The 54551-nt window shown below is 67.0% G+C and carries 46 protein-coding genes, 2 pseudogenes and 1 riboswitch; of the genes and pseudogenes, 24 read left to right on the top strand and 24 right to left on the bottom strand.

Annotated elements, in window-relative coordinates:
• Positions 1–49: 49 nt before the first annotated feature.
• Positions 50–151, bottom strand: a pseudogene (locus ASD38_RS25120) (hypothetical protein); the annotation flags it as partial.
• Between the two features lie 333 nt (positions 152–484).
• The gene (locus ASD38_RS12615; protein ID WP_056440011.1) at positions 485–1363 is read right to left on the bottom strand and encodes an isoaspartyl peptidase/L-asparaginase family protein; all 879 of its coding nucleotides are present in this window, start codon (positions 1361–1363) and stop codon (positions 485–487) included.
• 69 nt (positions 1364–1432) lie between these two features.
• Between ASD38_RS12615 and ASD38_RS12610 the strand changes: the two genes are divergently transcribed.
• From ASD38_RS12610 to ASD38_RS12590, 5 genes are all read left to right on the top strand, one after another.
• A complete protein-coding gene (locus ASD38_RS12610; protein ID WP_056460411.1) occupies positions 1433–2431 on the top strand; it encodes an NADPH:quinone oxidoreductase family protein in 999 nt (332 codons plus the stop codon).
• A 207-nt stretch (positions 2432–2638) separates the two neighbouring features.
• Positions 2639–3556, top strand: a complete 918-nt coding sequence (locus ASD38_RS12605; protein WP_056460409.1) for a WecB/TagA/CpsF family glycosyltransferase — start codon at positions 2639–2641, stop codon at positions 3554–3556.
• Positions 3553–3750 carry a hypothetical protein gene (locus ASD38_RS12600; protein WP_056440017.1) on the top strand — a complete coding sequence of 66 codons (198 nt, stop codon included), beginning with the start codon at positions 3553–3555 and terminating at the stop codon, positions 3748–3750. Before ASD38_RS12605 ends, ASD38_RS12600 begins: the two co-directional genes overlap by 4 nt.
• 111 nt (positions 3751–3861) lie before the next feature.
• The gene (locus ASD38_RS12595; RefSeq protein ID WP_056440019.1) at positions 3862–4749 is read left to right on the top strand and encodes an SDR family NAD(P)-dependent oxidoreductase; all 888 of its coding nucleotides are present in this window, start codon (positions 3862–3864) and stop codon (positions 4747–4749) included.
• Positions 4750–4798: 49 nt separating this feature from the next.
• Positions 4799–5695: a DMT family transporter gene (locus tag ASD38_RS12590; RefSeq protein WP_268761000.1), complete on the top strand. Its 897-nt coding sequence runs from the start codon at positions 4799–4801 to the stop codon at positions 5693–5695.
• Here the strand turns inward: ASD38_RS12590 and ASD38_RS12585 are convergent.
• Both ASD38_RS12585 and ASD38_RS12580 read right to left on the bottom strand, forming a co-directional pair.
• Positions 5692–6669, bottom strand: coding sequence for an NAD-dependent epimerase/dehydratase family protein (locus ASD38_RS12585; RefSeq protein ID WP_056460406.1), 978 nt, complete (start codon positions 6667–6669; stop codon positions 5692–5694). The two genes, ASD38_RS12590 and ASD38_RS12585, sit on opposite strands and share 4 nt — an antisense overlap.
• Complete coding sequence (locus ASD38_RS12580; protein WP_056460404.1) at positions 6666–7943, bottom strand: UDP-glucose dehydrogenase family protein; 1278 nt, start codon at positions 7941–7943, stop codon at positions 6666–6668. Before ASD38_RS12580 ends, ASD38_RS12585 begins: the two co-directional genes overlap by 4 nt.
• 497 nt (positions 7944–8440) lie before the next feature.
• On the opposite strand from ASD38_RS12580, the gene ASD38_RS12575 reads away from it, so the two are divergent.
• From ASD38_RS12575 to ASD38_RS12565, 3 genes are all read left to right on the top strand, one after another.
• Complete coding sequence (locus tag ASD38_RS12575; RefSeq protein ID WP_056461408.1) at positions 8441–9070, top strand: exopolysaccharide biosynthesis polyprenyl glycosylphosphotransferase; 630 nt, start codon at positions 8441–8443, stop codon at positions 9068–9070.
• A 46-nt stretch (positions 9071–9116) separates the two neighbouring features.
• Positions 9117–9524, top strand: coding sequence for a hypothetical protein (locus tag ASD38_RS12570; RefSeq protein WP_156390693.1), 408 nt, complete (start codon positions 9117–9119; stop codon positions 9522–9524).
• A gap of 97 nt (positions 9525–9621) precedes the next feature.
• Positions 9622–11523, top strand: a complete 1902-nt coding sequence (locus tag ASD38_RS12565) for a hypothetical protein (RefSeq protein ID WP_156390692.1) — start codon at positions 9622–9624, stop codon at positions 11521–11523.
• Here the strand turns inward: ASD38_RS12565 and ASD38_RS12560 are convergent.
• From ASD38_RS12560 to ASD38_RS12520, 9 genes are all read right to left on the bottom strand, one after another.
• A complete protein-coding gene (locus ASD38_RS12560; protein ID WP_056440027.1) occupies positions 11520–12974 on the bottom strand; it encodes an MOP flippase family protein in 1455 nt (484 codons plus the stop codon). The genes ASD38_RS12565 and ASD38_RS12560 overlap by 4 nt on opposite strands.
• Positions 12971–13828 (bottom strand): glycosyltransferase family 2 protein, encoded by an 858-nt coding sequence (locus ASD38_RS12555; RefSeq protein WP_156390691.1) that lies wholly within the window; start codon positions 13826–13828, stop codon positions 12971–12973. The genes ASD38_RS12560 and ASD38_RS12555 overlap by 4 nt, the downstream gene beginning before the upstream one ends.
• Positions 13815–15293: an O-antigen ligase family protein gene (locus ASD38_RS12550; RefSeq protein WP_162250229.1), complete on the bottom strand. Its 1479-nt coding sequence runs from the start codon at positions 15291–15293 to the stop codon at positions 13815–13817. The genes ASD38_RS12555 and ASD38_RS12550 overlap by 14 nt, the downstream gene beginning before the upstream one ends.
• Complete coding sequence (locus tag ASD38_RS23930) at positions 15268–16380, bottom strand: glycosyltransferase family 4 protein (RefSeq protein WP_056460402.1); 1113 nt, start codon at positions 16378–16380, stop codon at positions 15268–15270. Before ASD38_RS23930 ends, ASD38_RS12550 begins: the two co-directional genes overlap by 26 nt.
• A complete protein-coding gene (locus ASD38_RS12540) occupies positions 16380–17321 on the bottom strand; it encodes a glycosyltransferase family 2 protein (protein ID WP_082560747.1) in 942 nt (313 codons plus the stop codon). Before ASD38_RS12540 ends, ASD38_RS23930 begins: the two co-directional genes overlap by 1 nt.
• 49 nt (positions 17322–17370) lie before the next feature.
• Positions 17371–18144 (bottom strand): WecB/TagA/CpsF family glycosyltransferase, encoded by a 774-nt coding sequence (locus ASD38_RS12535; protein ID WP_056440036.1) that lies wholly within the window; start codon positions 18142–18144, stop codon positions 17371–17373.
• The gene (gene fcl / locus ASD38_RS12530) at positions 18134–19093 is read right to left on the bottom strand and encodes a GDP-L-fucose synthase (RefSeq protein WP_056440038.1); all 960 of its coding nucleotides are present in this window, start codon (positions 19091–19093) and stop codon (positions 18134–18136) included. The genes ASD38_RS12535 and fcl overlap by 11 nt, the downstream gene beginning before the upstream one ends.
• Entirely contained in the window at positions 19083–20159 is a 1077-nt protein-coding gene (gmd, locus tag ASD38_RS12525) for a GDP-mannose 4,6-dehydratase (RefSeq protein ID WP_056440040.1), read from the bottom strand. Before gmd ends, fcl begins: the two co-directional genes overlap by 11 nt.
• A gap of 311 nt (positions 20160–20470) precedes the next feature.
• Positions 20471–21424, bottom strand: coding sequence for a transglutaminase-like cysteine peptidase (locus ASD38_RS12520; protein WP_056440042.1), 954 nt, complete (start codon positions 21422–21424; stop codon positions 20471–20473).
• Positions 21425–21724: 300 nt separating this feature from the next.
• Between ASD38_RS12520 and ASD38_RS12515 the strand changes: the two genes are divergently transcribed.
• The 12 genes from ASD38_RS12515 (at position 21725) to ASD38_RS12460 (ending at position 41124) form a co-directional block, all read left to right on the top strand.
• A complete protein-coding gene (locus ASD38_RS12515) occupies positions 21725–22504 on the top strand; it encodes a metallophosphoesterase family protein (protein ID WP_056440044.1) in 780 nt (259 codons plus the stop codon).
• 5 nt (positions 22505–22509) lie between these two features.
• Positions 22510–23103, top strand: a complete 594-nt coding sequence (locus tag ASD38_RS12510; RefSeq protein ID WP_056441095.1) for a polysaccharide biosynthesis/export family protein — start codon at positions 22510–22512, stop codon at positions 23101–23103.
• Between the two features lie 203 nt (positions 23104–23306).
• On the top strand, positions 23307–23786 hold the full coding sequence (locus ASD38_RS12505; RefSeq protein WP_056440046.1) for a hypothetical protein: 480 nt from the start codon (positions 23307–23309) through the stop codon (positions 23784–23786).
• Positions 23787–23842: 56 nt separating this feature from the next.
• Positions 23843–25114 (top strand): outer membrane beta-barrel protein, encoded by a 1272-nt coding sequence (locus tag ASD38_RS12500; protein WP_156390688.1) that lies wholly within the window; start codon positions 23843–23845, stop codon positions 25112–25114.
• Between the two features lie 72 nt (positions 25115–25186).
• Positions 25187–27409, top strand: coding sequence for a GumC family protein (locus tag ASD38_RS12495; RefSeq protein ID WP_056460399.1), 2223 nt, complete (start codon positions 25187–25189; stop codon positions 27407–27409).
• A complete protein-coding gene (locus ASD38_RS12490; RefSeq protein WP_056460396.1) occupies positions 27399–28799 on the top strand; it encodes an O-antigen ligase family protein in 1401 nt (466 codons plus the stop codon). Before ASD38_RS12495 ends, ASD38_RS12490 begins: the two co-directional genes overlap by 11 nt.
• The gene (locus ASD38_RS12485; protein ID WP_056460392.1) at positions 28792–29412 is read left to right on the top strand and encodes a hypothetical protein; all 621 of its coding nucleotides are present in this window, start codon (positions 28792–28794) and stop codon (positions 29410–29412) included. Before ASD38_RS12490 ends, ASD38_RS12485 begins: the two co-directional genes overlap by 8 nt.
• 187 nt (positions 29413–29599) lie before the next feature.
• Entirely contained in the window at positions 29600–31963 is a 2364-nt protein-coding gene (locus tag ASD38_RS12480; protein ID WP_235523856.1) for a sensor domain-containing diguanylate cyclase, read from the top strand.
• A 211-nt stretch (positions 31964–32174) separates the two neighbouring features.
• Positions 32175–33320: an AI-2E family transporter gene (locus ASD38_RS12475; RefSeq protein ID WP_056460387.1), complete on the top strand. Its 1146-nt coding sequence runs from the start codon at positions 32175–32177 to the stop codon at positions 33318–33320.
• Between the two features lie 270 nt (positions 33321–33590).
• Positions 33591–38429: an NAD-glutamate dehydrogenase gene (locus ASD38_RS12470; RefSeq protein ID WP_056440055.1), complete on the top strand. Its 4839-nt coding sequence runs from the start codon at positions 33591–33593 to the stop codon at positions 38427–38429.
• An 82-nt stretch (positions 38430–38511) separates the two neighbouring features.
• Positions 38512–39840 carry an MFS transporter gene (locus ASD38_RS12465; protein ID WP_056460386.1) on the top strand — a complete coding sequence of 443 codons (1329 nt, stop codon included), beginning with the start codon at positions 38512–38514 and terminating at the stop codon, positions 39838–39840.
• Between the two features lie 63 nt (positions 39841–39903).
• Entirely contained in the window at positions 39904–41124 is a 1221-nt protein-coding gene (locus ASD38_RS12460) for a DUF418 domain-containing protein (RefSeq protein ID WP_056460384.1), read from the top strand.
• Here ASD38_RS12460 and ASD38_RS23925 read toward each other — a convergent pair whose 3' ends face one another.
• The 9 genes from ASD38_RS23925 to ASD38_RS12415 all read right to left on the bottom strand — a co-directional run bounded on the left by ASD38_RS23925 (position 41125) and on the right by ASD38_RS12415 (position 50416).
• On the bottom strand, positions 41125–41469 hold the full coding sequence (locus tag ASD38_RS23925) for a hypothetical protein (protein ID WP_056440061.1): 345 nt from the start codon (positions 41467–41469) through the stop codon (positions 41125–41127).
• The gene (locus ASD38_RS23920; protein WP_056440063.1) at positions 41466–41939 is read right to left on the bottom strand and encodes a hypothetical protein; all 474 of its coding nucleotides are present in this window, start codon (positions 41937–41939) and stop codon (positions 41466–41468) included. Before ASD38_RS23920 ends, ASD38_RS23925 begins: the two co-directional genes overlap by 4 nt.
• A gap of 87 nt (positions 41940–42026) precedes the next feature.
• The gene (locus tag ASD38_RS12445) at positions 42027–42800 is read right to left on the bottom strand and encodes a dienelactone hydrolase family protein (protein WP_056460382.1); all 774 of its coding nucleotides are present in this window, start codon (positions 42798–42800) and stop codon (positions 42027–42029) included.
• Between the two features lie 101 nt (positions 42801–42901).
• A complete protein-coding gene (locus ASD38_RS12440) occupies positions 42902–44398 on the bottom strand; it encodes a phosphomannomutase/phosphoglucomutase (protein ID WP_056460379.1) in 1497 nt (498 codons plus the stop codon).
• 158 nt (positions 44399–44556) lie between these two features.
• Positions 44557–46146 carry a bifunctional phosphoribosylaminoimidazolecarboxamide formyltransferase/IMP cyclohydrolase gene (gene purH, locus ASD38_RS12435; RefSeq protein WP_056440069.1) on the bottom strand — a complete coding sequence of 530 codons (1590 nt, stop codon included), beginning with the start codon at positions 46144–46146 and terminating at the stop codon, positions 44557–44559.
• 32 nt (positions 46147–46178) lie between these two features.
• Positions 46179–46259, bottom strand: a riboswitch (ZMP/ZTP riboswitch).
• A gap of 174 nt (positions 46260–46433) precedes the next feature.
• Positions 46434–47663 carry an argininosuccinate synthase gene (locus tag ASD38_RS12430; protein WP_056460377.1) on the bottom strand — a complete coding sequence of 410 codons (1230 nt, stop codon included), beginning with the start codon at positions 47661–47663 and terminating at the stop codon, positions 46434–46436.
• A 110-nt stretch (positions 47664–47773) separates the two neighbouring features.
• Complete coding sequence (locus ASD38_RS12425; RefSeq protein ID WP_056440073.1) at positions 47774–48133, bottom strand: hypothetical protein; 360 nt, start codon at positions 48131–48133, stop codon at positions 47774–47776.
• The gene (locus ASD38_RS24180; protein ID WP_056460375.1) at positions 48133–48456 is read right to left on the bottom strand and encodes a hypothetical protein; all 324 of its coding nucleotides are present in this window, start codon (positions 48454–48456) and stop codon (positions 48133–48135) included. The genes ASD38_RS12425 and ASD38_RS24180 overlap by 1 nt, the downstream gene beginning before the upstream one ends.
• A 1-nt stretch (position 48457) precedes the next feature.
• Complete coding sequence (locus ASD38_RS12415; RefSeq protein WP_056440077.1) at positions 48458–50416, bottom strand: potassium transporter Kup; 1959 nt, start codon at positions 50414–50416, stop codon at positions 48458–48460.
• A gap of 169 nt (positions 50417–50585) precedes the next feature.
• Here ASD38_RS12415 and ASD38_RS12410 point away from each other — a divergent pair, with 169 nt between their 5' ends.
• Positions 50586–51023: an Rrf2 family transcriptional regulator gene (locus ASD38_RS12410; protein WP_056460374.1), complete on the top strand. Its 438-nt coding sequence runs from the start codon at positions 50586–50588 to the stop codon at positions 51021–51023.
• Between the two features lie 166 nt (positions 51024–51189).
• Positions 51190–51795, top strand: a complete 606-nt coding sequence (locus ASD38_RS12405; protein WP_056440083.1) for a flavodoxin family protein — start codon at positions 51190–51192, stop codon at positions 51793–51795.
• Positions 51796–51920: 125 nt separating this feature from the next.
• On the opposite strand, the pseudogene ASD38_RS25115 reads toward ASD38_RS12405, so the two are convergent.
• Positions 51921–52058, bottom strand: a pseudogene (locus ASD38_RS25115) (hypothetical protein); the annotation flags it as partial.
• Positions 52059–52128: 70 nt separating this feature from the next.
• Here ASD38_RS25115 and ASD38_RS12400 point away from each other — a divergent pair.
• Positions 52129–52929 carry an SDR family NAD(P)-dependent oxidoreductase gene (locus tag ASD38_RS12400; RefSeq protein ID WP_056440085.1) on the top strand — a complete coding sequence of 267 codons (801 nt, stop codon included), beginning with the start codon at positions 52129–52131 and terminating at the stop codon, positions 52927–52929.
• A gap of 115 nt (positions 52930–53044) precedes the next feature.
• Here the strand turns inward: ASD38_RS12400 and ASD38_RS12395 are convergent, their stop codons facing one another.
• Positions 53045–53740: a MarC family protein gene (locus ASD38_RS12395; protein ID WP_056440087.1), complete on the bottom strand. Its 696-nt coding sequence runs from the start codon at positions 53738–53740 to the stop codon at positions 53045–53047.
• An 87-nt stretch (positions 53741–53827) separates the two neighbouring features.
• On the opposite strand from ASD38_RS12395, the gene pyrF reads away from it, so the two are divergent.
• Complete coding sequence (gene pyrF / locus ASD38_RS12390; protein ID WP_056440088.1) at positions 53828–54517, top strand: orotidine-5'-phosphate decarboxylase; 690 nt, start codon at positions 53828–53830, stop codon at positions 54515–54517.
• Positions 54518–54551: the final 34 nt, after the last annotated feature.

The raw sequence follows: 54551 nt of genomic DNA, 5'->3' as shown, positions 1-54551 counted from the left end.
CCGTCGGAGGCTTCAAGGCGGCGAGGCCCTAACAGGGCTCAGCGTCGCGGGCTTCCGGATAACGATGGCGCGGAGCGATCGGGCTTCGTCGAAACGGTATTCTTGTTCAAAGTTCTCCGGACGGTGTCCGGCGCTCCGCGACCCTTTCCATCCCTCAGCGGTTCCCGCGTGAGCTTGCAACGCCGTGCCCGCTAACACTTGCCCCCACCTGGCGGCTTCGCCGCCTGTCCGCCCCCATAGGGGGCGGAGGACGCGCGCGCCGCGCCGGCGGCGGAACCTCTTCCCCCTCTGGGGGAAGACGACCGCGAAGCGGTCCGTAGGGGGCAAGCGTTCGCCGCACGAAGGTCCTCCCCCGGGTGGGGGAGGTGTCGGCGGAGCCGACGGAGGGGGGAGTATTCGGAAGATGGCCAGATCCATGATCGATGATCCCAAAACTCCCCCCACCGGCCTTCGGCCGCCTCCCCCACGGGGGGAGGGTCTGGAGCTAAAACGCCTCCGCCACGATCGTCCCGTCGGGCAACAGCGCCGCGCGCTTGAGGCCGCTGGAGGCGAAGGGCATGGCGATCTCGCCGTCCCGGTCGACCGCGATCAGCCCGCCGTGGCCGCCCAGCTCGGCCACGCCCTGGATGGCGGCCCGGGCGGCGGCCTCCAGGCTCTCGCCGCCGAACCGCACCCGGTGGGCGATCTGGGCGGCGACGGCGGTGCGGATGAAATACTCGCCCTGGCCGGTGCAGGACACGGCGGCGTGGCCGTCGGCCCAGGCCCCGGCCCCGATGATCGGGCTGTCGCCGACCCGGCCGGGCAGCTTGCCGAACACCCCGGCGGTCGAGGTCGCCGCCGCCAGCCGGCCCTCGGCGTCGCGGACCACGCAGCCGACGGTGCCGGTGGGCGGCCTGTCCGCCGCCCGGTTGTCCTCGAAGGCCCCGGCCTGGGTGAACCAGGTCGCCGGATCGGCGATCTCTTTCAGTCCCTGTTCGCGGGCGAAGGCCATGGCTCCTTCGCCGGCCAGCATCACGTGCGGGGTGCGTTCCATCACCGCCCGGGCGGCCAGGATCGGGCTTTCGAAACCCTGCAGAGCCGCCACCGATCCGGCCCGCAGGGTGGCGCCGTCCATCAGGCTGGCGTCCAGCTCGTATTCGCCGTCGGCGTTGGGCGAGGCGCCCTTGCCGGCGATGTAGAGGCCAGAGGCTTCCAGGGCGACCACAGTCTCGACCGCGACGTCCAGGGCCCCGGCCCCCGCCGCCAGCCGGTCGCGCGCCGCCTCGACCAGGCCGCGCATGTGGGCGATCTCGACGCCGTAGTCATGGCCGCGCTTGGGACCGGCGCCGCCGTGCAGGGCGAGAGTAAAACGCTTGTTTGACATTCTGCTTCCTTGGCCGGACGGCCTGCGCTAGCGTCCGCGCTCTTAACGAAGAAAGACGGGAGAGGCGAGATGAAGGCGGTGCTCAGCAAGGCGGTCGGCGGACCCGAGACCCTGGTGCTGGAGGAGCTTCCCGACCCCGTCGCCGGTCCGGGCCAGGTGGTGCTCGAGATCAAGGCCTGCGGCGTCAACTATCCCGACGTGCTGATCATCGAGGACAAGTACCAGTTCAAGCCCGAGCGGCCGTTCGCGCCCGGCGGCGAGGTGTCCGGCGTCGTCACCGCGGTGGGCGAGGGCGTGACGGCCCTGAAGGTCGGCCAGCGCGTGCTGGCCTCGACCGGCCACGGCGGCATGGCCCAGCAGGTGGCCCTGGACGCGGTCCGCTGCACGCCGATCCCCGACAACATGCCGTTCGACGAGGCCGCCGCCTTCATCCTGACCTACGGCACCTCGTATTACGCCCTGAAGGACCGCGGCCGTCTGAAGGCCGGCGAGACCCTGCTGGTGCTGGGCGCGGCCGGCGGCGTGGGCCTGGCGGCCGTCGAGCTGGGCAAGGCGGCCGGGGCGCGGGTCATCGCCGCCTGCTCCAGCCAGGAGAAGGTCGACCTGGCCGTCAAGCACGGCGCCGACGCCGGCGTGGTCTATCCGCGCGGCCCGTTCGACAAGGACGGCCAGAAGGCCCTGGCGACCCTGATCAAGGACGCCTGCGGCCCCAACGGCTGGGACGTGGCCTATGACGCGGTCGGCGGCGACTATTCGGAAGCCACGATCCGGGCGGCGGGCTGGAACGGCCGTTTCCTGGTGATCGGCTTCCCGTCGGGCATTCCGAAGATCCCGCTGAACCTGACCCTGCTGAAGTCCTGCGACATCGTCGGGGTGTTCTGGGGCGCGTCGGTGGCCCGCGATCCCAAGGGCCACGCCCAGAACGTCCGCGAGCTGATGGACCTCTACCAGGCCGGCAAGATCAAGCCGTACGTCTCCGAACGCTTCCCCCTGGCCAAGGCCGGCGACGCCATCGCCCACCTGGCCAGCCGCAAGGCCATGGGCAAGGTCGTGGTCGTCAACGAATAGTCCGCGTCGCCTCGACACATGCGGATCATCGCCGTCCAAGCGAAAGTCTTGGCGCGGTGGAGATCCGCGTGTGTCGCCAGGCGTTTAAATGGTGAACTGTTCCGCAACGCTCGAATTCAAGGTTAAGCGTCGCTAATCATCCTTCTTGGGAAAGGGCTAAGCCTGTTCCTGTAAACCTGTGCTCCAAGTCGTCGGAGTCGGGTCCAGATGTTTCTTCCAGCGAGGGACGCATTCTCTCCAGAGGTGCGTCAGAACTTCCGTTTGAACCGCCGCCCGGAAGAGCGCGTGCAGGTTCTCGGCGGCTCGATGGACCTGGTCCGTCCCGAGGAAGTGTTCCATTTCGTGGCCGGCAAGATCGCCGCGCGTGAAAGCGCCGTGGTCGCCAACCACAACCTCCATAGCCTGTATCTGCTCCGCAAGGACGAAAGGGTCGCCCAGTTCTTCCGCACGTCCGACCTGATCGAGGTCGACTCGGTGCCGCTGATCTTCTGGGCGCGCATCGTCGGCCGGGCCAGTCGCCGGTTCCATCGCTGCACCTATCTGGACTGGCGCGACGCCTTCTGGGAACGGGCCATCCAGGAGAACTGGAAGGTGTTCTTCGTCGGCGGCGCCCCGGGCGTCGGCGAGAAGGCGACCGCCCGCATTCGGACCGACTGGCCGGGCGCGCAGCTTCGCACCCATCACGGCTATTTCGACGTCACGCCCGGCTCGGTGGAGAACCAGGCGGTGCTTGAGGCGATCAACGCCTACCGGCCCGACGTGGTGCTCGTCGGCATGGGCATGCCGCGCCAGGAGCTCTGGGTCCTGGAGAACCGGGCCGAGCTCGGTCCCTGCGTGACCTTCACGGTCGGCGGGGCGTTCGATTACGAGGCCGGCGTCCAGCGTCCCTCGCCTCGCTGGCTGGGGCAGGTCGGCATGGAATGGCTGTTCCGGCTGATGGTCGATCCCCAGCGCCTGTTCACCCGCTACTGCGTGGAGCCGTGGGCTCTGTTGGGTCCGGCCATACGCGATTTGGGGAATGCGCTTGCGGGACAGGCCGCTTCCCGCGAAAGCTCCGAAGCCCTCCGCGCGGACTACGCACGGGCGGCTGAATTGGCGCGCTCTGACGTTCTGGGGGGACGATGAGCTTGAATATTTATCTGCCGCCGCCGGCCGAGAAGGTCGAGCGGCCCCGCATCGCGCAACGCGTCGCGGCGGTCTGCGGCCTGGCCGGTCTCGTCCTGGCGTGGGCCGTCCTGCTGCTGCCCTGCGCGGTCTGGCTGCTGTTCAGCCTGGTGTTCAACCGGCTGCAGTCGGCGCCCGTCCGCCAGCAAGCCTGAACGCTGTTCACTTATTTTCTGGCCAGGCGCGCGTCGGCGCGCCAGGATAGTCGCGCCTGACGCAGCGGCCCGTTCTCCAGAGGTCGCGCGCGGCCAAAAAGGGAGCGGCGCATGACGGGACGTCTGGACGGCAAGGTTGCGGTGGTCACCGGCGGATGCTCGGGCATCGGGCTGGGAACGGTGGAGCTGTTCGTGGCCCAGGGCGCGCGGGTCGTCGCCGCCGACCTGCAGGCCGAGAAGGGCCAGATGCTGGAGAAGCGCTTTCCCGACAAGGTCCGCTTCGCGCCCTGCGACGTCACCCATGAAAGCCAGATCGCCGCCGCGGTGGAGCTGGCCCAGGACGCCTTCGGCGGCCTCGACATCCTGTTCAACAACGCCGGCATGGGCGGGGCGCCCAACGGCGTGGCCGACATGACCGCCGAGGGTTGGGACGCCACCTTCGCCCTGCTGCTGCGCGGGCCGGTGCTGGGCATGAAGCACGCCCTGCCGCTGATGCTGGAGCGCGGCGGCGGCAGCATCATCAACACCGCCTCGATCGCCGGGCTGCAGGCGGGCTTCGGACCTCTGGCCTATTCGACCGCCAAGGCGGCGGTGATCCACATGAGCAAATGCGCGGCGGCCGAGCTGTCGCCGCTGAAGATCCGGGTCAACGCCATCTGCCCCGGCCTGATCGCCACCTCGATCTTCGGCGCCTCGATGGGCCTGCCGCGCGAGGTCGCCGACCAGATGGCGGCCCGGGTCGCCGAGGTCGGGCCGAGGATCCAGCCGATCCCCAAGGCCGGCCTGCCCGAGGACATCGCCCGCGCGGCGCTCTATCTGGCCAGCGACGACTCCGAATTCGTGACCGGGACCCACCTTGTGGTCGACGGTGGCGTCACGATCGGCGGCCGCCACGCCTGGGATCGCGCCGCCCCCTCGCCGCTGCTGTCGGCCATGGGCATCTCGCCGGAACAGGCCGAGCAGATGCGAGCGGCCATGGTCGCCGCCCAAACTCAGTGAGCCTGGCCCAGTGAGCCTGATCGCCGCCGGCCGGGCCTTCGGCGCCCGGCTGACGCCGAACCTGCGCGGGGCGTTGTGGATGCTGGCCTCGGCGGTGCTGTTCACCGCCATGACCACCCTGATCAAATATCTGGGCGCCGGCTATCCGGCCGCGCTACAGACCTTCTACCGGCAACTGGCCGGGGCGCTCATCCTGCTGCCTCTGGCGGCCCGGGACTGGCGCGGCGCCCTGCGCACCACGCGGCCCGGCATCCTGATCTTCCGATCCAGCGCCGGCGTTCTGGCGATGATCCTGGGCTTCTACGCCTATCAGGAACTGCCGCTGGCCGACGCCAACGCCCTGTCGTTCACTCGCACCCTGTGGCTCGTGCCGCTGGCGGCGCTGGTGCTGCGTGAGCCGGTCGGCCCGTTGCGCGTCGGCGCGGCCCTGGTCGGCTTCGTCGGCGTGCTGATCATGCTGAAGCCGGGCGGCGCCGGGGCGGCCCACTGGCTGGGCTGGCCCCAGGCCGCCGCCCTGGCCTCGGCCCTGCTGTTCGCCCTGACGATCACCGGCATGAAGGTGATGACCCGCGACCACTCGCCTTTCACCCTGCTGGTCTACGCGGCGGGGCTGGGGCTGATCTTCTCGATCCCGCCGGCCCTGTTCGTCTGGCGCTGGCCCAGCCCGCCGGACCTGGGCCTGCTGGCCCTGATGGGCGTGATCGGCACCCTGACCCAGGGTTGCTACATCAAGGGCATGGAGGCGGGCGAGGCGGCGGTGATGGCGCCGATCGACTACACCCGCCTGGTGTTCGCCGTGATCGCCGGCCTGGCGCTCTTTCACGAGACGCCCAGCCTGGCGGTGCTGACCGGCGCGGCGGTGGTCGTGGCCTCGACCCTGTTCATCAGCTGGCGGGAGCACCAGCTGTCGCGGCGCCGGGCCTTGGCGCGGGCCTTGGCCGACTAGCCGGCGTAGAACGACCGATACCAGTCGGCGAACCGCGTCAGGCCTTCGGCCAGCTTGACCTTGGGCTTGTACCCGGTCAGGGCCGTGAGCTTGTCGATATTGGCGTAGGTCGCCGTGACGTCGCCCGGCTGCATCGGCCGCATGATCTTCACCGCTTCGCGACCCAGGGCCGTCTCCAGGGTGGTGATCATCTCCATCAGGCCGACGGGATCGTTGTCGCCGATATTGTAGATCTCATGCTTGCCCTTGGCCGGCGGATGGTCGAGCACGCCGACGATTCCGTCGACGATATCGTCGATATAGGTGAAGTCCCGGGCCATCTTGCCCTCGCCATAGACCTCGATCGGCTGGCCGGCGAAGATCTTCTGGGTGAAGCCGAAATAGGCCATGTCGGGGCGACCCCAGGGGCCGTAGACGGTGAAGAACCGCAGGGCCGACATCGGGAAGCCGTAGAGCTTGGCGTAGCTGATGCTCATCAGTTCGTCGGCGCGCTTGGTGGCCGCGTAGAGCGACACCGGAGCATCGACCGGGTCGGTTTCCCGAAAGCCCTCGCCCGCCAGCGGGCGGTCGCCATAGACGCTGCTGGAGGAGGCGTAGACCAGGTGGGTCACGCCGTTGTGGCGCGCCGCCTCCAGCACCGACAGGTGGCCGGCCAGGTTGGAGCGCTGATAGGCGAAGGGATTGTCGATCGAGTGCCGAACGCCCGCCTGGGCGGCCAGGTGAACGATCCGCTTGGTGCCGTGGGCCCTGACGAGTTCGGCGAAGGCCTCGTGCTCGGCGATGTCCATGCGGATCATCGTGAAGCCCGGCCGCCCGTCGAGACGGTCCGCCCGGGCGGCCTTCAGCGCGGGGTCGTAATAGGTGTTGAACACGTCGACCCCGATCACCGTCTCGCCGCGATCGAGCAGACGCTCGACCACGTGCATGCCGATGAATCCGGCCGCGCCGGTGACAATGACGGGTCCGTCGCTCATGCGCCGCGTCCGATGGAGGCGTAGGTGAAGCCGGCGCGGACCATTTCGGCCGGTTTGTAGACGTTGCGCAGGTCGACGACGACCGGGGCCTTGAGCAGGGTCTTGAGCCGCTCCAGGTCCAGGGCCCGGAACTGGTCCCATTCGGTGATGATGACCAGCGCATCGGCGTCCTGGGCCGCCTCGTAGGGACCCGCGACGAACGACACGCCCGGCATCATGTGGGCGGCCTCCTTGGCGCCTTCCGGATCGAAGGCCTGGACGCGGGCGCCCTTGGCCAACAGGGCCGGCAGGATGTCGAGGCTGGGCGCGTCGCGCATATCGTCGGTGTTGGGCTTGAAGGTCACGCCCAGCACCCCGATCGTCTTGCCGGTCAGATCGTCCGTGCCGAGCACGGCGGCGACCTTCTCGGCCATGGCCTTCTTGCGCGCGTCGTTGACCGCCACCGTGGTCTCGATCAGCTTGACCGGCGCGCCGTACTGCTGGGCGGTGCGCACCAGCGCGATGGTGTCCTTGGGGAAGCACGAGCCGCCGTAGCCGGGGCCCGCGTTGAGGAACTTGCCGCCGATCCGCTTGTCCAGGCCGATGCCCCGGGCCACCTGCTGGACGTCGGCCCCGACCTTTTCGCACAGGTCGGCCATCTCGTTGGCCGCGTACTTGATCAGCTCGCTGGTCCGGCGGCCGGTGAAGACGATCGGCGTCTCGTTCAGCGACAGCGGCCGGTAGAGTTCGCGCATCACCGCCTGGGCCCGTTCGTCCTCGGTGCCGACCACGACGCGATCGGGACGCTTGAAATCCTCGATGGCCGCGCCTTCGCGCAGGAACTCCGGATTGGAGACCACGGCGAACTGGGCCTTCGGATTGGTCTTCTTGATGATGGCCTCGACCTCGTCGCCGGTGCCGACCGGCACGGTCGACTTGGTGACCACGACGGTGAAGCCCTCGATCAGGCCGGCGATCTCTTCGGCGGCGGCGTAGACATAGGACAGGTCGGCGTGGCCGTCGCCGCGACGGGTTGGGGTGCCGACCGCGATGAACACCGCGTCGGCGTCCTTGATGGCCTGCGCGCCGTCCAGGGTGAAGAACAGGCGGCCTTCGCGCACGTTGCGCGCCACCAGGTCGTCGAGGCCCGGTTCGAAGATGGGGATCTCGCCGCGGCCCAGCCGCTCGATCTTACTGGGGTCCTTGTCGATGCACGTGACCACGTGCCCGAAGTCGGCGAAACACGCCCCCGACACCAGACCCACATAGCCGGTGCCGATCATTGCTACGCGCATGAAGATTTCCCGTCGACCATTTCAAACTTGGCCGGCTGGGTTCTAGCGGACCGAAGTGGCGACGGACACTGTTTAGGTGTCCAGCCATGCAAAATTCACAAGGGCGCCGCGCGGGTTGGCTGACTGTGTTCAGAAAGCCTTGAAGCAAGCCAGGACGATCACGGCCCACAGGCCGCCGCTGGCGAGTCCGGCGAGGCCGAGACCGAGGGCTACAGGAAGACGTCGAGCCGAACGCCCGCCCAATCCCTGCAATTCCGACGTCAAAGTCGCGCGAACAGCCGTCATTCGTCACCTCTCTTGCTCAGAGAAGATGCACGATCGGCGTTAATCGAACGTCTATGGCCAGAGTTTTCTTGATCATACTTAAAGAAGTGTTACGGATGGCGGCTACGAGTAGGGGTCAAGGGTTTCGAGGGGGCCGGAACATGTCACTCAGTGCTGTTAACCTTGCGAACTCTACGACTTCCGCGAGCACGGTTGTTGCGGAGGAGGCGTGGATCGAGGATTGCGCGAACGACGCCGATGCGACCGTTGTCGCATCGAGCGGCGCCAAACGCCTGTTCGACGTCGCCTTGTCGGCCTTCGCCTTGCTGTTCTTCCTGCCCGTGCTGCTGATGGCCGCGGTCGCGATCAAGCTCGACAGCCCGGGTCCCGTCCTGTTCCGCCAGCGCCGGACCGGCCTGAACGGTCGGGTGTTCTGGATCTACAAGCTGCGCACGATGCGGGTGCAGGAGGACGGCGCCGACATCAAGCACGCCGCCAAGAACGACGATCGGATCACCCGGGTCGGCGCCCTGCTGCGCAAGACCAGCGTCGACGAGCTGCCCCAGCTGCTCAATGTCCTGAAGGGCGACATGTCGATGATCGGCCCGCGCCCGCACGCCCTGTCGCATGATCAACGCTACGAGGCCCTGGTCAGCGGCTATCGCCGCCGTTTCCGCGCTCGCCCCGGTTTGACGGGCTTGGCCCAGGTCGAAGGGCATCGCGGCGAGATCCACACCCTCGACTGCATGGAAAAGCGGGTCGCTTCCGACAACGCCTATATCGAGCGCTGGTCGCTGGGGATGGACATCGTCATCCTGCTGCGCACCGTTCCTCTGGTTCTGCGCGACCCGAATGCGTACTGAACGGCGAAGCGATGCGGCCTAGACGGGTGCGAGGTCGCGAGAGCGCATGAGTTTACAATCCTTCCTTCGCGATATTCGGCGTTCGCGCTTCTTCCGACACGGCCTGGTTTTGGGGCTGGTGATCGGCGCGCCTTTCGGATGGCTGGCCAAGCCGCCGCCGAAGATCATCAAGCCGACGACTGTCCGCGCCGCCGTCGGCCTGCCAGTGGAGGTCAGCCGCGGCTTTCCACAGGGCGAGGAAATCATCTTTACCGTGCGTGTCAGGAACAAGACGCCCCGCGTTTTCGCCAGCGTCGAAGCCAGCTGCGCCTTCGTGGACGTCACAGGCGCGGTGCTTGGATCGGGATCGCAGTCCTGGTCGGCCGTGGGCCTGGATCAGACCGTCGTCGGAACCATACGGGCCCCAGCGCTGCTGGGAACGACCAAGGCCGAATGCCAGGCTCGCGGCGAATGATGTTTCATCCGCCAAATCTTCCGTTTTCCAGTTTTGAGTTCAAGAGGAACGTCCTCTAGACGCAAAAACAGTGCGCCTTTCAGACGGGAAGAAGATCTTGGCTTACAGAGTTGCGCGCCGCAGTTTGCTTCTGGCGGCACCCTGGACCGCCTTCGGCGGATGGGCGTTTGGCGCCGACGGAGTCCAGCGGAACGCGGCCGGCGAAGCCTTCATGAGCGTCGCCCTGTTTTCCGACATTGGCGCGATGAAAGTCCCCGCCGATCGCCACATTGTCCGCACGACGGGCCATTCAATCCCGGGCGAGGGGGGCGGCTGGTACGCCGAGACGAGCGCTTCGGGGGAGACCGCCTTTCGCCGGCAATCGGCCGACGGTCGCTGGTTTGAGTTGACCGAAACACGGCCTCGGGTGGAGCAGTTCGGCGCTCTGGGCGACGACTACGAGGCCGACACGGCGGGTTGGCAGGCAGCCATCGACTATATCGGCGCGCGAGGCGGTGGGGTCATTTACGGCAGCCGCCCGACCTATTGCCTAAAGAGCCTGAATGTCATCTCCGACAAGGTCGTTCTCGATTTTCGCGGTGCGCGGATCCTCGCTCGACCCGCCTTTGTTGACGAGGGCGAAGTCAGGGGTGCGCCCGTAATTCACGCCAGGGGCCGCGAGGAAGGCCCAATTTCGATAAGCGCCATCGACGAGAGCGGCACCCTTTCCGTGGCCTCGGGCATGGGCGTGAACCTGGCCGTGGGTCAATTGGTGCGGATTCATCAGGACGTGCGTCTGTTAGCCTGGAACAGCGGGCTGGCACCTGGAGCCTTCTACAAAGCGCGGGGGCGCGGCGAGATCAATCGCATCAAGGCCGTCCACGGAGATCGCATCGTCCTATCCAACAAGCTGGAGCGCAGATACGGACCGGACGCCAAGATCTTCGCCATAAGGCCTCTTGAGGGCTTCAGGATCCTCAATATCGGCGGCTTGGAGGAGGTTGATCCCGGTGACGCGTTCAAAGGCGATGTCGAAACGCTGGGCGCGGCGCCCCACCTGATCGCGGTGGCCCTGGCCGTGGCCCCGCGCGTGGAGAACGTGCGGGCCGGCGGCTACCAGTTGGCGGCGGTCTACTTTCAGCACTGTGAGGCGCCGATCGTCGAACGTTGCGAGTTTTCGGACGCTTTTCGCCCTACGTTAGGCGGTCACGGCTATGGCGTAAGGTTTCACCGCTGTCGCGGCGGCGTCGCGCGCACCCTGGTCGGCCGAAAGCTGAGACACCTGGTCGACGACGTCCAGAGTTTGGACACGCTTTCAACGCGGAATGTCGCTTTCCAGGGGCTGAACGGCCAGTACAAGACCCATGGTTTTGGGGCCAAACGGTTCCGTTCTCTCGACGATCAGAACCACGGCGGCGACAAGGGTTGGGACATCGGCAACGCCACCTTCGCGGGCGACGATGACACCATCATCGAAAATCCCTCGGGCGGCGGCGCCTCGATACAGGTGGATTTCAGTTGCGGCTCGGACGGACTGCTCGTGCTCAATCCGCGGTTCGAGGGCGCCGTGCAGGCGATCGTCGCGCGCGCCGGCGCGCGCAACCTCACCGTTCGCGGCGGCGTCATCACCATGAGCGGCGGCAGCCGCGCGGCGGTCGTGGTCAGGTCGAAACTCTATCTGACCGACAAGTATGCGCGGCCCTGCGCGAACGTCACCATTGTGGACCTGGATATCCAGGCTGCCTCGACGGCACCCGATGCGAGCGCGCTCGACATCGATTGCCGGGGAACGATCGTCGTTCGCAATATCAGCGTGGACGCCGCCGCGCCGCTTGCCGGCCTTCGGCTTTCGACCACACTTCGCGCCGACCGCGTGAGCGTGGTCGACAATCGGATCTGGGGGGTCTCGGGTCCCCGATGGGTGACGGTCGGAAAGTCGCCGACGGCCTACGAACTTCGCGGCAACGATTTCCGCCCGACCGGATCGATCGGCGCGGCGACTCCGGCGCCGGGCGTCTAGGCCGCCGCCGCCCGCCGCTTGAGGGGCGCCAGTTCAATCATCGCCTGCACCCAGCTGCGGTTGATGATCAGGCTGGCGACCAGATAGGACGCGCCGCCGGCCATGCCGCCCACCAAAAGACGAAGGAACGCGCCGTGCAGTTCGAGCGTCGCCAAGTAGGCCCCGCCGCAGGCCGCCAGCGTGGTCAGCGCGGGAACGGCGAGTTGTCGATGATACTCGAGGAAGCGCGCACCACAGACGGGTCGGACGAGGAAGAACCAGAAGGGGCTGATCAGCGCGGCATAAAGCGCCAGCAAGCCATACGGCACGCCAACCATGCCCGCCCGCGACGAGAACAGGACGGTCGCATACAGCAGCGCCAGGACGCAAACCGACGAAATCAGCGCACGCTTCGTGCGCCCCATCGCATTGAGCAGGCTCCCGACGGGGTTGCCGATCGAACGCACCAGGCACCAAAGGGCGAGCGCGCGCAGGAGCGGTCCGGCGTCGATCCACTTCTGGCCAAAGATGAACAGGACGACGTCTGACGAGAACAGCGCCAGAAACGCATAGATTGGGAAGTTGATCGAAGCGGTCATGCGCAGGGTGTTCAGATAGATCGTCTTGACCTTCTGCAGGTCGCCCTGCGAGCGCGCGATGAGCGGTAGGCCAATGCGGGTCACGATCGGATTGATCACGAACATGATGCGCATGCACAGCTCGCGCGGTTGGCTGTAGAGACCCAGCACGCTGCCGGGAAAGAGCTTGCCCGCCAGCACGACATCACCCTGCATGGTCAGGGTGTTGGCCAGATTGCCGGCGATCAGATAGCCGCCGTAGGACAGGAAACGCCGTGTCTCGGCCAGCCTGAAGTGGAAGCTGGGTCGCCAAGTGCGGCTCAGCACCACCCAGGCCAGGGCCGAGTTGACGGCGGCGATGGTCAGAAGGCTGAGCACGATCGCGTACACCCCAAGGCCGGAAAGGGCGCCGGCGATCGCGACGAGAAACCCGCAGCCGGTGGCGCTGATTTCGATCATGGCCAACTGATTGAAGCGCAGGGCTTTCTCGGCGAGGGCCCGCTGCTGCTGCCCCAGGGCCGTCAAGGCGAACAGCGGACTGATCGCGACGAAGACGCCGATCAACCGAGGTTGCCCGTAGACCTGGGCGATCGCCACGCTCGTTCCCGCCAGCACGAGGGTCAGGACCACGCCGACGGCGATGTTGAGCCAGAACAGGCTGGAAAGCTCCTTCTCCGTGACCTCTTGGAAATGGATGATGGCGCTGCTCAGTCCGACGTCAGCCAGGATGAGCGCGGTGTTCACGACCGCCAGGGCCAAGGCGATGAGGCCGAACTCCGCCGTCGGGATCAGGCGCGCCAGCACGGCGAGCTGGGCGAAGCCGATCAGGGCCCGACCGATGGAGCCGATCGAAGCCCAGCGGACCGCGGCGAACGCCTGCGCGCGCGCGTTCACGTCGTCACCGGAGGCCAGGTGTAGGTGCGGATCAAGTTTCCGAGCTGCTGGTCATTGCCGCCGCCCTCGGGAACGTTCGTTGCCATGAGCGACATCTTCTGTGAGCCATTCCAATTGAGCACGCGTCGGCGACGACCGATCTGCCGGAACTCCCAGCCCGCCTTGCGCGCCATCCAATACAGCCAGACGTCGTCAGTCGTCGGGCAAAGCGAACGGAACTGGGCTTCGTCGAGCACCTGAGGATGCAGGCTGCCGGGCGGATAGAGCACGCCCCCCACGCCGGTCACGAACACCAGCGGCGAGGCCAGTGGTCGATCCAGCTGCAGTTCCCATTGCAGGTAGGGCAGGGGAAGGCCCTGGGCGTCTGTGCGGATCAGATGGCATCGGTGACAGGGAATGAGGCGGCTGGCGGGATCGTAGCTCTCGACCAATTCCTTCAGCCAGTCGTCCCAATAGTAGACGTCGTCGTCGGCCGTGACGATGAAGGCGTCGGGATAGGTCCGCAGGGACGGGATGATCTTGGTGTACGAGCGGATGTCCTCGCAACTGCTGATGGTCAGGCCCAGCCGGCGCAGATCCAGCACCTTCTTCGGCAGTCGCTCGAAGTCCGCGTGGCCGACCCAGAGAACCACCTCATCGGGCTTCAAGCTTTGTTGCAGCAGCGAACGAAGCGTGAGGTGCAGCGTATGGAAACGCGCGTGAAACGAGGTGAGAGAGACGACTAGGCGGCCTGGCAGGCCGTGGGGCGAGGCCTTGACCGCCGAGGGAAAGAGACTGAGCCGTATTTCGTGGACTTGTGCGATGGCGGCGGCCTTGGCCCGCTGAAGCACCTCGCGAAGATCAAGACCTGGCATGAGCCTGTCTCCCTGCAAAGACCGCCTTGGTTTTGGATCGAGCAATGGGCTTGGCCTTCGCTGAAGCCTGGGCCTCCAGGCGACAGAATACGCTGGCGGCGATGACGAAGACCGGGATGATGTAGACGTCGAACGGGAAGCTGGTTTCGGCCAGATTGTGAGTGATCACGGTCATGATCACCAGCATGGGAAAGGCGTTCGTGCTGAGCTTGGCCTTTTCGTTCAGAGCGGTGATCACGGCTCGGTAGGCCAGCGATGCGAAGACCGCGATCAACAGCAGGAATTCAAAGACGCCGCCGTCCAGCCAGGCGTCGATGTAGCCGTTGTGGGAGTGAGCGAAGAAGATCACTCCGCGCCCGACGATCGTGCTCTGGGGGTCCTGCCAGAACGCCCGGAAGCCGTGGCCGAACCATGGACGATGGTGGATGGCGTCAATCGCGAAGCTCCAGATCGTGCTGCGGCCGGTGAAGGTCAGGTCGCGTCCGAAGAAGACGAGCAAGTTCTCCACCAGGGGCAGCAGGATCGCGAACAGCGCCGGCAGGATCACCACCAGCACCATGGTGAAGGCGATGCGCATGTGGCGTCGAGGGGTGAGCCCACGGATGGCCATGGTGCCGGCCGTGATCCCGAAGATGACCGCGGCGCACATGACCGACGTCACGGATCGGGCCAAGATCAGCAGCACCAGGGTCGCGACGATGTCGAATATGCGCAGCGAGGTCCTGCGCTGCAGGAGCGCGGGTACGAAGAGGGACAGGCAGAGCGCCAGGTTCAAGCCAAGGACGTTCTTGGTTTGGAACACCCCCCGCAACGCCCCTTCGTGGATGCCCTGCATGAAGGCGAACGGCGGGAACAGGAACATCGAGGCGATGTTGATGTAGAGAATGGCCCGGCACAGCCGGTGCATCTTCTCGAAGATGGTCGAGGACTTGCTATCCGAGATGACCCAGAGGCCCACCAGTATGAATGGAACGAGGCGGTAGACCGAAACGGCCGATCCTTTCGGATAGACCGACCACGCGACCGACAGGACGCACCACGCGAACAGCGCGCTGAGCAGACGTTCCCGCAGAAGGAGCTGGAGGCTTCCAAAGCGGACGAACATCAGGAGCCCAAACAACAGGAACAGGCGGGTCAGGTTGCCGATGATCTGGCCGGCCAGCGGATTGTTGTAGGGAACGGGGTCCTGCGCCGTCGACACAGCGAAATAGAGGAACGCCTTGGCCGCCAGGAGGGCCAGGACGATGGCGACGATCGAAGCGCGCGTGTAGCCCGAGCCGAGACCCTTCTCGACCCTATTGAACGCTGTTCCGCCTGGGGCTGCGTGTGTTGGCGCGCGCGAGGGGGATGGCTGAGACGGAAAGGACATTCGGGCGGACAAATCCAGTGCTGCGGCTTCAGGCGTGTAGGCTAGCGTTGTCTGGTTTAAGAGTTTCGGTTCATGGGCCAGGCTTCGCGGCCTCAAGGACGCTCGCATAGCTGGCGGCGCACTCCTCGGCAAACAGGGCGGAACTGAAGCGACGCTCCTCGCGAGGCGGTTCGGGCTGGGTCAACACGTTCTGCAGGGCGTCCGCGAGGTGCGTTGTCCTGTCGCCGGCCAGGCTGAAGAAGGCGCAGGCGTCCCGGCCGACTTCGTGGAAGATGGGGATGTCGGAGCAGACCACGCGCCGGCCGTGCATCAGGGCCTCGACGAGCGGCAGGCAGAAGCCCTCGGCCTCGGAAGGCACCACGAACGCCAGGCATCCGCCGTAGAGATTGGCCAGCGTCTGGTCCGAGACAGAGGACAGCAATTCAAGGGTGACGCCCTGCCGGGTCGCGGCGTCTTCGATCGCCGTCGTTTCCGTCGCGCGCTCGCCGACAATGACCAGGGCGGTGTCGGCGGACAGCGAGCCGCGGTCCATCAGGACACGCATCGCGTCGATCACCAGCGGCATGTTCTTGTGCTTGCGGTGGCCGGCGACGCACAGGACGTAGGGGCGGCGCGGAGCCGCGCCGGGATCGGGAGAAAGCACCGTGACCGGCTGATAGATGATGCGGTGGTCGCGAGTCATCTCGTCGGGGAAGAGTCGCGCCATTTCCTCCTTGGTGCAGGCCGAGATGACCTGCGTGGCGTCGCTGTTGGTGATCGCGTTGGCCAGCACCGCGCGGTTGAGGATGCGGTTGGGAAGCTTGAAGACTTCCGGATGGCTGTAGGCGTACAGGTCGTGCACGGTGGTAACGACCGGAACGCCGATCAGGGATCGCGCGAACGCGGAGGGGGCCGCGAAATGGACGATATCCGCTCCCCGCCGCCGCGCGAGCTTGCCGAGGTTGAGGACGGGCCAAACATATCGACCGACCAGGTCGTTCTTGATTGGCGGCTCGATGATCGTGGCGAGACTGGCGTCTACGTTGAAGATCTCGCGATAATAGTCCCGCTGCCAGCTGCCGATGATCAGGTCGATTTCGGGGTGGAGCGGGCTTTGCTTGAGCGCGTGGACCAGGTTGGCGGTGTAACGGCAAAGGCCGGTAGGCGCGGTCGAGCGCTGCAACGCGTAGATCAGAATGCGCATCAAGTCACCGCGCGTCCATGAACGAGACCTCGCAGCCGCTGGCGGGTCGAGGGCGGGATGATCCAGAGCGACAGGTAGATGGCGATGTGCCGCCAGGCGAAGGCCTTGGTCGCCAGGGCCTCGGACAAGATCGGCCGCAGGCTGTCGCGCTGGCCGGTGCGGGCGGCCATCGAGCCCACATAGAGCAGCAGGAAGGCGGCGTAGGCGCGGTCGGTGATCAGGTCCCGGACAGAGAGAGCCCATTCTCGCGAGGCGCGCCAGTCGTTCGAGGCGGTGATGCCCGGACGGTTTTCCTCAATGTACCAGACAGTCAGCGCCTCGGGCACGAACTCCAGGCCGGCGCCCTCGATCGCCAGGGCTTTCAGCAGCCAGTCCCAGTCCTGGTGCTTCTTGAGGCCGACCAGATAAGGGACTTGGGTGAAGTGCGCCCGACGCGCCATGACCGTCGATGTCTGGATGACGCGATCGCCGGAAAACAGGCCGGTGCGGACCATCATGTATTCCGAGATCGGCACCGCTGGCGACGGAACCTCCCGCGGCCATGTGTAGTCGGCGGACGGGCTCCGCGCGATAAGGCTGCTGGCGATGATGGGAAGCGCAAAGGACGAGCGGGCCGCGATTTCGAGTTGGCGTTCGAGTTTCGTGGGCATCCATTCGTCGTCGTCGTCGAGAAGCGCGATCCACTCGCCGGTCGCGGCTTCGAAGCCGCGGTTGCGCGCCGCTGGAGCGCCTTTCGATTCCGGCGCGACGATCACGCGAAGGCGTGGGTCGTGGATCTGCGCCAGGGCAGCCTCGGTCACAGGGTCGGGCCCGTCGATCGATACGATGATCTCGATGCTCGAAACCGACTGAACCAGCACGCTTCTGACGGCGCGGCAGACAAGATCGGCGCGATTCCGCGTGGGAATGATCACGCTGACTGTTGGTGCGCCGGAAGCCATGTCTTGGATCCAAAAAAGGTTAGGTGAGCGAAGTCCTGATCGTCCGGCGCTATCGTCGTGAGTGAAGAAGCCTGCCGGCGCTCTGCCGGGCGATGAGAAAGACGAAGCGCGGGGCCATGATCAGATAGCGCCGCCAAAGACGGCGAGGTTCGCTGGCCAGTCGAAACAGGGACTCGATCCCTGCCTTCTGGATCCAGCGCGGCGCGCGTTTCACCGCGCCGGTGTGAAAGTCGAAGGCCGCGCCCACCCCGATCAAGGTGGTGGAGGTGTGCGCGACGAGCCGGCGCATCAGGAATTCCTGCTTCGGTGTCGACAGTCCGATCCACACGACATCCGCGCCGCTGGCGCTGATCTCCGCCGCGACCGCTTGAAGCTCCTCGTCGGTCAGTTCGCGAAACGGGGGGGTCGAGGCTCCGACGACCCGTAGGCCGGGATACCGATCTTCGAAAACGGCCTTGAGGCGTTCGGCCACGCCCGGCTTGCCGCCGAAGAAGTAGTGCCGCAGCCCCGAGGTCGCCGAGTCCGACAAGACGCGGTCCATGAGGTCGGGGCCGCAGGTGCGCTCGACAGGGAGGCCCGCCCGGCGGCCGATCCACACCAGCGGCATGCCGTCCGGCGTGACCATCGCCGCACTCTTGTGCAGTTCCGACAGCTCCGGATCGTCATAGGCCTGCATAATGCCGTGGACATCGCGAATGCAGACGAAGCGGCTGGTCTTGTCCTTCGCCCATGCGTGGATGGCGGTGGAGGCGGTGGTCAGGGTGGTGACGCTGACCTGAACGCCCAGAACGTCATAGGACTGCAGCGTGGGTTCAGCGGTCATGGGCCAGGAACCACTGATAAGTCTCGGCGATCCCATCGCGCAGCGCGATGCTCGGCGACCATCCCATGGCGCGCAGCTTGTCGGCGCTCATCAGCTTTCGGGGCGTGCCGTCGGGCTTGGAGGGATCGGTGACGATGTCGCCCTTGAAACCGACGACCTCGCAAACCAGCTGGGCCAGTTCCAGGATCGTCACGTCCTCGCCCGAGCCGACATTGACGTGCTCGAAGTCCGAATAGGTCTTCATCAGGAAGACGCAGGCGTCCGCGCAGTCGTCGGCGTTGAGGAACTCCCGGCGCGGGGTTCCGGTGCCCCAGATGGTGATGCTGTCGGCGCCAGCCAGCTTGGCCTCGTGCGCCTTGCGCATCAGGGCCGGCATCACATGGCTTGAATTGAGGTCGAAGTTGTCGCCCTGGCCGTAGAGGTTGGTGGGCATGGCGCTGATGAAGTCGTCGCCGTGCTGCTTGCGATAGGCCTGGGCCAGCTTGATGCCGGCGATCTTGGCGATCGCGTACCACTCGTTGGTCGGCTCCAGCGCGCCGGTCAGCAGGCTGTCCTCGCGGATCGGTTGCTCGGCGAACTTGGGATAGATGCAGGATGAGCCCAGGAACACCAACTTGGCCACGCCTTGGGCGTGGGCGGCCTCGATGATGTTGGCCTCGATCATCAGGTTGTCGTAGAGGAAATCAGCCGGAAAGCTGTCGTTGGCCAGGATCCCGCCGACCTTGGCCGCCGCCAGGAAGATGGCGTCGGGTTTTTCCCTGGCCATCCAGGCCTGGACCTGGTCTTGGCGCTTGAGATCGACGACCTCGCGTCCGGCCGTGATCACCTCGCAGCCTTCGGAGGCCAGCCGGCGGACGATGGCCGAGCCGACCATCCCCCGATGGCCGGCCACCCAGACGCGCTTGCCCCCGAGGGGAAAGATCACGTCATTCGGCCCCTCACTCGGCATTGCGGCGCTGCTCCTTGGCCACGGCGATCATGTCGGCCGCCACCATCTCGGCGCACAGCTGCTCCCACTTGGTTTCGTGGACCCAGCCCAGCTTTTCCTTGGCCTTGGTCGGATCGCCGATCAGCAGTTCGACCTCGGTGGGGCGGAAATAGCGCGGATCGACCTCGACCAGAACCTTGCCGGTCTGCGTGCAGGTTCCCTTCTCGTCGACGCCTTTGCCCGACCAGGCCAGGGTCACGCCGACTTCGGAGAAGGCCTTGGTCACGAAATCGCGCACCATGGTGGTTTCACCGGTGGCCAGCACATAGTCGTCGCCTGTTTCCTGCTGCAACATCAACCACATGCCGCGGACATATTCCCGGGCGTGGCCCCAGTCGCGCTTGGCCTCGAGGTTGCCCAGATAGAGCTTGTCCTGGAAGCCTTGCTTGATGGCCGCGACGGCGCGGGTGATCTTGCGGGTGACGAAGGTCTCGCCGCGCAGCGGACTCTCGTGATTGAACAGAATGCCATTGCTGGCGTGGATGCCGTAGGCCTCGCGGTAGTTCACCACGATCCAATAGCTATAAAGTTTGGCCGCGGCGTAGGGGCTGCGCGGATAGAACGGCGTCTTCTCGCTCTGGGGCACTTCCTGCACCAGGCCATAGAGCTCCGAGGTCGAGGCCTGGTAGAACTTGGTTTTCTTTTCCAGGCCCAGGATGCGGATCGCCTCAAGCAAGCGCAGGGTGCCGGTGCCGTCGGCGTTGCTGGTGTATTCGGGGGTCTCGAAGCTGACCGCCACGTGGCTCTGGGCGGCCAGATTGTAGATTTCGTCCGGCTGGGTCTGCTGCACGATCCGGATCAGGTTGGTGCTGTCGGTCATGTCGCCGTAGTGGAGAATGAACCGTTGATCCTTCTCGTGCGGATCCTGGTACAGGTTCTCAATACGGCCGGTGTTGAACGACGACGAGCGACGCTTCACACCGTGAACCGTATACCCCTTCGACAGCAGGAGTTCTGACAGATAAGCGCCGTCCTGGCCCGTCACGCCCGTGATGAGCGCGACCTTGCCGCTATCACTCTTACTCATATCGCCCCCGTAAACACAGTCGCAGCCGGATCCATCGGCTCGCGCCGAATAGCCGAGTAAGCTCGGCTAAGCGAGCCTTTGTTGCGGTGCACGCGTATTAGGACCAATTCGCGCAATCGCCAACAGCCGGTCGGCTAAATTTTGGTCATTGTTGAAGCGCTGTCGCCGGTCATTTGTATTGCTGTTTTGTGACCGGTCTGGGCGCCGCCAGAACAAAGGGCGCCGGACAAGCTTCTGCGACGCCGCACCGATCACACCGGCTGGGTCTCCCTGAACGCGCCGCCGCGGGAGCGGACGGCGGCGCGCTCAGGTCATTGCGTCAAGGACGCCGTCTGGAAGGCGGCGGGGCCGGGACGCACCCACAAGGCGCCGCCGGCGGCCTGGCGGGTGATCCACTGGAAATGGGCCTGGGTCCAAGGCGTGACCCACGCGGTCAGGCTGTCGAGAACATAGGCGCCGCGGTCGGTGTCGACCACCAGCACGGCGTGGACCTCGCCCCAGCTGGTGCGAACGATGGCCAGGGACAGCGCTTCAGCGGGCAGGCCCTGCTGGATCAGCCGGCGCCGCTTCTCCAGAGCGTAGTCCTCGCAGTCGCCTTTCTTGCTGCCGTCGAGCAGCGGCAGGTCCCAACGGTCCGGAACGCCGTCGTGGTCGAAATCGTCGGCGCGGGCGATCGCGTTGTTGATCGACCGGTTGGTCTTCGACAGCAGGGCCCAGGTCTTGTCGGTCAGGGCGACGCGTTGGACCGGTCCTGAAGACGCGACCAGGGTCGGAGCGGCGGCCGGAGCGGTCTCCTGGTTGAACGCGCTCTCTTCGCCCCGCTTGGCGTCGATCGCCGCGAAACGGGACGCCCAATCGACCTGGTCGCGCGCCGCGCCGACGGGCTCGGCCAGAGAGGCCGGCTGGATCTGGAAGGCGACGCTCCAGAAATTTTCGGCGGGGGCGCTGTCAGCGATCATCTGGGGCGAGGGCGTGTCGGCCGCCGGTTCGCTTTCGGCGAAGTTGGCGCTCCAGAAGTTGCCGCCGACATTGGCTTGGGCGACGGCGACATAGCTGGCCTGTTCGGCCGGCGTGGCCAGGCACTCGCCGGCGTAGCGGGCGCAATAGTCGGCATAGCCTCGCGGCGTGATCGAGGGCGTGCTCCAGGTCATGTCGACCGACCGCGGCGCCGCCGCGGAGACGCCGGCGCTCAGGAGCAGCAGGCCCACGGCCGAGGCGATCGCTTGCGGCAGGCGGTTCGATACGGTGAGCGAATACTTTCGCATGTCCTACCTCGCTTGGAGACGAGGACATGAATAGTTTTGCGCAATAAAAATAAGGGTAATTACTAGGGTGAATTTAAATTACACCCACATTACCGATACGTTATTAAGCCTATTTAATTTCTGTTGTTGGTAAACGATGTGTTTATTGGTGAATGTTGTGTAAATAACCTTGTTAGGTGGGATTTTGGGCGGTTCGCGGTCGCGGGCCGGAGCGCGGGGCTGCAGGCTGGCGTTCATCTTGCAAGCGCTAGGGTCGGTCCTCATTCTGTGGGACACATCCGTCCCGCTTGGAGACTCGTCGTGTTTCGCCTGTTCCGTCCCGCCCAGAAAGCCGCCCCGGCTTCGACCGGCGAGCGCTTGGTCTATGCCGTGGGCGACATCCATGGACGGGCGGACCTTCTGGACGGCCTGCTGACGCGGATCGTGGCCGACGCCGCTCCGGCCTTGTCGCGCGGCGAGCGCCCGCTTCTGGTCTTCCTGGGCGATTACGTCGACCGCGGCTCGGAGTCCAAGGGCGTGCTGGATCGCCTGACGGCCCTGCTTTCCACGCCCGGATTCGAAGTGCGGACCCTGATGGGCAATCACGAGGAGGCCATGCTGGCCTTCATCGAGGATCCGGTGGCCAACGCGGGTTGGCTGGAGTTCGGCGGGGGCGCCACCCTGGCCTCTTACGGTGTCGCGCCGCCCATAGGCCGGGTGGGCCCCGAGGATCTCGCCGCCCTGGGGCGCGCGCTGTCTTCAGCGCTTCCGGCCACGCATCTGCATTTCCTGAAGTCGCTGGAGCTGGCGGTCGTCCTTGGCGACTACGTCTTTGTTCACGCGGGCCTGCGGCCGGGCGTGCCGCTCGATGCTCAATCGGCCCGCGATCTGCTCTGGATTCGGCAGGAATTTCTTTCCGAGAAGAAACCGTTCGAAAAAGTTGTAGTTCATGGGCATACGCCCGAAGAAATGCCTTATGACGGCCCTACACGTATAGGACTAGACACTGGAGCCTATGCTACGGGCGTCCTGACGGGCGTGCGCCTGCTTGGCGTTGAGCGAACGATCATGCAGTACAGACTTGAGCGTAACAGGGGGTGATGGAGATGATCGGCGTGATGAGGATAGGAAAACTCGCGGTGGGCTGCCTGGTGGCGGCGCTGTCGGTGCTGGTCCTTTCGATGGGACCTGTCCACGCAAGGCAGGCGATCGAAGCCGCGGCGCCTCCGCCGTTCCAGCCTTCGGACTACGTGCTCGGCTCGGGCGACAAGGTGCGGGTGACCGTATTCGGCGAGGACGCGCTGTCAGGACAGTTCGTGGTCGCGGGCACCGGATTGGTCTCGATCCCTCTGGTGGGCGAGGTCCAGGCGGCGGGTCTGACGCTGAAAGACTTTCAGGGCGGCGTTGAGCAGTCGCTGCGCAACGGCTACCTCAAAGATCCACGTGTGAGTGTCGAGGTTCTCAATTACCGCCCATTCTATATAATGGGCGAAGTGGAAAAGCCTGGACAGTATCCCTACACCAGCGGCCTGACTGTTCTCAATGCGGTGGCCACCGCGGGTGGTTTCACCTATCGCGCGAACCAGAAGCGGGTATTCATCAAGCGGATGAATGATCAGACCGAGCGGCAGTTCCCGTTGACGGGAGGCGTCGAGGTCGCCCCGGGTGATACGATCCGCATCACCGAGCGTCTTTTCTAGGAGCAATTTTTGCTCTCTCGTCTCTTATTTCAAAGATTCGTTAGCTTTTAAGAAAACGTCGCTGGATTCTTGCCCTCATCAGTGGCAATTGACCATCGACTGGCGTCTAGCCCGTCTGGAGGGGTAAGAACATGCGTGTTAAATCAACGATGTTGGCGGTTTCTGGCGCGTTGCTTTTCGGTGCGCTGGCGACCTCCGTAGTCATGATCCCGGCTGTCGCCGCGGCCAAGGCTCAGTATTCCACGATCACGGCCGCCGAGCTGGCGGTCAGGATCGCGACCGTCGCCAAGGACGCCCAGGCCGAGGCCGAGCGTCGGGCGACCGCCCAGAACATGAACCCGGCGCAGAAGGCCGCGTTCGTGAAGAAGTTCACGGCCGACGCCGTCAAGCGCCTGATCGTGGCGACGAACCCGGACCCGAAAGTGGCTCAGGCCGCCATCGCTCTGGCCCTGAAGGACACCGCTCTGCTGGCCGCCCTCGGCGCGGACGGCTCGGCGGCGCTCGCTCAGGTCAGCGCCGACGTCAGCGCCGCGCTGGCGCCTGCCGCCGCCGCTCAGGCCAACCCGAACGCCGACGCCAACGCCTCGGTGTGGAGCAATATCGGCGTGCCGCCCGACACCACGGCCGGCACCGTTGGCAATGGCGACAGCTCGGATTATTACGGCCCCGAATACCAGGGTTAACGCACTAAGCGAGCTGGCGGCGCCGGTCGGCGCCGCCGCATCACGTGGGGATCAACATGTCTAAACTCTTCCTGCTCGCGGCGGCGGCCGCTGCGGTGTGTGTTATCGCGCCCTCTGAGTCCCAGGCTCAGGAAAGCAACTTCGTCCGCGACCGCAACATCGCCGTGCGTGAACGTTCGCGTCCCGACTTCGACGCCCTCGGCGTGCATCTTGGCGGCTTCACGGCCTATCCCAAGCTGACGGCGACGCTCGAGTCGAACGACAACGTCTATGCTCGCGTCAAGGCCGCCGAGCAGGACGACATCTTCTACACGATCACGCCCGAAGTTCGGTTGCGCTCGAACTGGTCGCGTCACGCGCTGGGCGGCTATGTCAACGGCGCGATCGCCCGCTACAACGACCTGAAGAGCGAAGACACCGAGACCTGGACCGCCGGGGCCGCCGGCCGCTTGGACGTCGATCGGACGGGCAACCTCAGCTTCGCCGCCGACTATGGCGACCTGAACGAGGCGCGTACGTCGCCGGACACCCCCGGCACCGTGAGCAAGCCGATCGCCTATACCTCGGCCGCGGCCAAGATCGCCGGATCCAAGGAGTTCAATCGACTGAAGCTGGGCGGCGGCGTCGGCGTCACCAAGTTGGACTACGATGACGGGGTGACCAGGACCGGCATCGTCGTCGACCAAGACAACCGGGATCGCAAGACGACGATCGGCAACGTCCGCGCCGACTACGCCGTCAGCCCGTCGGCGGCCGTTCTGGCCGAAGCCGTGTTCAACAAGCGCAACTACCGCCTCGCGCCGCCGGCCTCGCCGCTGCAGCGCGACTCCGAGGGTTATGAGTTGCTGGTCGGCGCCAACTTCGACATCAGCAACACCGCCCGTGGCGAACTGCGCGTCGGTTATACCTCGCAGGACTATAAGGCGTTCGAAGATCAATCCGGCCTGGCTCTTCACGCTCAGGTCGAATGGTTTCCGACCCAGCTGACCACGGTCACCGGCACCGCCTCTCGCACGCCTGAAGAAGGCACGGCGAACGGTTCGCCCGGCTACTTCTCCAACACCGTCGGCGTCCGGGTCGATCACGAACTTCTGCGCAACGTGCTGCTCTACGGGCAGCTCGGCTACCAGAAGGACAAGTACAAGTCGATCGACCGCGAGGACGGCCGGACCAGCGCCGGTTTCGGAGCCACCTACTTCATGAACCGCACGGTCGGTGTTCGCGCCGGCTACACCTATCTGAAGCAGAACAGCTCGGGCCCCCTCATCGTCGCCGGCCCCGACTATTCGGTCAACCGCTTCAACCTGTCCTTAGTCTTCCAACGCTAAGCTTTAGCGTCGCTGACGCGCGCCGCCCCGCCTCGGGGTGGCGCGCGAACTTCGTATAAATTAAGGTCGCTTATGGACGCTCAGGTCGACGACACGTTTGGTCAACAGGATGTGGGAGGCTCCGCATCCCTGGATGTGAACCGCCTGATCGCGGCCTTCAAGCGTCGGCTTCGCCTGATGATTGGCGTCGCGGCGGCCGTCTTCCTCCTGGTGGTGTTAGTCACCGCGCAAATGACTCCGAAGTACACGGCTACAGCGGAGGTCCTGCTGGATCCTCGCAAGGAAGCCGTCGCCGAGATGCAGTCGGTGGTGTCGCAGCTTCCGGCCAGCACTCAAGCCGTCGACACGGAAGCCCAGGTCATCCAGTCGCGATCCGTCGCCGAGAAGGTGGTCGCCAAGCTCAAGCTTGATCAAGACCCCGAATTCAATCCGGACGCCGACACCAAGCCGGGCTTGCTCGATGGTCTTAAGGCCTTCGCGAAGTCTCTGGCGCCGAAGGCCAGCATCGACGCCAACAACAGCGAAATCGCCCAGCGAAAGCACGAGAAGGTCGTAGACTCGGTAATCAAGGGTCTGACTGTCAAGCGCGTCGGCTTGACCTACCTCATCGACGTCTCGTTCACGTCCAAGGATTCAGCCAAGTCCGCGCAGATCGCCAATGCGTTCGCTGATCAGTATCTGCTGTCGCAGCTGGACGCGAAGTTCGACGCGACCCAGCAGGCCAATGAGTGGCTCAATGGTCGCCTAGCCGATTTGCGTGTGCAGGTCGAACAGGCCGAAACGGCCGTCGGCCAGTACAAGATCGCCAACAATCTGATGAGCTCCCAAGGGGCGACCCTGGTTGAACAGGAGATCTCCAATCTCGATCAGCAGTTGGCGACTACGCGCGCCGAGCAGGCGGAGGCAGACGCCCGTTTGAACACCGCCCGGCGTCAGCTGGCACAAGGCAGCACCGGTGAGGACGTCGGCGAAGCGCTGACCTCCCCGGTCGTGCAGCAACTGCGCCGCCAACGCGCCGACGTCACCCAGAAAGTGGCCGACCTGCAGGGCCGCTACGGCGATCGTCACCCCGAAATGCTGAAGGCGCAGCGCCAGCTTGCGGATATCGACGCCCAGATCAAACAGGAGATCAGCCGGATCATCTCCAACCTGTCGGCCCAGGCCGAGGTGGCGCGTCAACGAACCGCATCGGTCGCCGCCAGCGTCGGCCAGTCGCGTGGCAATTTAGCCAGCAATAATCGAGACTCGGTCAAGCTGAACGAACTGCAGCGGAACGCTGACTCCGTTCGCCTGCTCTATGAATCTCTGCTCAATCGCTTCAAGGAAACCAGCGCTCAGCAAGGTTTGGAACAGACCGACGCCCGCGTGACGTCCCGCGCCCGCATTCCGACCAAGCAAAGCTCGCCGAAGGTGCTGATTAATTTCGCCGCGGGCCTCATTCTGGCCATGGGCGCCGGCATTGCCGCCGCCGTCGTGGCCGAGCTTCTCTCCAGCGGGCTTGGTACGGCGGAAGAAATTCAGGATCGTCTGGGTCTGCCGGCGCTGGGATCCATCCCTTCGCTGCACACGATGATCGAGCGCGACCAGAACTCGAAGATCAAGGCTGTCGACTATGTGATCGAAAAGCCGCTTTCGAGTTTCACCGAGGCTTTCCGAAACCTGCGGGCTTCGGTCCTGTTCTCCAAGGTCGGCCAGGCCGTTCGGGTCATTTTGATCACCTCGTCCTTGCCGGGCGAAGGCAAGACGACCTCGTCCATCTGCCTGGCGCGAACGATGGCCAGCATGGGATCCAGGGTCGTCCTGCTCGACTGCGACCTTCGCCAGCGCTCGGTCAACCGCATGCTGGGCTTCGAGGCCGACGTCGGCCTCCTGGAGGTCCTGAACGGCACGGCGACCCTGGCCCAGGCCCTGGTTCACGATCAGCTGTCGGGGGCGGTGGTGCTGCCGCTCGCCAAGGGCGCCTATACGCCCAAGGACGTGTTCGGCTCGGCCGCCATGCAGAACCTGATCAAGACCCTGCGCGCGGAATTCGACATCGTGCTGATCGACTCGGCGCCGGTCCTGCCGATCGCCGACACGCGGGTTCTGGCGTCGCTCGCCGACGTCGTCGTCGTCCTGGCTCGCTGGCGCAAGACGCCGCTGAAGGCCATCGAGTCGACTCTGCGCCTGCTGTCGCCTTCGGCCTATGTCAGCGGCGTGGCCCTGACCCAGGTCGATATGAAGGCCCAGTCGCGCTACGGCTACGGCGATCCCGGCTACTATTATCGCTCCTACCAGAAGTATTATGGCGGCTGACGCCGAAGCGCGAAGCCTGAAGGTCGGTGCAGCGGCGGCGACTTCGTCGCGCCGCAGTCTGCCCAATGTGAGCCTGGTTCTGGTGGTTCTGCTCTTGATGAGCGGCCATCTCTTGTTCGGGGCGAACCGCACGGACGTCGCGCTCCAGTTCACGGCGCTCTACGGGGTCGGCTTCCTGACGGTCGTCTATCTCACGTCGTGGGGCCGTGCCGCGACCGCGCGCTGGAGCGGTATGGCCGTTCCCGCCGTGCTCTTCGTCGCGGTTCTGGCCGCGGCCGGATTGGCCATGACGCCGTTCGCCATCGGCGGGGTGAATCCCATCTGGAGCTATGTGCCGAAAGCGAGGCCGGCCGCCGTGCTGGACCGTTCGTCGGCCATCATCGAGATGATGAAGCTCTGCGGGCTGGCCTGCCTGTTTGGGATCGGGGCGGCGATCGGTCAGGAGCAGGAGCGTGCGCGACGTTTTCTGCACATCTTCCTGATGGCTGCGGCCCTCTACGCGTCCTGGGCCTTTGTTTCGCATCTGGCGGACCCGCGCACGGTCATGGGCGTCGCCAAGATCTTCCACCGTGACAGGTTGACGGCGTCGTTCCTGAGCGCCAACACCGCCGCGACCCTGCTGGGCTATACGGGGGTCCTGACCGCCGCGCTCCTGGTCGAGCGCGTTCGCGAAGCGACGCGCAACGGTTGGCGCATGGACCGGGTGGCCAGCGCCGCGGGGCCCACGCTGATCGCGTTCGTCGTGATCCTGGTTTCGGTGGTGCTGACCTCATCGCGCGCGGGGCTCGCGGCCACGGCGGCTGGCTTGGCCCTTTTCGCCCTTTGGGAGCTTTTCTCCCAACCCTGGCGTCGGCCGTCGCCGCGTACGATGATCCTCGTCGGAGCGGCCCTCGTCATTGTCCTTGGCTTGGCGTTCACCGCGGACGCGGTCAGCCGACGTTTTGTTGATCTCAACGCCGACGCGGCGGTTCGCACTCAATTGTTCGACAGCCATTGGCGGGCGTTCAAGGCCTCGCCTTGGTCGGGCTATGGTTTGGGCAATTTCTACGCGGTCAATCGGCTGATCGAAAACGCCGTGAACTACAGGGACCTGTCGTACGTACGCGCGCTGCACAACGTCTATATCCAATGGCTGGAGGAAGGCGGGCTGACGGCGGCCCTACCCATGTTCGCCTGCATTAGCTGGATCTTGGCGTCCACGGGGCTGGGTGCGCACCGCCGCCGGCGGATGACCATGTGGATGCGAGCCCTGGTGGCCGCAAGCGCTGTGATTCTGATCCACGGCACGACGGACTATGCGCTCCAGGTGCCGTCCATCACGGCGACCTGGGCTTGCCTGCTGGGGCTGGGTCTCGGACTGGCCAACGCCCCGAGAGGCGCCAATGGCTGACCGGAGCAAGGCTTCTCGCCTGGTGACCCTCGCCGCTTCCGGCCTGGCGGTCATCACCGTCGCGACGGCGGGCTGCGCTGTATGGGAGCTGCAGCTGGCCGAGCAATTCGGCCATGAGGCACCGGCATGGATACCGCTGAGCGGAGTTTATGGCGGCAAGGCCCAGGCCATCATCAAGGCCCTGGATACAGATCCAACGGTCGATCTTGGATCGGCCAAGACGCTCAGCGAGGCGCAGTTGCGTCTGTCGCCGACCAATCACTATGCCTGGTTGCGCCTGGCGTTCATTGACGTCGTCGAAACCGGCAAGCTTTCACCTACGGGCGTCGGTTATCTGCAGCGATCGTATGATGTCGCGCCGTATGACTCGCTGACCTGGCGTCTGAACATGGCCTTCGAGACCTGGCCGTCACTTTCGCCGGAGTTGAAGGCGGCGGTCATCGACGATCTCAAGGTCAACTGGCGAACCGGACGCCGTCATCGGCAATATGTCGCCATGGCTAGCCGCATCAGAAATCCAGCGGGACTTGAAGCCGTTCGCGCGACGCTGGCGGAGCTTCAGGCGCAGGATGCCGAAATCTATCGGCAGAAGCAGCTGCTGTCCGCCCATTAGGTTCCGGCTTCGATAGCATGTCGTTCAGTGTGAGCCTTAGGCCCGTCGGCAAGCCCCGCACCAAGGCCAATCAGCGAAACGCTTTTTTTGCATCTTCCCCGGTATTCATAGGATGAATTCCCTGGGGGATCTGCGCGTGCTGAAGGTTTTGACCTGCCTGACGACGGAGCATGACCTGCGTTTGGTCATGGTCGCCGGCCTGATCTGCTTCGCCGCGTGCTTCACGGCGTTCCGGCTCTATTCGCGCATGCGCGGGGCCCGCGGCGTGGTTCGGGCCGCCTGGCTGCTGCTGACCGGCCTGGTCTCGGGATCGGGCGTGTGGGCCACCCACTTCATCGCCATGGTCGCCTACAGCCCCGGCCTCAAGACCGGCTACAGCCCGTCGGGCACCCTGCTGTCGCTGATGATCTCGGTGCTGTTCATGGCCGGCGGCTTCGCCGTGGCCTCGGCCCAGCGCTCGCGCACCAACGACTTCGCCGGCGGGCTGATCCTCGGCATGGGCGTGGCCGCCATGCACTATACGGGCATGTCCGCCTTCGTGACCCAGGGCTTCGTGCAGTGGGAGCAGGCGACGATCGCCGCGTCCGTGCTGGCCGGCGTCATCGGCGCGGCGAGCGCCCTGCAGCTGGCCGGGCGCGCGCGCAGCCTGCTCAAGCAGCTGAGCGGGGGCGTCGTCCTCACGCTGGGGGTCTGCGCCCTGCATTTCGTCGGCATGGCCGCGATCACCATCGTTCCCGACCCCGCGATCAACGTCCCTGATCAGATGCTGTCGGGCGCGATCCTGACCCTGGCCGTGACCTCGATCACCGGCATGATCATCCTGGGCGGCCTGGGCGCGGTGGCCATCGAGTCCTCGACCAGCCGCTCGGCCCTCGACCGCATCCGTCGCCTGGCCAACGCCGCCTACGAGGGCATCGTCGTGGTCCAGGACGGGCTGATCAATGACGCCAACGCCGCGTTCTGCGAACTGGCCGGCGTCGAACTGGACGGCCTGCTGCGCACGCCGCTGTCCAATCTGCTGACCTTCGACACCGACGCCCCGACCCGCGAGGGCGTGCGGCGCGAAGGCGTTCTGCAACCCGCCGACGGCGGCCGGACGATTCCCGTCGAGGTGTTCTCGCGCCTGATGGACGACGGCGCGCGGCAGGAGACCTCGGGCCTCACCGTCCTGGCCGTCCGCGACCTGCGCGAGCGCCGCTCGGCCGAGGAGAAGATCCGCTACCTCGCCGAGCACGACGGCCTGACCGGCCTGCCCAACCGCAACTCGCTGCAGGTCCGCCTGGCCGCGGCCCTGGACCGCGTCGAAGCCTCGGGCGAGAGCCTGTCCCTGATCTGCATCGACCTGGACCATTTCAAGGAAGCCAACGATCTGCACGGCCACCTGGTGGGCGACGCCCTGCTGGTCGAGACCGCGCGCCGATTGCAGGACTGCCTGACCGCGCCGTCCTTCGCCGCGCGTCTTGGCGGCGACGAGTTCATTGTCGTCCAGGTCGCGGCCGGCGACCAGCCGGCCGCTGCGGCCGAGCTGGCCGGTCGGCTGCTGGAAACCCTGGCGGCGTCGGCGGTGCACGAGGGCCAGGACCTGGCCATGGGCGCCAGCCTGGGCGTGTCGCTGTTCCCCGACGACGGCCGCACGGCCGAGGCCCTGCTGGCCAACGCCGACATGGCGCTCTACCGCGCCAAGGAAAGCGGCCGCGGCGCCTATCGCTTCTTCAAGCGCGAGATGGACGAGTCGATCCGCGAACGCCGGACCATGGCCCGCGAACTGCGCCAGGCGATCGCCGACGAGGAGCTGATCGTCTACTACCAGCCGCTGGCCAAGGCGTCCGACGGCGAGGTCTGCGGCTTCGAGGCCCTGGTGCGCTGGAACCATCCGGTGCGCGGCATGATCCCGCCGCTGGAGTTCATCCCGGTCGCCGAGGAGAACGGCCTGATCGCCCAGTTGGGCGAATGGGTCCTGCGCCGCGCGTGCGCCGACGCGGTCACCTGGGAGCGGCCGCTGCGCATCGCGGTCAACCTGTCGCCGCTGCAGCTGAACCAGCCCAATCTTCCGACCCTGGTGCACGAGGTGCTGGTCGCCACCGGCCTGTCGCCCAAGCGGCTGGAGCTGGAGATCACCGAGAGCGCGCTGTTCAAGGACTATCAGCGGGCGCTCGACAACCTGCGCCGGCTGAAGGCCCTGGGCGTGCGGATCGCCATGGACGACTTCGGCACCGGCTTCTCGTCGCTGTCGACCCTGCAGTCGTTCCCGTTCGACAAGATCAAGATCGACAAGAGCTTCGTCGAGAACATCCACCGCCACGACCGCGCGACGGTGATCGTCCGCGCCGTGCTGGGCCTGGGCCGCAGCCTCGAGATCCCGTGCGTGGCCGAGGGCGTCGAGACCCAGGAGCAGATCGATTTCCTGCGCGGCGAGAACTGCGCCGAACTGCAGGGCTATGCGATCGGCCGCCCGTCGCCCGTCGACGCCCTGTCGGCCTGGACCCTGGCCAGCGCGACCTCGGCCTACAAGCCGGCCGTCAAGAAGCCGCGCCGCCGCAAGGCCGCCTAGAGGCCCGTCGCCGCGACGGCCGCCCGTCTGGACGCGCATGATCGGGCGTCCGGCCCGGTTGACGATCGTGCGCCTTGGCCAATCGCCAGGCTCATACGCAACGTCCTTCAGATTGAGGACTTAAGCCTAGCCCCGGCCTTGCGCCTCGCCGATCGGCTCGCGCAATGTGGCGCCTGCCGTTGTATGGGCGCTCGAGAAAGGAATTCCGCCGATGACCATCTCCCCGTCGATCACCGGCCGCAACGCCCTGGTGTTCCTGGCGGTGGTCGCCGGCGCCGCCGCCCTGTACTGGATGCGCGGCATCCTCACGCCCCTGGCCATGGCGGTCTTCCTGGCCGTGATGATCGACAGCTTCGCCCGCGTCCTGGTCCAGCGGCTGCCGAAATTCCCCAGGGGCCTGGCGTTGCCGGCCGCCATCGTCCTGTCCATCGCCCTGTTCGCGGCCTCGGTCTGGGTGGTGACCGCGAACGGCGCCAGCTTCGTCGGACAGATGCGCGACTATGCCCCCCGCCTGAACGAGGTGATCGCCAAGATCGCCTCGCTGGTCGGGATCAAGGTGGCGCCGACGATCGGCGAGCTGATCGACCAGCTCGATCCCGCCAAATACGCCGGGGCGGCCGCCCAAAGCCTGCAGAACTTCGCCTCCAACGCCATACTGGTGCTGATCTATCTCGGCTTCATCATCGCTTCGCGACGGGGGTTCGGCCGCAAGATCGTCGCGCTCTATCCGCATCATGCCGAGCGCGAGGGCGCGGTGCAGCTGTTCCAGCGCATCCGCAACGGCGTGGAGCAGTACCTGTGGATCCAGACCGTCACCGGTCTGATGATCGCCGCCGCCGCCTGGGTGGTGATGATGCTGCTGCGCCTGGACAACGCCCTGTTCTGGGCCTTCCTGATCTTCGTCGCCGCCTATATCCCGATCCTGGGCGGGGCGGTCGGCTGCATCCTGCCGCCGCTGTTCGCCCTGGTGCAGTTCCCCGACAGCTTCTGGCCGGCCCTGATCCTGTTCGGCGCCCTGGAGCTGATCTTCTTCGTGGTCGGCAACGTGGTGTTGCCGCGCATGCAGAGCGACAGCCTGAACATGGACCCGACCGTCGTCCTGCTGTCCCTGGCCGTCTGGGGCGCCCTGTGGGGCGTCACCGGCATGTTCCTGTCCACGCCGCTGACCGTGGCGGCGATGCTGGTCCTGGCTCAGTTCGACGGCACGCGCTGGATCGCCATCCTGCTGTCGGAAGACGGCGATCCCAGCGGCGCGGGCCTGGATCGCAAGGCGCCGGGGGCCTCCGACAAGGCCCCGCCGGACAAAAAGGCCGGATCTTCGTCGCCTTCGCAACAGAAGTCGGTCAAGGGGACTTAAAATCCCAAATGGCCTTCCTATCTAAATCCTGTCGGCAGCCCCCCATGCCGACCCCCGCGCGACGCAGACCGATTTTCTGGAGCGTCCGATGCGGAATCGCCCGTCGCCCCCCGGCGGGCCCGCGCCGCCGGTTCCCCCCAACCGGCGGCGCTTCCGTGTCCGGCGTCCGGGACGATTGTCTTGGTAAGATATTCTGCGCTTTTCCCCGACTACGGTTGAAACTGAGCCTGAAAGGGCTAGGTTGTCGCCAAAAATTCGCGAGGAAATCCCATGGTCGGTGCAAAACTTGACCCCAAGGCGACCGCCGCTCAACCGGACGGTTTGATTTCGGCCTTCGGCGCGGCCCTGGGGCAGGGGGCGCTGAGCGCGCCACAGGCCCAGTTCGCCGCCCAGGTCCAGGAAGACTGGTCGGCCGAGGAACTGCCGGGCTTTGCTCCCGGCGACATCGCCCACGCCCTGGTCGACTTCTGGCGCTTCGGCGAAGGCGCTTCCGGCGAGCCGCTCTCGATCCGTGTCCGGCCGGCCGTCCGCGCCGACGGGACCGACCTGAAGAGCGACCTGCTGGAGATCGTCCAGCCCGACCGCCCGTTCCTGGTCGACAGCATCATGGGCGCCATCGCCGAGGCGGGCTTCTCGGTCCGCGCCATGTTCCACCCGGTGATCGACACCCCGGCGGGCCGGCGCTCGATGATCCAGGTCTACCTGGCCCCCGTGGGCGAAGACCGCGAGACGGCCCTGGTCGACGCCGTCCGCGACGCTCTGGCCGACGTTCAGCTGGCCGTCGACGACTTCCACGCCATGAAGGCCTTGATCCGCCGCACCATCGAGGAGCTACGCGCCTCGAAGGCCCCGATCCCGGAAGGCGAGCGCGAGGAAGGTTTGGCCTTCCTCGACTGGCTGGAGGGCGACCGCTTCGTGTTCCTGGGGGCCCGGGTCTACGAATATCCCCGCACGCCGGACGGCGGCTACGCGGCAGAGGAGCCGCTGTACCAGCCCGAGGGCAGCCTGGGCGTGCTGCGCGACCAGACCCTGACGGTCCTGCGCCGGGGCAGCGAGCCGGCGATCCTGTCGCGCCAGGTCCGCGACCACCTGCTGTTGGGCGCGCCGCTGGTGGTGGCCAAGTCGAACCTGCGGTCCAAGGTCCATCGCCGCGGCTACATGGACTATGTCGGGGTGCGGCGGTACGGCGCCGACGGCAAGCCCTCCGGCGAGGTCCGGTTCGTCGGCCTGTTCACCGCCGAGGCCTACGAGACGCCCGCTCACGAGATGCCGGTGATCCGGCGCAAGGTCGAGCACATCCTCAAGGAGACCGGCAAGGATCCCGACAGCCACAACGGCAAACGGCTGAGGAACATCCTCGAGACCTGGCCGCGTGACGAGCTGTTCCAGGTTTCCGAGGATGAACTGCGGACGATGGCCATGGGGGTTCTGCACCTCTACGACCGGCCGCGCGTGCGGCTGTTCGCCCGCCGCGACCCTTTCGACCGCTTCATTTCGGTGCTGATGTTCGTGCCGCGCGAGCGCTATGACAGCGGCGTGCGCGAGCGGGCCGGCAAGATCCTGGCCGACGCCTATCAAGGCCGGGTCAGCGCCTACTATCCCAGCTTCTCCGACGCCCCCCTGGCCCGTGTGCACTACGTGCTGGGCGTGACGCCCGGCCACCACGGCGATCCGGACCTGACCGCGCTGGAAGCCGCCGTCGCCGAGACCGCCCGGACCTGGGAAGACCGCTTCGAGGCCGCCGTCCGTGACGGCGGGGCGCCCGGCCGGGTCGCCGAGACCCTGGCCCGCTGGCAGGGCGCCTTCCCGCCCGGCTATCGCGACCAGTACGACGCCGCCGAGGCCCTGGCCGACCTCGCCGTGGTCGACGACCTGGCCGCCGACGAGCCGGTGCGGGTCCGCGCCTTCCGCCACGCCGACGACGACAAGCTGACGTTCCGGTTCAAGCTCTATCGCCCCGGCGCCGCCGCGCCCCTGGCCGACGTGCTGCCGATCCTGGAGCACATGGGCCTGAAGGCCCTGATCGAGGACGGCTTCAAGCTGACGCCGGCGGCTGGAACCCACGGCAAGGTCTGGGTTCACGAGTTCACCCTGCGCGACGAGCGCGGCGAGCATCTGTCGTTCGGCGACGTCAAGACCGCCTTCGAGGCCGCCTTCGTCGCCATCTGGACCGGCCGCGCCGAGAGCGACGGCTTCAACCGCCTGGTGCTCGAACTCGGCGTCGGCTGGCGCGAGGCGGCCCTGGTCCGCGCCCTGGCCCGCTACCGCCAGCAGACGGGCCTGGATCCCAGCCAGGGCGTGCAGGAACAGGCCTTGTCGGACAATCCCGGCGTCACCCGGCTGATCCTCGACCTGTTCCGCATCAAGTTCGACCCGGCCGTGCACGCCGACCTGTCCGCCCGCGAGGAGCGGGCCAAGGCCGTCGAGGCCGACATCGTCGAGGCTCTGCAGGCGGTCGAGAGCCTGGACGCCGACCGCGTCCTGCGCCGCATCGCCGCCCTGATCGGCGCCATCCAGCGGACCAACTTCTTCCAGGTCGGGCCCGACGGCGAGCCCAAGCCCTATATCAGCTACAAGATCGCCTCGCGCGAGCTGGAGGACCTGCCGGCCCCCAAGCCCTATCGCGAGATCTATGTCTCGGCCCCGCACATCGAGGGGGTTCACCTGCGCTTTGGCCCGGTCGCCCGTGGCGGCCTGCGCTGGAGCGACCGCCGCGACGACTTCCGCACCGAGGTGCTGGGCCTGGTGAAGGCCCAGCAGGTCAAGAACGCGGTCATCGTGCCCGTCGGCTCCAAGGGCGGCTTCTACCCGAAGAACCTGCCGCGCGGCGGCGACCGCGACGCCATCCAGGCCGAGGCGATCCGCGCCTACAAGACCTTCCTGTCGGGCCTGCTGGACATCACCGACAACATAGACGCCGACAACAAGATCGTGCCGCCGGCCGGTCTGGTCATACATGATGGCGAGGATCCTTATCTGGTCGTCGCCGCCGACAAGGGCACGGCCACCTTCTCCGACATCGCCAACGGCGTGGCCGAGGACTACGGCTTCTGGCTGGGCGACGCCTTCGCGTCCGGCGGTTCGGTCGGCTACGACCACAAGGTCATGGGCATCACCGCCCGCGGGGCGTGGGAAGCGGTCAAGCGCCACTTCCGCGAACTGGGCAAGGATATCCAGACCGAGCCCTTCACCGTGGTCGGCGTCGGCGACATGAGCGGCGACGTGTTCGGCAACGGCATGCTGCTGTCCAAGCAGACCAGGCTGCTGGCCGCGTTCGACCATCGCCATATCTTCCTGGACCCCGATCCCGATCCGGCGACCTCGTGGGCCGAGCGCGACCGGATGTTCAAGCTGCCGCGCTCGTCCTGGGACGACTACGACAAGAGCCTGATCTCCAAGGGCGGCGGCGTCTTCCCGCGGACGCTGAAGCAGATCCCGCTGTCGCCGGAGGTGCGGGCGATGCTGGACCTCAAGGCCGAGAGCGTCGCCCCCAGCGAGCTCTTGACCGCCATCCTCAAGGCGCGGGCCGAGCTGCTCTATTTCGGCGGCATCGGCGGCTATGTGAAGGCCAGGACCGAAAGCCACGCCGACGCCGGCGACAAGGCCAACGACGCCATCCGCGTCAACGGCGCCGACCTGCGGGTCAAGGTCGTGGGCGAGGGCGCGAACCTGGGCCTGACCCAGGCGGGTCGCATCGAGTTCGCGCAAGCAGGCGGCCACATCAACACCGACGCGATCGACAACTCGGCCGGGGTCGACAGCTCCGACCACGAGGTCAACATCAAGATCCTGACCGGGATCCTGGAGCGCGGCGGCAAGCTGGATCGCGAGGCCCGAAACCGGCTGCTGCCGACCATGACCGACGACGTGGCCAGCCACGTGCTGGCCGACAATTACGACCAGACCCTGGCCCTGTCGCTGATGGAAAGCGACGCGGTGTCCGAGGTCGAATCCCACGCCCAGTTCATGGCCGCCCTGGAGGCCAAGGGGCGCCTGGACCGCAAGGTCGAGGGCCTCCCCGAGGCCGCGGCTCTGGCCGACCGCGCCCAGGCCGGCAAGGGCCTGACCCGGCCGGAACTGGCCGTGCTGCTGGCCTATGGCAAGCTCGACCTGTCCGAGGACATCGTCGCCTCCCAGGCGCCCGACGATCCTTGGTTCGAGGCGACGCTGAAGGGCTACTTCCCGCCTGCCCTGGGCCAGTATGGCGACGCCATGCAGCAGCACCGGCTGAAGCGCGAGATCATCGCCACGGTTCTCGACAACCAGATGATCAACATGTGCGGCCCGACCTTCCCCAGCCGTCTGCGGGCGGCCGCCGGTTGCGACACCACGGCCCTGGTCATCGCCTTCGCCGCCGCCCGCGAGATCCTCGGCGTCGACGCCCTGTGGGACCAGGTCTCGGCCCTGGACGGCAAGGCCTCGGCCAGCGGCCAGCTGGCGCTGTACAAGGCCCTGGCCTACGCCCAGCGCAGCCTGACCTTCTGGCTGGCCCGCCGGGCGTTCAGGGACAAGTCGACCGTCAAGCAGCTGGTCGAGACCTACGGGCCTTCGGTCAAGGCGCTGTCGGCCCTGGGGACCGCGATCCTCTCGCCGTTCGAGCAGAAGGCCGCGGCCAAGCGAGCCAAGGCCTATGTCGCCGACGGCGCGCCCGAGGCCCTGGCCCTGGCGGTGGCGGCCCTGCAGCCGGTGACCACGGCGGCCGACCTGGTCGATCTGGGCAACGCCTCCAGCTGGTCGGTCGAGAACGTGGCCCGCCTCTACCACCAGGTGGGCGCGGCCTTCGGCTTCGACCGCCTGCGCTCGGCGGCCGGTTCGTTCGTCGGCGGCGACGCCTTCGAGCGCCTGGCCGTGCGACGCCTGATCGAGGACATGCTCAGCGAGCAGACCGCGATCACCCAGGTGGTGCTGAAGTTCGCCGCCAACGCCCAGGCCGGCGACGACGAGGCCTCGGCCAAGGCGGCGGTCAGCTCCTGGGGCGCTCTGCGCCACGAGGCCGTCCGCGCCGCCAAGCGCACGGTCGAGACCATCGAGCAGGCCGGCGGCGGCTGGACCTTCGCCAAGCTGACCATCGCCAACGCGGCCCTGCGGGGTCTGGCGAGCGCGTCCTAGACCCCGATCGGGGGCACGCACATGTGCGTGTCCCCCGCCGGAGAAGCTTCGCGTATAAGCGGCTCCAGTTGGGGGACGACAGATGAACAAGGGTGACCGGCAGCGGGCCGCGTGGGCGCTCTACGAGTGGGCCCAGCAGCCCTATTGGGCGTTGATCGCCACCTTCATCTTCACCCCCTATTTCGCGGCCGGCTTCGTCGGCGACCCGGCGCGCGGGCAGAGCCTGCTGGGCTACGCCGGCGCGGTCTCGGGCCTGCTGATCGCGGTGTTCAGCCCGCTGGTCGGAGCCAGCGTCGATGCGCGCCGGAACCCCCGCATCTGGCTGGTGGGCTTGGCGATCCCGTTCGTCCTGGCCAGCGGCGCCCTGTGGTTCGCGACGCCAGGCGACGCCAGCCGCATCCTGCCGATCCTGATCTGCCTGGTGGTGGCCGGGGTTTCGGCCGAGCTCAGCGGTTCGGTGATGAACGCCCTGCTGCCCCTGGTGGCCAAGCCGGGCCAGGTCGGACGGCTGTCGGGCTCGGCCTGGGCCCTGGCCTATGTCGGGGCGCTGATTAGCCTGTTCGTCGTGCTGCTGTGCTTCTCCCTGCCCACGGTTCCGATGCTGGGGCTGTCCAAGGCGCTGCACGAGCCTGACCGCATCGTCGGGCCGCTGGTGGCCGTGTGGTTCCTGGCGTTCTCCTGGCCGCTGATGATGATGGCGCCCCAGCCGCCCAAGATCGCCGGCCAGAAGCCGCTGGCCGAGCTGTGGACCACGATCCGTTCGCTGCGGCGCAGGCCGTGGATGCTGCGTTTCCTGATCGGCCGGATGCTGCTCGGCGACGGCATCTCCAGCTTCATCGCGTTCGGCGGCGTGCTGGCGGCCGGGATGTTCGGCTGGACCACCACCCAGCTGGGCCTCTACGCCATCGCCCTGTCGATCGCCGCCGGGATCGGCACGTTCATCGGCGGCCGGGTCGATCAGAAGCTGGGCTCGAAAACCACGGTGCTGATCGCCGCCGGCGTGGTGCTGTTCGGGGCGTTCGGGGTCGGGCTGGTCGGCCGCGACAGCCTGGCCTTCGTGCTCAAGGTCGCCCCGCCGGCCGCCGGCGGCGGCCTGTTCGCCAGCCTGCCGGAGCGGGTGTTCCTGGGCTTTTCGCTGTTCGTCGGCCTGACCTTCGGGCCGGCCCAGGCGTCCCTGCGCGCCTGGATGGCGCAACTGGCCCCGGCCGGCGAGAGCGGACGGTGGTTCGGGCTCTACGCCCTGTCGGGCAAGGCCACGGCCTTCATGGCCCCGCTGGTCATCGCGGTGGGCACACGGTGGGTCGGCGACCAGCGCATCGCCGTCGCCGTCTCGGCCCTGTTCCTGGCCACCGGCGCCGTCATCCTGGCCCGCGTGCCGCGCCAGGGACCGGAACCCGAAGCCGCCGCCTAACCCAGGGTTGTCGGTCGCGCCAAGACGGTACAGGATCGCCGTCGATTGGTGTCGGGGGCGTGCATGGTCAAGGATCGTATCGTTCTGCTGGACTCGCTGCGGGGTCTGGCGGTGCTGGGCATCCTGCTGTGCAACATTCCGATCGCGGCCGAGCCGCATTCGGTGGCCACCAGCCTGACCCTGTGGCCGCTGGGCATGGCGCCGGCCTCGGTGGCCGTCTGGTGGGTCACCCAGGTGTTCTTCCAGCAGAAGTTCTATTCGATGTTCGCCATGCTGTTCGGCGCCTCGATCCTGATGGTCGGCGGCGAGGGTGGTGACAAGGACCGCCAGAGGACCCTGATCCTACGCCTGGCCAGCCTGCTGCCCATCGGCCTGCTCCACGGCCTGGCGATCTGGCAGGGCGATGTCATGAACACCTATGCGGTGGTCGGCCTGCTGGCGATGTGGGCCCGCTCATGGCCGGCCAAGCGCCTGCTGCGGACGGGGATCGGCCTGCATCTGGGACTGTCCGCCTGGGCCGCCTGGAACCTGCTCCAGCACGCTGCCCAGGGCGGGGGCGATCCGCCGCCGGCGCAGATGGCCAAGTTCCTGGCCGGGGTCCAGGCCGACAGCGCCCAGTACGCCGGGACCTTCACCCAGTCGCTGAGCCAGAACGCCAGGGACTTCTGGGAATTCGTGTTCGGCGCCTTCACCCAGTGGCCCCAGACCTGGCCGCTGCTGGTGCTGTCGCTGATGCTGATGGGCATGGGTCTCTACAAGCTGGGCGTCCTGAGCGGCAGAGCCTCGACCGGGGTCTATCAGGGCCTGATCGGGGCGGGCCTCGGCGCCCTGGCGATCGTCTGCCTGGCCGAGACGGCCTACATGGTGCTGCCCAGCCATCCCTGGGCGCCGCGCGCCCTGGCCCGCTGGCTGCAGAGCGCCACCGCGCCGGTCGTCAGCCTGGGCTATGTCGGCCTGATGGTGATGGCGACGCGGGCCAGGGTCTGGAAGACGATCCCGGCCGTCCTCGCCCCGGTCGGTCAGATGGCTTTCACCAACTATCTGACCCAGTCGATCCTGATGACCGCGCTGCTGTACGGCGGCCGTGGGCCAGGCCTTTATGGCAAGGTCGACCGGCCGTTCCTGGCCGCGGCGACGGCGGTGATCTGGCTGCTGCAGATCCTGTGGTCGCGCTGGTGGATGGCGCGCTTCACCATGGGTCCGCTGGAGTGGCTTTGGCGGCTGGCCTATCGGGGGCCCATGCCGCTGCGCCGCGCGCCCGAGACGGCGGCGGCCGCCACCTGATCAGGTGGGCGGCCTGGATTTGAGGAAGGTGTCGAGCGCGGTGTTGATCACCGTCACGGTCACGGCGTCGCGCAGGCGCTGAGCGTCCGCCTGGCTGATGCCGGCGGCCGTGTAGCCGGCGATCTCGGTCAGGTCGGTCTCGCCCTGCACCAGGTTCTTGAACTCGGCCTCGCTCAGCTGGCCGGCCGCCAGCTGGCCCGTCCAGAGCTGCAGGTTGGCCTTGGCCTTGTCGAGGGCGGCCTGGGCCATGGCCTTCACATCGGCGGAATAGCCTTCGAAGCTGTCCTTGCCCAGCACGGAGAGGTTGGCCTTGGCGGCCGCCAGAAAGTCGTCGAACTGGCTCATGACGCGCCGCCTTCCTCGACTTGGCCGCAGGATGTGGCCTGGCCCTTGTTGGCCTCCAGGCAGAGGATGTAGTCGAAGGCCCGCCCGATCTGGATCTTCTTCTGGTCGCGGAACGCCGGGCCCAGAGAACCCTGACTTTGCCATAGGGCGATCGTCCCGCCGTAGAGGGCGCGGTTCGGGTCGCGCAGCACGGCCCATTGCCGGGCCGAGAAGGTGTTGAGCGGGTCGGCGGCCGCCGCGCTGGCCGCCGCGTCGATCCGGGCCGTCAGGGCCGCGACCTCGGCGGCGTGACTGGCGTAGGGATCGCCGGACACGTCCAGCAGGGACAGGGTCTGGGCTTTCAGGCCGGCGGCGTTGACCTGGGCGGCGGGGTTGGGCGGCGGGGCCACGGGCGCGCAGGCGACGGGGGCCAGGGCCGGCAGCAAGAACGTCAGGACGAGCGCGGTTCGCGCTATCGGCGCCAGCTTCATGGAAGGCCTCCCCACTAGGTGGCGGAAGCCTGGCATACAATCGCCGGGCGCACAATCTCGGCCGGAACGGCGCGCTGATGGACGAGGTTAGAGCGTCCGCGCGACCCCGAGGGCCTTGGCGAAATAGCCCTGGGTCTGGCTGAAAAGGTCGGGGCGATACTTGGCGCGCGGGTCGTTGGCGCGATCGTCGTCGAACGCGTGGGTGGCGTCCGCGTGGAAGAGGGTGTCCACCGCCAGACCGTCGCGCTGCAGACGGTCCAGCGCGGTCTTTGGATATTTCCAGCCGACCACCTGGTCCTTCCCGCCGACCACCGAGAACACCTTGGGCCCGTATGAACCCCAGCCCCGGCTGGAGGTCAGCGAAGGATAGGCCGCGTACGGATAGACCAGCAGGACGCCCTTGACGCGGGCGCGCAGCTTCAGCGGATCGGCGTCGGCGATTCCGGTGGCGCGGGCGGCGTTCACGCCGATCGCGTAGCCGTCCATGATCGACCAGCCGCCATGGCTCCAGCCGGCCAGGAACACGCGCTCGGAGTCGGCCCAGGACTGGCTCTCCAGCCAGGCCAACATGGCGAACACGTCGCCCGAGCGCTTGAGGCCCTGCAGCGTCGTGCCGGTGCAGACGAACAGCTTGCCGTCCAGCGTCGACATGCCGCGCGGCTTGAAGCTGTCGACCACCACCGCCGCCCAGCCGGCCTCGACCGCCACCTGGGCGTAGGTCTCCAGGAACGGCGTCTTGCCGCCGCAACCGTGCAGGATCAGCGCCACGGGAAAGGGGCCGGGTCCCGAAGGCTTGAAGACCTTCGAGGCGTTGGCGACCTTGGCTCCCCAATCCGCTGCCTTCACGCCGGCGCTAAGCATGTGGTCCTACAGCGCCCCCGCGCGAAATCCCAGGACGGCCACCATGGTCGATCGGCGGTGGAAACTCAATTCGATCGCCCGGAGGCGCTCGATCCGAAGCCTCAGATTTCCTGGTTGTACTTGCCGACCCGATCGCCCAGGCGCGGCTTCACTTCCTGGCGGAACAGCGCGCGCATGTCGTCGGCCGACTGGGTGCTTTCGACGACGACCACGATCTCGGGCTTGTTGGACGAGGCGCGGACCAGCACCCAGGAGCCGTCCTCCAGATGCACCCGCACGCCGTTGACGGTGATCACCTCGGTGATCCTGCGGCCCAGGATCGAACCGCCGGCGGCGAACAGGTCCTGGTATTCCTTCACCACGTCGGCGACGACGCCGTACTTCACCTCGTCGCCGCAATGCGGGCTCATGGTCAGCGACGTGAAGGCCACGGGCAGGGCCTTGCGCATGTCCGACAGCTTCATCCCTGGATTGCGGTCCAGCATGGCCAGGACGGCGGCGGCGGCGGTCAGGCCGCAGTCGTAGCCGTAGCCCAGGTCGCCGTTCATGAAGAAGTGGCCGCTCTTCTCGAAGCCCGCCAGGGCGCCCAGCTCGGCGCTCTTGCGCTTGATGTAGCTGTGACCGGTCTTCCAGTAGATCACCTTGCAGCCATGGGCGGCCAGGATCGGATCGGTGGCGTAGAGACCGGTCGACTTGACGTCGACCACGAAGGTCGCGCCCGGGTTCAGCGGGGCCAGGTCGCGGGCCAGCATCAGGCCGATCTTGTCGGCGAAGATCTCCTCGCCCTCGTCGTCGACCACGCCGCAGCGGTCGCCGTCGCCGTCGAAGCCGAACGCCAGGTCGGCCCCGTGCTCGCGGACGGCGTGGGCCATCGCGTGCAGCATTTCGGCGTCTTCCGGGTTCGGATTGTATTTCGGGAAGGTGTAGTCGAGATCGGTGTCCATGCCGATGACCTCGGAGACGCCCATGCGCCGCAGGCCCTCGACCGCGAAGGCGCCGGCCGTGCCGTTGCCGCAGGCGGCGATCACCTTCAGCGGCCGGGTGATCTGGGCGCGCTTGGCGACGTCGGCGATGTAGCGCTCGGCTTCGCCCGCGACCCGGATCAGCTTGCCGCCGTCACGCTCGACGAACGCGCCGTCCAGCACGATCGTCTTCAGGCGGCCCATCTCGTCGGGACCGAAGGTCAGCGGCCTCTGGGCGCCCATCTTCACGCCGGTCCAGCCGTTCTCGTTGTGGCTGGCGGTGACCATGGCCACGCAGGGGATGTCCAGGTCGAACTGAGCGAAATAGGCCGTGGGCGACAGGGCCAGGCCGATGTCGTGGACCTCGCAGCCGGCGCTGATCAAGCCCAGCATCAGGGCGTTCTTGATCGAGCTGGAATAGGAGCGAAAGTCGTGGCCGACCACGATCCTCGACTGGCCCAGTTCGTGGATGTAGGTGCCCAGGCCCAGGCCCAGGGCCTGCACGCCCAGCAGGTTGATCTCCGGCCCGAACAGCCAGCGCGCGTCGTATTCCCGAAATCCCGTGGCCTTGACCAAGGGTTCGTTTTCGTAAGCGGCGGTATTGGGAACGAGATCGGCGCGAGGTTTGGAGAACATCTGGGCTCACTTCAAGGACTTGCGCGCAAGCTCTAGCTACGAGATCGCCCGCCGACTAGCGCATTCGTATGACATCGCTCCGCGAATTGGCGGATCGACAGGAATTGAGCAGCCGGCGCCTGTCGCGTCCTCGCCGCGACAGGCCACGTGGTTCGGGACTAGTGCCGGAACACGCGCACGCCGGTGAAGGCCATCGTCAGGCCCAGCTTGTCGGCGGCCTCGATCACCTCCGGATCGCGCATCGAGCCGCCCGGCTGGATGATCGCCGTCGCCCCGGCCTCGGCGGCCTGGATCAGGCCGTCGGCGAACGGGAAGAAGGCTTCCGAGGCGCAGGCGCATCCCCGGAGGTCCAAGCCAAAATCGGCGGCCCGAAGGGCCGCGATGCGGGCGCTGTCCTTGCGGTTCATCTGGCCGGCCCCGACGCCCAGGGTCTGGCCGGCGCGGGCGTAGACGATGGCGTTGGACTTGACGTGCTTGCCGACGGTGAAGGCGAACAGCATGTCGCGCACTTCCTCGTCCGTGGGCTGACGCCGGGTGACGATCTTCAGGTCCGAGGCCCTGATGCGCGCGTTGTCGCGGGACTGAACCAGGAAGCCGCCGGCCACCGATTTGAAGGTGTCGCCCGTCGAGAGCGGGTCGGGCAGGCCGCCGGTCACCAGCAGGCGCAGGTTCTTCTTGGCGGCGAACACCGCGACCGCGTCGTCGTCGGCGTCCGGGGCGATCACCACCTCGGTGAAGATCTCGACCATCTGCAACGCGGCCTCGCGGGTCAGGCGGGTGTTGACCGCCACGATGCCGCCGAAGGCCGAGGTGGGATCGCAGGCCAGGGCCCGTTCATAGGCTTCGCGCTGGCTGGCCCCGACCGCCACGCCGCAGGGGTTGGCGTGCTTGATGATCGCCACCGCCGGGCCGGCCGCCGGATCGAACTCGGCGATCAGCTCGAAGGCCGCGTCGGTGTCGTTGATGTTGTTGTAGCTGAGCTCCTTGCCCTGCAACTGCTTGGCGGTGGCCACGCCCGGACGGGGGCTCGGGAAGGTGTAGAAGGCCGCCTTCTGGTGCGGGTTCTCGCCGTAGCGCATCACCTGGCGCAGCTCGCCGGCGATGGCCTTGCGGGCCGGGAAGTCCTGGCCCAGCTGGGCGGCGAACCAGGTGGAGATCGCCGCGTCATAGGCCGCCGTGCGGGCATAGGCGCGGGCCGCCAGGGTCTGGCGCAGGGGCAGGGTCGTCCCGCCGGCCTTTAGGGCCTCCAGCACTTCGGCCAGGTCCGACGGGTCGGTGCAGACGGCGACATAGCCATGGTTCTTGGCCGCCGAGCGGATCATGGCCGGGCCGCCGATGTCGATGTTCTCGACGCACTCGGCGTAGGACCCGCCCTTCGCGACCGTGGCCTCGAACGGATAGAGGTTCACATACAGGATATCGATGCCGCCGATGCCGTGGTCGGCCATGGCCTTGGCGTGTTCCGGCGCGTCGCGAACGCCCAGCAGGCCGCCGTGCACGATCGGGTGCAGGGTCTTGACCCGGCCGTCCATCATCTCGGGGAACTGGGTCAGGTCCGAGACGTCCTTGACCGGAATCCCGGCCGCCGCGATCGCCGCCTTGGTGCCGCCGGTCGAGACCAGCTCGACGCCGGCCGCGTGCAGGACCTGGGCCGCCTCGACCAGGCCGGCTTTGTCGGAGACCGATAGCAGGGCCCGCTTGGGGGCGACGAGATCGGGGGCGGACGGATAGTCGGGGGCGGCGGGCACGGGCGGACTCCTTGGCGTCTGATTGGACAAGAAAACGGAGCCCAGGCGCGCGGCATATGAGGTCCGCGCTCCCCGATGGTTGCCCATCACTAGCGCCAGTCACGCGAACGAGGCGGAAAATACGGGGGCAGGCCGGGGAGTCAATGCGGTCAGGCCCTCCCCGCGTCCGGGCGGATGGAGGCTCCCACCCGCGGGCGTCCTCAAGATCTTGGAAGGGCGACGGCGGACCCAACAAAAAAGCCCCGCCGGCGACGGCGGGGCCTTGTCTTGTCGGAGGGGCGTGAGCCCTAGGCGTCGCGTTTGTCGCGCTTGGCCAGGACGCGCAGGCGCAGGGCGTTGAGCTTGATGAAGCCGCCGGCGTCGCGGTGGTCGTAGGCGACCTTGCCTTCCTCGAAGGTGACCAGGTCCTGGTCGTAGAGGCTGTAGGGGCTGGTGCGGCCGATGACCGAAACGTTGCCCTTGTAGAGCTTGACCCGCACCTGGCCGGCCACCTTGGCCTGGCTGTAGTCGATGGCGGCCTGCAGCATCTCGCGCTCGGGCGAGAACCAGAAGCCGTTGTAAACGAGCGACGCATATTTCGGCATCAGCTCGTCCTTCAGGTGCATGGCGCCGCGATCCAGCGTGATCGACTCGATGCCGCGGTGGGCGGCCAGCAGGATCGTGCCGCCCGGGGTCTCGTAGACGCCGCGCGACTTCATGCCGACGAAGCGGTTCTCGACCAGGTCCAGGCGCCCGATGCCGTTGTCGCGGCCCAGTTCGTTCAGCTTGGTCAGCAGGGCGGCCGGCGACAGCTTGACGCCGTCGATGGCGACCGGGTCGCCCTTCTCGAAGTCGATGGTGATCACGGTCGCCTTGTCCGGTGCATCTTCCGGAGCGATCGTGCGCATGTGGACGAACTCGGGGGCCTCGACGGCCGGATCCTCGAGGACTTTGCCTTCCGAGCTCGAGTGCAGCAGGTTGGCGTCGACGCTGAACGGGGCTTCGCCGCGCTTGTCCTTGGTGATCTGGATCTGATGCTTCTCGGCGAAGTCCAGTAGGGCCTCGCGGGACTTGAAGTCCCATTCGCGCCAGGGGGCGATCACGGTGATGTCGGGCTCCAGGCCGTAATAGCCCAGCTCGAAGCGGACCTGGTCGTTGCCCTTGCCGGTCGCGCCGTGGCTGACGGCGTCGGCGCCGGTCTTGCGGGCGATCTCGATCTGCTTCTTGGCGATCAGCGGACGGGCGATCGAGGTGCCCAGCAGGTACTGGCCCTCATAGACGGTGTTGGCCCGGAACATCGGGAACACGAAGTCGCGCACGAACTCCTCGCGCACGTCCTCGATGAAGATGTTCTCCGGCTTGACGCCGGCGGCCAGGGCCTTGGCCCGCGCCGGCTCGATTTCCTCGCCCTGGCCCAGGTCGGCGGTGAAGGTCACGACCTCCGCCCCGTATTCGGTCTGCAGCCACTTGAGGATGATCGAGGTGTCGAGGCCGCCCGAATAGGCGAGCACGACCTTCTTCACGGGCTTGCCAGCCATGAGGGGGTCCTTCCGAGGAAACACAAAGTCGCAGGTGTCTCTCCTTCGGAGAAACACCGGGTCGCGGGGCGTTTAGCGCGGTTTCGCGACGATTGAAACGCGCCGCGCGCCTAAAGCTTGATCTGACCTTCGGCGGCCAGCTGGTTGAGGGCGCGGCGGACCTGGCTCAGATGCACCACCGCGAAGATCGCCGCCAGGATGGCGCGCACGCACAGCAGGATGATCCCGACGTTCAGCTCCAGCGGCCGACGGCTCTCGACCAGCAGCCACAGGCTGAGCAGGAAGGCGAAGGTCGGCAGCGAGGCCAGGGCCACGGCCCGCGGCGCCCGCCACACGGTCCTGCCCGACGGCGACCACAGGACCGGCACCAGCACGTCCTTGACCTTGCCCCAGGCCATGCGCGAGGCGCCGCCCATGATCGACAGGGCCAGCAGCCACAGCACGTCGCCGATGACCGCGAGGAAGTTCATCAGTCGCGTTCCTTGCGCATCGCGAACAGCGTCTGGACCTGCATGAAGACGCAGATGCCGAGCCAGAGCATCACGGCGTCGAGGCTCAGGTCCTTGAGCGTCATCTGGTGGGCGCCGAAGATGCGAAAGGCGACAACGCCGCCCGTGACGAGCAGCACGCTCGACGGCGCCCAAACGAGCCATTGCGACAAGGCCCGTCGCTCCCGCCCTCCCAGGACCAGACTATGACCGAGGGGCCGCGTGCGTCGCCAGACCAGGGCGCCCGTTCCCAGGCAGACCATCACCGTGACGATCCAGGCAAGGACGGCGAGTTCCCCGTTCATCCTAGACCGTCACCTGCGCGCCCAGCTCGACCACGCGGCCGGGCGGGATCTTGAAGAAGTCGGTCGGGTTGGTGGCGTTCTTCATCAGGAAGATGAAGATCCGGTCCTGCCACAGCGGCATGCCGCTGTTGGCCGACGGCACGATCGAGCGGCGGCCCAGGAAGAAGCTGGTGGCCATGATGTCGAACTTCAGCCCCTGCTGCTTGCGCAGCAAGGCCAGGGCCTTGGGCACGTTGGGGCTTTCCATGAAGCCGTAGAAGATCTCGACCTTCTTGAAGTCGGCGTTGACCGCCTGGGTGCGGATGCGGTCCTCGTCGGCCACGCGCGGGGTCTCGGCCGTGCGGACGGTCAGCACCACGTTGCGCTCGTGCAGCACCTTGTTGTGCTTGAGGTTGTGCATCAGGGCGACCGGGGTCATGTCCGGGTCGGAGGTCAGGAAGATCGCCGTGCCGGGGGCGCGGTGCGGGGCGCGGGCTCGCAGGATCTCCATCAGGTCGACCAGGGGCACGCTGTCGCGGCGGGTCTTGTCGGTCAGGATCTGGGCGCCGCGCGTCCAGGTCCACATGATCAGCACCAGCACCGCGCCGAACACCAGGGGCAGCCAGGCGCCGTCCGGGATCTTCAGGGCGTTGGAGGCGATGAACACCAGGTCGATCATCGACAGCGGGATCAGCAGGGCGGCCGTCTGCCAGAGGTTCCACTTCCACACCAGGCGCAGCACCACATAGGCCAGCAGGGTGTCGACGAACATCGCGCCGGTCACGGCGATGCCGTAGGCGCTGGCCAGCTTGTGCGAGCTCTGGAACATCACCAGCAGGATCAGCACGCCGACCAGCAGGAAGGTGTTGACCGCCGGCACATAGATCTGGCCGGCCTGGGTCTCGGACGTGCGCTTGATGTCCAGGCGCGGCAGCAGGCCCAGCTGCACCGCCTGCTGGGTCATCGAGAACGCGCCGGTGATCACCGCCTGGCTGGCGATGACCGTGGCCACCGTGGCCATCAGCAGCACCGGCCAGTAGGCGAAGGTCGGCACCATGTCCCAGAACGGATTGTGCCGCGCGGCCGGGTTGTCCAGCACCAGCGAGCCCTGGCCCAGATAGTTCAGGGCCAGGCACGGGAAGGCCAGCCACAGCCAGGCGGCGCGGATCGGGGCTTTGCCGAAATGGCCCATGTCGGCGTACAGCGCCTCGGCGCCGGTCACCGCCAGGAACACGCTGCCCAGGATCACGAAGCCCAGGAAGCCGTTCTCCAGCAGGAAGCGCACGCCGTACCAGGGATTGAAGGCCCGCAGGATCGACAGGTCGTCGACCAGGTGGAACAGGCCCAGCGCGCCCAGGATCAGGAACCAGGCGCTCATCACCGGCCCGAACAGGGCGGCCATCCGGTGCGTGCCCTTGGCCTGGACCAGGAACAGCGCCACCAGGATCCCGGCCGAGATCGGCAGGATGTAGGGCGTCAGGGCGTGGCCGACGTGCGGCGCGTCCTTCATGCCCTCGACCGCCGACAGCACCGAGATGGCCGGGGTGATGATGCCGTCGCCATAGAACAGCGCCGCCCCGATCACGCCCAGGAAAAACACCGCCGTCGAGCGCTTGCTGCCGGCCTTGCCGAGCGCTTTTTGCGCGAGCGCCATCAGGGCCAGGGTGCCGCCCTCGCCCTTGTTGTCGGCCCGCATGAAGAAGATCACGTACTTGATCGTGACGAACAGGGTCAGGGTCCACAGCACCAGCGACACCACCCCCAGCACGGCGTGCTCGGTGGCGGTGGTGCTGCGCGAATGGGCCAGGGCTTCGCGCATGGCGTAGAGCGGACTGGTCCCGATATCGCCGAACACGACGCCGATGGCGCCGACGGCGAGCGCGAGGAAGCTATGCCCTTTCAGGTCATGGCCGGCTTGCGGAGGGACGTCACACGGGGCGGCGCTGTCGGAAGCGGGAGCGCCAGAGGCTTCGGAAGCCATTCAATCCCTCCGGGGTCGCCCTCGCAAAACGCGGTGCGGAGCCCCATATCGATCAAGCGGGGCGCGATACACCCAATCCTGCTCCGGTTCAATCGCGACCTGAAGCGGGATAACAACGATAGTTTTTGGTTGAACGCACGAGCGACGTCCTTAGGGTCCTGCCACAGAAATGTCCGACAGTCAGAAATTCCCCGTCGCCGCGCACGCCCTGGCCTATCTGGCGCACAAGAACGCCTTTTCGGCCGACCGCGCCGTGGCCAGCGCCGAGCTCGCCGCGTCGGTCCCGACCAACCCGGTGGTGGTGCGTCGCGTGACCGCCATGCTGGGCAAGGCGGGGCTGATCGGCGCGCGCGCCGGCGCCAACGGCGGCGCCTGGCTGCTCCAGTCCCCCGAAACCATCACCCTGGACGTGGTGCTGCGGGCCGTGAACGGCTGCGCCCACCTGGGCGTGGCCCCCAAGGGCGTCAAGGGATGCCCGGTCGGCGAGAAGATCCCGGACGCCGTGCGCGGGGCGATGATCGCCGCCGACACCGCCGTGGCCGACCGGCTGTCGCAGATCTCGGTGGCCGACCTGCTGAACGGCGCTTCGGCCGAGGTCGCGGCCTAGAACCTTCTCTTCTGCTCTTTCCGCCGCCCTCATCGGCGCTGAAACGGCCTTCAGAATAACTGCACCACCAAGTGTTGCCGATCCCCTGGAAACCTGCCGAACCGTGCATACGTAATCGACACGGTTTCAGTTGCGAAACCGACAACCAGTTTCAGGGCTCACCACAATGACCAAGGTCGCCATCGTTTATCACTCGGGCTACGGCCACACCGCCGTCCTGGCCGACAAGATCGCGGAAGGCGTCCGCGACGCCGGCCAGACCCCGGTGCTGCTGAAGATCGACAACGCCGCCCAGGACTTCGCGCCGCTGATCGAGCAGATCTCCGACGCCGACGCCGTGGTGTTCGGGGCCCCGACCTACATGGGCGACGTCTCGGGCGTGTTCAAAGTGTTCGCCGACGCCACCGCCGGCGCCTTCTTCACCGGCGCCTGGAAGGACAAGCTGGCCGCGGGCTTCACCAATTCGCACAGCTTTTCGGGCGACAAGGGCCACGCGCTCGAGAGCCTGACCATCCTGGCCGCCCAGCACGGCATGAACTGGGTGAACCTGGGTCTGGCCCCGCCGAACGTGACCGCCGCCGAACGCGGGCCCGACACGATCAACCGGGTCGGCTCGTTCATCGGCCTGGCCGCCCAGTCGGACAACGCCTCGCCCGAGATCACCCCGCCGGCCGGCGACCGCGAGACCGCCCGCCTGTTCGGCGTCCGCATCGCGCAGGCCGCCGTCCGCTGGACGCGCGGCGCCCAGCCGGCGCTGAGCCAGGCGGCCTAACGAGGTCCCGCCCGTCCTTCCTGATCCCCCAGCCCGAAGGACGGGCTCGCGGCGCTCCGGCGCCGCCGAGGGGGCGCTTGAGCCCGAGCGCCCCCTCCTCCTTTTTTTCGGGCAAGCGTGACGTCCCCTCCGTCACGCCGCTTCGCGACGCGCCACCTCCCCCGTTGCACGGGGGAGGAGAAGGGCGCAGATCCTCCTCACCCGCATCGCGGGGGAGGTGGCGCGATGCGAATGCGCATCGTGACGGAGGGGGCGTTCTGCGCATGCGCTTGAACCAAATCGCCGGTCATGCTTCGTCTTGGTGACGTTACGCAGTTCCTGGACACACGCCGCATGGCTCGCCGTCTCGCCCTGATCACCGGCGCCTCCGCCGGCATCGGGGCCGCCTTCGCCCGCATCTACGCCAGCCACGGCTATGACGTGGCCCTGACCGCGCGCCGGCTGGACCGTCTGGAGGCCCTGGCCGCCGAGATCCGCCTGCGGTTCGGGGTCGAGGCCTATCCGATCGCCGCCGACCTGGCCCAGCCCGAGGCCGTCGACAACCTGCTGGCCGCCATCGAGGCCGAGGGCCGGGTGGTCGACGCCCTGGTCAACAACGCCGGCTACGGTCTGCCCGGCGCCTACGCCCAGACGACCTGGGCCGACCAGAGCGCCTTCCTGCAGGTGCTGCTGGTCTCGGTCTGCGGCCTGACCCACAAGGTGCTGCCGGGCATGATCGAGCGCGGCTTCGGCCGCATCGTCAACGTCGCCTCCCTGGCCGGCCTGGCCCCCGGCGCGGCGGGCCACACGCTCTACGCGGCGACCAAGAGCTTCCTGGTGAAATTCTCCCAGAGCCTGCACCTGGAGACCCAGGGCGCCGGTGTCCACGTCTCGGCCCTGTGCCCCGGCTTCACCTATTCGGAATTCCACGACGTGAACGGCACCCGCGCCCAGGTCAGCCAGAGCCTGCCGACCTGGCTGTGGCTGGGGGCCGACGAGGTGGCCGCCGCCGGCTACGAGGCCGCCGAGGCCAACCGCGCCGTCTGCGTGCCGGGCTCGCCCAACAAGGCCATCGCGGTGCTGGCCAAGCTGGTCCCCGACGACTGGGCCCTGGCCCTGATGGCCAGCCAGGGGGCGCGGTTCAGGAAGGTCTAGGCGCTCTGCGTCCTTCGAGGCCCGCTGCGCGGGCGCCTCAGGATGAGGAGCTTTGTTGCTGAATTCCTCTTCCTGAGGTGCGTAGCGAAGCGAAGCCTCGAAAGACGCAAGGCCCCTACCGGTGCTCGGCGTACGGCGCCTTGGCGTCGGCCCGGATCAGGCCGCGCGTGGCGTCGCCCACGCCGATCAGCACGAATTGCACCGCCAGGGCGCAGAGGATCAGGCCCAGCACCCGCACCACGATGCTCATGCCGATCCGGCCCAGCACCTTGCTGATGATCGGCGAGGCCCAGAACGTCGCCACCAGCACCACCGCCACGGCCGCGATCACCCCGCAGCCCAGGGCCATGCCGGCCAGGCCGAAGCTCTTGGCCTCGCTGGCGTAGATGATCACCGTCGAGATCGCCCCGGGACCGATTAGCAGCGGCATGGCGAACGGCACGATCAGCCGCTCGAACCGCTGCTTGGCGTAGACCCGCGCCGACTGGCCCTCGATACCCTCGGCCGCGTCGGCGAACATGGTGGTGAAGTCGTCGCGCACCATGTCCAGGCCCAGGATGAACAGGATGATGCCGCCGGCGATGCGGAAGGCCGGCATCGAGATGCCGAAGAACTCCAGCAGGGAAACGCCGGTGAAATAGAAGAAGATCAGGAACGCCGCGACGAACAGGCCGATATAGACCGCCACCATCCGCCGGCCGGCGGCGGCCGCGCCCAGGGTGGCGGCGGCGAACAGCGGCACGTTGCCGATCGGATCGATCAGGGCGAACAGGGCGACGAAGAAGTTGACGGCGAGTTCTGCCTGGCTCATTCGACGTGCTTAGCCTTCAATTCGCGCGGGTCCGCATCCTTCTTAGGGTGATGCGACCGTGCGCGCCAACCCCCCGGGGACGTTCCCATGACCGCCGATCCGCGCCTGATCCTGCCGCTCGACCTGCCCAGCGTCGGCGAAGCCCGTCAGATGGTCGAGACGCTGGGCGACGCGGTGTCGTTCTACAAGATCGGGCTGGAGCTGCTGGCCACCGACGGCATGGCCCTGGCCCGCGAGTTGAAGGGCGAGGGCAAACAGATCTTCCTGGACTGGAAGCTGCACGACATCGGCGCGACCGTGGAGCGCTCGGCCCGGGTGTTGGCCGGGGCCGGCTGCGACCTGCTGACCGTCCACGCCGAGCCGCAGGTTATGCGGGCCGCCGTCAAGGCCAAGGCCGGCTCGGACCTGAAGATCCTGGCCGTCACCGTGCTGACCAGCCTGACCGACGCCGACCTGATCGAACTTGGCTATGCTTTTTCAGCCCGTGACCTGGTCGCCCGGCGGATCCGCCAGGCGGTGGAGTGCGGGGTCGACGGCATCGTCTCCTCGCCGCAGGAGGCGTCGCTCGCCCGCGAGATCGCCGGGCCCGATTTCCTGGTGGTGACGCCGGGCGTGCGTCCCTTTTGGTCGGCCAAGAACGACCAGGCCCGCGCCGCCACCCCGGCCGACGCCCTGAAAGCCGGCGCCAGCCACCTGGTCTGCGGCCGCCCGATCACGGCGGCCAACGACCCGCGCGAAGCGGCGCTGAAGGTGGCGGCGGAGATGGCGGGGCACTAGCGCTCGCCATTTAACAACCGTCATCCTCGGACTT

It is taken from the genome of Caulobacter sp. Root487D2Y, assembly GCF_001427165.1.
Classification (GTDB): Bacteria; Pseudomonadota; Alphaproteobacteria; order Caulobacterales; family Caulobacteraceae; genus Caulobacter.
The sequence above is the reverse complement of the archived record's forward strand: the minus strand, read 5'-3'. Positions and strand labels throughout refer to the sequence as shown.

What these genes read in the sequence shown, in the direction of transcription:
- ASD38_RS12615 (WP_056440011.1), bottom strand. Translation starts at nt 1,363, where the DNA reads ATGTCAAACAAGCGTTTTACTCTCGCCCTGCACGGCGGCGCCGGTCCC.
- ASD38_RS12610 (WP_056460411.1), top strand. Translation starts at nt 1,433, where the DNA reads ATGAAGGCGGTGCTCAGCAAGGCGGTCGGCGGACCCGAGACCCTGGTG.
- ASD38_RS12605 (WP_056460409.1), top strand. Translation starts at nt 2,639, where the DNA reads ATGTTTCTTCCAGCGAGGGACGCATTCTCTCCAGAGGTGCGTCAGAAC.
- ASD38_RS12600 (WP_056440017.1), top strand. Translation starts at nt 3,553, where the DNA reads ATGAGCTTGAATATTTATCTGCCGCCGCCGGCCGAGAAGGTCGAGCGG.
- ASD38_RS12595 (WP_056440019.1), top strand. Translation starts at nt 3,862, where the DNA reads ATGACGGGACGTCTGGACGGCAAGGTTGCGGTGGTCACCGGCGGATGC.
- ASD38_RS12585 (WP_056460406.1), bottom strand. Translation starts at nt 6,669, where the DNA reads ATGAGCGACGGACCCGTCATTGTCACCGGCGCGGCCGGATTCATCGGC.
- ASD38_RS12580 (WP_056460404.1), bottom strand. Translation starts at nt 7,943, where the DNA reads ATGCGCGTAGCAATGATCGGCACCGGCTATGTGGGTCTGGTGTCGGGG.
- ASD38_RS12570 (WP_156390693.1), top strand. Translation starts at nt 9,117, where the DNA reads ATGAGTTTACAATCCTTCCTTCGCGATATTCGGCGTTCGCGCTTCTTC.
- ASD38_RS12555 (WP_156390691.1), bottom strand. Translation starts at nt 13,828, where the DNA reads ATGCCAGGTCTTGATCTTCGCGAGGTGCTTCAGCGGGCCAAGGCCGCC.
- ASD38_RS23930 (WP_056460402.1), bottom strand. Translation starts at nt 16,380, where the DNA reads ATGCGCATTCTGATCTACGCGTTGCAGCGCTCGACCGCGCCTACCGGC.
- ASD38_RS12540 (WP_082560747.1), bottom strand. Translation starts at nt 17,321, where the DNA reads ATGGCTTCCGGCGCACCAACAGTCAGCGTGATCATTCCCACGCGGAAT.
- ASD38_RS12535 (WP_056440036.1), bottom strand. Translation starts at nt 18,144, where the DNA reads ATGACCGCTGAACCCACGCTGCAGTCCTATGACGTTCTGGGCGTTCAG.
- fcl (WP_056440038.1), bottom strand. Translation starts at nt 19,093, where the DNA reads ATGCCGAGTGAGGGGCCGAATGACGTGATCTTTCCCCTCGGGGGCAAG.
- gmd (WP_056440040.1), bottom strand. Translation starts at nt 20,159, where the DNA reads ATGAGTAAGAGTGATAGCGGCAAGGTCGCGCTCATCACGGGCGTGACG.
- ASD38_RS12520 (WP_056440042.1), bottom strand. Translation starts at nt 21,424, where the DNA reads ATGCGAAAGTATTCGCTCACCGTATCGAACCGCCTGCCGCAAGCGATC.
- ASD38_RS12510 (WP_056441095.1), top strand. Translation starts at nt 22,510, where the DNA reads ATGATCGGCGTGATGAGGATAGGAAAACTCGCGGTGGGCTGCCTGGTG.
- ASD38_RS12505 (WP_056440046.1), top strand. Translation starts at nt 23,307, where the DNA reads ATGATCCCGGCTGTCGCCGCGGCCAAGGCTCAGTATTCCACGATCACG.
- ASD38_RS12500 (WP_156390688.1), top strand. Translation starts at nt 23,843, where the DNA reads ATGTCTAAACTCTTCCTGCTCGCGGCGGCGGCCGCTGCGGTGTGTGTT.
- ASD38_RS12495 (WP_056460399.1), top strand. Translation starts at nt 25,187, where the DNA reads ATGGACGCTCAGGTCGACGACACGTTTGGTCAACAGGATGTGGGAGGC.
- ASD38_RS12490 (WP_056460396.1), top strand. Translation starts at nt 27,399, where the DNA reads ATGGCGGCTGACGCCGAAGCGCGAAGCCTGAAGGTCGGTGCAGCGGCG.
- ASD38_RS12485 (WP_056460392.1), top strand. Translation starts at nt 28,792, where the DNA reads ATGGCTGACCGGAGCAAGGCTTCTCGCCTGGTGACCCTCGCCGCTTCC.
- ASD38_RS12480 (WP_235523856.1), top strand. Translation starts at nt 29,600, where the DNA reads ATGGTCGCCGGCCTGATCTGCTTCGCCGCGTGCTTCACGGCGTTCCGG.
- ASD38_RS12475 (WP_056460387.1), top strand. Translation starts at nt 32,175, where the DNA reads ATGACCATCTCCCCGTCGATCACCGGCCGCAACGCCCTGGTGTTCCTG.
- ASD38_RS12470 (WP_056440055.1), top strand. Translation starts at nt 33,591, where the DNA reads ATGGTCGGTGCAAAACTTGACCCCAAGGCGACCGCCGCTCAACCGGAC.
- ASD38_RS12465 (WP_056460386.1), top strand. Translation starts at nt 38,512, where the DNA reads ATGAACAAGGGTGACCGGCAGCGGGCCGCGTGGGCGCTCTACGAGTGG.
- ASD38_RS12460 (WP_056460384.1), top strand. Translation starts at nt 39,904, where the DNA reads ATGGTCAAGGATCGTATCGTTCTGCTGGACTCGCTGCGGGGTCTGGCG.
- ASD38_RS23925 (WP_056440061.1), bottom strand. Translation starts at nt 41,469, where the DNA reads ATGAGCCAGTTCGACGACTTTCTGGCGGCCGCCAAGGCCAACCTCTCC.
- ASD38_RS23920 (WP_056440063.1), bottom strand. Translation starts at nt 41,939, where the DNA reads ATGAAGCTGGCGCCGATAGCGCGAACCGCGCTCGTCCTGACGTTCTTG.
- ASD38_RS12445 (WP_056460382.1), bottom strand. Translation starts at nt 42,800, where the DNA reads ATGCTTAGCGCCGGCGTGAAGGCAGCGGATTGGGGAGCCAAGGTCGCC.
- ASD38_RS12440 (WP_056460379.1), bottom strand. Translation starts at nt 44,398, where the DNA reads ATGTTCTCCAAACCTCGCGCCGATCTCGTTCCCAATACCGCCGCTTAC.
- ASD38_RS12430 (WP_056460377.1), bottom strand. Translation starts at nt 47,663, where the DNA reads ATGGCTGGCAAGCCCGTGAAGAAGGTCGTGCTCGCCTATTCGGGCGGC.
- ASD38_RS12425 (WP_056440073.1), bottom strand. Translation starts at nt 48,133, where the DNA reads ATGAACTTCCTCGCGGTCATCGGCGACGTGCTGTGGCTGCTGGCCCTG.
- ASD38_RS24180 (WP_056460375.1), bottom strand. Translation starts at nt 48,456, where the DNA reads ATGAACGGGGAACTCGCCGTCCTTGCCTGGATCGTCACGGTGATGGTC.
- ASD38_RS12415 (WP_056440077.1), bottom strand. Translation starts at nt 50,416, where the DNA reads ATGGCTTCCGAAGCCTCTGGCGCTCCCGCTTCCGACAGCGCCGCCCCG.
- ASD38_RS12410 (WP_056460374.1), top strand. Translation starts at nt 50,586, where the DNA reads ATGTCCGACAGTCAGAAATTCCCCGTCGCCGCGCACGCCCTGGCCTAT.
- ASD38_RS12405 (WP_056440083.1), top strand. Translation starts at nt 51,190, where the DNA reads ATGACCAAGGTCGCCATCGTTTATCACTCGGGCTACGGCCACACCGCC.
- ASD38_RS12400 (WP_056440085.1), top strand. Translation starts at nt 52,129, where the DNA reads ATGGCTCGCCGTCTCGCCCTGATCACCGGCGCCTCCGCCGGCATCGGG.
- ASD38_RS12395 (WP_056440087.1), bottom strand. Translation starts at nt 53,740, where the DNA reads ATGAGCCAGGCAGAACTCGCCGTCAACTTCTTCGTCGCCCTGTTCGCC.
- pyrF (WP_056440088.1), top strand. Translation starts at nt 53,828, where the DNA reads ATGACCGCCGATCCGCGCCTGATCCTGCCGCTCGACCTGCCCAGCGTC.